The 55,374-nt window shown below is 68.5% G+C and carries 50 protein-coding genes and 2 tRNA genes (2 of these 52 only partly in view); 32 read left to right on the plus strand and 20 right to left on the minus strand.

The annotated features are described in order from the left end of the window. The 4 genes in view from flhA to ACPP3B_RS08345 are tightly spaced (at most 50 nt apart) and all read left to right on the plus strand, a layout consistent with a single transcriptional unit that may run on beyond the window. A protein-coding gene (gene flhA / locus ACPP3B_RS08330) for a flagellar biosynthesis protein FlhA (RefSeq protein WP_424858690.1) crosses the window boundary here: on the plus strand, positions 1 to 595 show its final stretch. Its footprint begins 1,496 nt before the window's first position; only the last 595 of its 2,091 coding nucleotides appear in the window; its start codon lies beyond the left edge, outside the window; the stop codon is at positions 593 to 595. Continuing rightward, positions 592 to 2,139 (plus strand): flagellar biosynthesis protein FlhF, encoded by a 1,548-nt coding sequence (gene flhF, locus ACPP3B_RS08335; RefSeq protein ID WP_424858691.1) that lies wholly within the window; start codon positions 592 to 594, stop codon positions 2,137 to 2,139. Before flhA ends, flhF begins: the two co-directional genes overlap by 4 nt. After that, complete coding sequence (locus ACPP3B_RS08340; RefSeq protein ID WP_424858692.1) at positions 2,132 to 2,770, plus strand: hypothetical protein; 639 nt, start codon at positions 2,132 to 2,134, stop codon at positions 2,768 to 2,770. Before flhF ends, ACPP3B_RS08340 begins: the two co-directional genes overlap by 8 nt. Positions 2,771 to 2,820: 50 nt before the next feature. Further along, positions 2,821 to 3,540: an RNA polymerase sigma factor FliA gene (locus ACPP3B_RS08345; RefSeq protein WP_058615667.1), complete on the plus strand. Its 720-nt coding sequence runs from the start codon at positions 2,821 to 2,823 to the stop codon at positions 3,538 to 3,540. 39 nt (positions 3,541 to 3,579) lie between these two features. Here the strand turns inward: ACPP3B_RS08345 and ACPP3B_RS08350 are convergent, their stop codons facing one another. From ACPP3B_RS08350 to flgA, 3 genes are all read right to left on the minus strand, one after another. Beyond that, on the minus strand, positions 3,580 to 3,963 hold the full coding sequence (locus tag ACPP3B_RS08350) for a hypothetical protein (RefSeq protein WP_424858693.1): 384 nt from the start codon (positions 3,961 to 3,963) through the stop codon (positions 3,580 to 3,582). 5 nt (positions 3,964 to 3,968) lie between these two features. Beyond that, the gene (gene flgM / locus ACPP3B_RS08355; protein WP_424858694.1) at positions 3,969 to 4,307 is read right to left on the minus strand and encodes a flagellar biosynthesis anti-sigma factor FlgM; all 339 of its coding nucleotides are present in this window, start codon (positions 4,305 to 4,307) and stop codon (positions 3,969 to 3,971) included. A 93-nt stretch (positions 4,308 to 4,400) separates the two neighbouring features. After that, on the minus strand, positions 4,401 to 5,168 hold the full coding sequence (gene flgA, locus ACPP3B_RS08360) for a flagellar basal body P-ring formation chaperone FlgA (RefSeq protein WP_424858695.1): 768 nt from the start codon (positions 5,166 to 5,168) through the stop codon (positions 4,401 to 4,403). Between the two features lie 165 nt (positions 5,169 to 5,333). Between flgA and flgB the strand changes: the two genes are divergently transcribed. From flgB to ACPP3B_RS08420, 12 genes are read left to right on the plus strand one after another with little or no spacing between them, the layout of a single operon-like run. Beyond that, positions 5,334 to 5,783: a flagellar basal body rod protein FlgB gene (flgB, locus tag ACPP3B_RS08365; protein WP_058615671.1), complete on the plus strand. Its 450-nt coding sequence runs from the start codon at positions 5,334 to 5,336 to the stop codon at positions 5,781 to 5,783. A gap of 12 nt (positions 5,784 to 5,795) precedes the next feature. After that, positions 5,796 to 6,200, plus strand: a complete 405-nt coding sequence (gene flgC / locus ACPP3B_RS08370) for a flagellar basal body rod protein FlgC (RefSeq protein ID WP_058615672.1) — start codon at positions 5,796 to 5,798, stop codon at positions 6,198 to 6,200. A gap of 21 nt (positions 6,201 to 6,221) precedes the next feature. After that, entirely contained in the window at positions 6,222 to 6,875 is a 654-nt protein-coding gene (locus ACPP3B_RS08375) for a flagellar hook assembly protein FlgD (RefSeq protein WP_424858696.1), read from the plus strand. Positions 6,876 to 6,914: 39 nt separating this feature from the next. Beyond that, positions 6,915 to 8,183: a flagellar hook protein FlgE gene (gene flgE / locus ACPP3B_RS08380; protein WP_299018856.1), complete on the plus strand. Its 1,269-nt coding sequence runs from the start codon at positions 6,915 to 6,917 to the stop codon at positions 8,181 to 8,183. 30 nt (positions 8,184 to 8,213) lie between these two features. Continuing rightward, positions 8,214 to 8,957, plus strand: a complete 744-nt coding sequence (gene flgF / locus ACPP3B_RS08385) for a flagellar basal-body rod protein FlgF (protein WP_299018854.1) — start codon at positions 8,214 to 8,216, stop codon at positions 8,955 to 8,957. A gap of 12 nt (positions 8,958 to 8,969) precedes the next feature. Beyond that, complete coding sequence (gene flgG / locus ACPP3B_RS08390) at positions 8,970 to 9,752, plus strand: flagellar basal-body rod protein FlgG (RefSeq protein WP_058615675.1); 783 nt, start codon at positions 8,970 to 8,972, stop codon at positions 9,750 to 9,752. Between the two features lie 28 nt (positions 9,753 to 9,780). Next, on the plus strand, positions 9,781 to 10,476 hold the full coding sequence (locus ACPP3B_RS08395; RefSeq protein WP_201022714.1) for a flagellar basal body L-ring protein FlgH: 696 nt from the start codon (positions 9,781 to 9,783) through the stop codon (positions 10,474 to 10,476). A 35-nt stretch (positions 10,477 to 10,511) separates the two neighbouring features. Then, positions 10,512 to 11,636, plus strand: coding sequence for a flagellar basal body P-ring protein FlgI (locus ACPP3B_RS08400; RefSeq protein WP_424858697.1), 1,125 nt, complete (start codon positions 10,512 to 10,514; stop codon positions 11,634 to 11,636). A 1-nt stretch (position 11,637) separates the two neighbouring features. Continuing rightward, positions 11,638 to 12,549 (plus strand): flagellar assembly peptidoglycan hydrolase FlgJ, encoded by a 912-nt coding sequence (gene flgJ, locus ACPP3B_RS08405; RefSeq protein WP_058615678.1) that lies wholly within the window; start codon positions 11,638 to 11,640, stop codon positions 12,547 to 12,549. Between the two features lie 13 nt (positions 12,550 to 12,562). Then, a complete protein-coding gene (gene flgK, locus ACPP3B_RS08410) occupies positions 12,563 to 14,245 on the plus strand; it encodes a flagellar hook-associated protein FlgK (protein WP_299018851.1) in 1,683 nt (560 codons plus the stop codon). Positions 14,246 to 14,261: 16 nt separating this feature from the next. Beyond that, on the plus strand, positions 14,262 to 15,239 hold the full coding sequence (flgL, locus tag ACPP3B_RS08415; RefSeq protein ID WP_299018850.1) for a flagellar hook-associated protein FlgL: 978 nt from the start codon (positions 14,262 to 14,264) through the stop codon (positions 15,237 to 15,239). A gap of 44 nt (positions 15,240 to 15,283) precedes the next feature. Continuing rightward, a complete protein-coding gene (locus ACPP3B_RS08420) occupies positions 15,284 to 16,495 on the plus strand; it encodes an HDOD domain-containing protein (RefSeq protein WP_424860169.1) in 1,212 nt (403 codons plus the stop codon). A 31-nt stretch (positions 16,496 to 16,526) separates the two neighbouring features. On the opposite strand, the gene ACPP3B_RS08425 is transcribed toward ACPP3B_RS08420, so the two are convergent. Then, entirely contained in the window at positions 16,527 to 18,080 is a 1,554-nt protein-coding gene (locus ACPP3B_RS08425) for an ATP-binding protein (protein WP_424858698.1), read from the minus strand. 45 nt (positions 18,081 to 18,125) lie between these two features. Next, a tRNA-Asn gene (locus ACPP3B_RS08430) sits at positions 18,126 to 18,201 on the minus strand. 167 nt (positions 18,202 to 18,368) lie between these two features. Here ACPP3B_RS08430 and ACPP3B_RS08435 point away from each other — a divergent pair. From ACPP3B_RS08435 to ACPP3B_RS08445, 3 genes are all read left to right on the plus strand, one after another. Beyond that, positions 18,369 to 19,565 (plus strand): acyl-CoA dehydrogenase family protein, encoded by a 1,197-nt coding sequence (locus tag ACPP3B_RS08435; RefSeq protein WP_424858699.1) that lies wholly within the window; start codon positions 18,369 to 18,371, stop codon positions 19,563 to 19,565. A gap of 12 nt (positions 19,566 to 19,577) precedes the next feature. Beyond that, positions 19,578 to 20,726 carry an acyl-CoA dehydrogenase family protein gene (locus tag ACPP3B_RS08440; protein ID WP_424858700.1) on the plus strand — a complete coding sequence of 383 codons (1,149 nt, stop codon included), beginning with the start codon at positions 19,578 to 19,580 and terminating at the stop codon, positions 20,724 to 20,726. 243 nt (positions 20,727 to 20,969) lie between these two features. Then, positions 20,970 to 21,206 (plus strand): hypothetical protein, encoded by a 237-nt coding sequence (locus tag ACPP3B_RS08445; protein WP_058615685.1) that lies wholly within the window; start codon positions 20,970 to 20,972, stop codon positions 21,204 to 21,206. A gap of 103 nt (positions 21,207 to 21,309) precedes the next feature. On the opposite strand, the gene groL is transcribed toward ACPP3B_RS08445, so the two are convergent. The 4 genes from groL to ACPP3B_RS08465 form a co-directional block, all read right to left on the minus strand. Further along, positions 21,310 to 22,944, minus strand: a complete 1,635-nt coding sequence (gene groL, locus ACPP3B_RS08450) for a chaperonin GroEL (protein WP_299019547.1) — start codon at positions 22,942 to 22,944, stop codon at positions 21,310 to 21,312. 57 nt (positions 22,945 to 23,001) lie between these two features. Then, complete coding sequence (groES, locus tag ACPP3B_RS08455) at positions 23,002 to 23,292, minus strand: co-chaperone GroES (protein WP_043702757.1); 291 nt, start codon at positions 23,290 to 23,292, stop codon at positions 23,002 to 23,004. Between the two features lie 179 nt (positions 23,293 to 23,471). Further along, a tRNA-Met gene (locus tag ACPP3B_RS08460) sits at positions 23,472 to 23,548 on the minus strand. A 46-nt stretch (positions 23,549 to 23,594) separates the two neighbouring features. Beyond that, the gene (locus tag ACPP3B_RS08465) at positions 23,595 to 24,386 is read right to left on the minus strand and encodes an enoyl-CoA hydratase (RefSeq protein WP_299019551.1); all 792 of its coding nucleotides are present in this window, start codon (positions 24,384 to 24,386) and stop codon (positions 23,595 to 23,597) included. 117 nt (positions 24,387 to 24,503) lie between these two features. On the opposite strand from ACPP3B_RS08465, the gene ACPP3B_RS08470 reads away from it, so the two are divergent. After that, a complete protein-coding gene (locus tag ACPP3B_RS08470) occupies positions 24,504 to 25,322 on the plus strand; it encodes an enoyl-CoA hydratase-related protein (RefSeq protein ID WP_424858701.1) in 819 nt (272 codons plus the stop codon). Here the strand turns inward: ACPP3B_RS08470 and ACPP3B_RS08475 are convergent. Genes ACPP3B_RS08475 through ACPP3B_RS08485 form a run of 3 tightly spaced genes read right to left on the minus strand, consistent with a single transcriptional unit; the run spans position 25,276 to position 29,139 of the window. Beyond that, the gene (locus tag ACPP3B_RS08475; protein ID WP_424858702.1) at positions 25,276 to 27,183 is read right to left on the minus strand and encodes a M61 family metallopeptidase; all 1,908 of its coding nucleotides are present in this window, start codon (positions 27,181 to 27,183) and stop codon (positions 25,276 to 25,278) included. The genes ACPP3B_RS08470 and ACPP3B_RS08475 overlap by 47 nt on opposite strands. After that, positions 27,180 to 27,938: a DsbC family protein gene (locus ACPP3B_RS08480; RefSeq protein ID WP_424858703.1), complete on the minus strand. Its 759-nt coding sequence runs from the start codon at positions 27,936 to 27,938 to the stop codon at positions 27,180 to 27,182. Before ACPP3B_RS08480 ends, ACPP3B_RS08475 begins: the two co-directional genes overlap by 4 nt. A 40-nt stretch (positions 27,939 to 27,978) precedes the next feature. Next, positions 27,979 to 29,139, minus strand: a complete 1,161-nt coding sequence (locus tag ACPP3B_RS08485) for an FAD-dependent oxidoreductase (RefSeq protein ID WP_424858704.1) — start codon at positions 29,137 to 29,139, stop codon at positions 27,979 to 27,981. A 94-nt stretch (positions 29,140 to 29,233) separates the two neighbouring features. On the opposite strand from ACPP3B_RS08485, the gene ACPP3B_RS08490 reads away from it, so the two are divergent. The 3 genes from ACPP3B_RS08490 (at position 29,234) to metH (ending at position 34,048) form a co-directional block, all read left to right on the plus strand. Continuing rightward, the gene (locus ACPP3B_RS08490) at positions 29,234 to 30,136 is read left to right on the plus strand and encodes an MOSC domain-containing protein (protein ID WP_424858705.1); all 903 of its coding nucleotides are present in this window, start codon (positions 29,234 to 29,236) and stop codon (positions 30,134 to 30,136) included. 77 nt (positions 30,137 to 30,213) lie between these two features. Beyond that, positions 30,214 to 31,308, plus strand: a complete 1,095-nt coding sequence (gene ychF, locus ACPP3B_RS08495; protein ID WP_299019560.1) for a redox-regulated ATPase YchF — start codon at positions 30,214 to 30,216, stop codon at positions 31,306 to 31,308. Between the two features lie 10 nt (positions 31,309 to 31,318). Further along, on the plus strand, positions 31,319 to 34,048 hold the full coding sequence (gene metH, locus ACPP3B_RS08500; RefSeq protein WP_424858706.1) for a methionine synthase: 2,730 nt from the start codon (positions 31,319 to 31,321) through the stop codon (positions 34,046 to 34,048). Positions 34,049 to 34,057: 9 nt separating this feature from the next. Here metH and ACPP3B_RS08505 read toward each other — a convergent pair whose 3' ends face one another. Further along, positions 34,058 to 34,717, minus strand: coding sequence for a TetR family transcriptional regulator (locus ACPP3B_RS08505; RefSeq protein ID WP_424858707.1), 660 nt, complete (start codon positions 34,715 to 34,717; stop codon positions 34,058 to 34,060). A gap of 137 nt (positions 34,718 to 34,854) precedes the next feature. Between ACPP3B_RS08505 and ACPP3B_RS08510 the strand changes: the two genes are divergently transcribed. From ACPP3B_RS08510 to ACPP3B_RS08520, 3 genes are read left to right on the plus strand one after another with little or no spacing between them, the layout of a single operon-like run. Further along, complete coding sequence (locus tag ACPP3B_RS08510) at positions 34,855 to 36,030, plus strand: efflux RND transporter periplasmic adaptor subunit (protein ID WP_424858708.1); 1,176 nt, start codon at positions 34,855 to 34,857, stop codon at positions 36,028 to 36,030. Between the two features lie 13 nt (positions 36,031 to 36,043). Next, entirely contained in the window at positions 36,044 to 39,187 is a 3,144-nt protein-coding gene (locus ACPP3B_RS08515) for an efflux RND transporter permease subunit (protein ID WP_424858709.1), read from the plus strand. Next, positions 39,184 to 40,635, plus strand: coding sequence for an efflux transporter outer membrane subunit (locus ACPP3B_RS08520; RefSeq protein WP_424858710.1), 1,452 nt, complete (start codon positions 39,184 to 39,186; stop codon positions 40,633 to 40,635). Before ACPP3B_RS08515 ends, ACPP3B_RS08520 begins: the two co-directional genes overlap by 4 nt. Positions 40,636 to 40,656: 21 nt before the next feature. Here the strand turns inward: ACPP3B_RS08520 and ACPP3B_RS08525 are convergent, their stop codons facing one another. Genes ACPP3B_RS08525 through ACPP3B_RS08535 form a run of 3 tightly spaced genes read right to left on the minus strand, consistent with a single transcriptional unit; the run spans position 40,657 to position 44,737 of the window. Then, complete coding sequence (locus ACPP3B_RS08525) at positions 40,657 to 41,886, minus strand: GspE/PulE family protein (RefSeq protein WP_424858711.1); 1,230 nt, start codon at positions 41,884 to 41,886, stop codon at positions 40,657 to 40,659. After that, the gene (locus ACPP3B_RS08530) at positions 41,883 to 43,154 is read right to left on the minus strand and encodes a hypothetical protein (RefSeq protein ID WP_424858712.1); all 1,272 of its coding nucleotides are present in this window, start codon (positions 43,152 to 43,154) and stop codon (positions 41,883 to 41,885) included. The genes ACPP3B_RS08525 and ACPP3B_RS08530 overlap by 4 nt, the downstream gene beginning before the upstream one ends. A gap of 29 nt (positions 43,155 to 43,183) precedes the next feature. Beyond that, complete coding sequence (locus tag ACPP3B_RS08535) at positions 43,184 to 44,737, minus strand: YifB family Mg chelatase-like AAA ATPase (protein ID WP_424858713.1); 1,554 nt, start codon at positions 44,735 to 44,737, stop codon at positions 43,184 to 43,186. A 175-nt stretch (positions 44,738 to 44,912) separates the two neighbouring features. Here ACPP3B_RS08535 and glnK point away from each other — a divergent pair, with 175 nt between their 5' ends. The 3 genes from glnK (at position 44,913) to ACPP3B_RS08550 (ending at position 47,647) form a co-directional block, all read left to right on the plus strand. Further along, complete coding sequence (glnK, locus tag ACPP3B_RS08540; RefSeq protein ID WP_299022182.1) at positions 44,913 to 45,251, plus strand: P-II family nitrogen regulator; 339 nt, start codon at positions 44,913 to 44,915, stop codon at positions 45,249 to 45,251. A gap of 45 nt (positions 45,252 to 45,296) precedes the next feature. Beyond that, positions 45,297 to 46,712 carry an ammonium transporter gene (locus ACPP3B_RS08545; RefSeq protein ID WP_299022184.1) on the plus strand — a complete coding sequence of 472 codons (1,416 nt, stop codon included), beginning with the start codon at positions 45,297 to 45,299 and terminating at the stop codon, positions 46,710 to 46,712. A gap of 170 nt (positions 46,713 to 46,882) precedes the next feature. Next, positions 46,883 to 47,647, plus strand: a complete 765-nt coding sequence (locus ACPP3B_RS08550; protein WP_424858714.1) for a TSUP family transporter — start codon at positions 46,883 to 46,885, stop codon at positions 47,645 to 47,647. On the opposite strand, the gene mrdA is transcribed toward ACPP3B_RS08550, so the two are convergent. From mrdA to ACPP3B_RS08570, 4 genes are read right to left on the minus strand one after another with little or no spacing between them, the layout of a single operon-like run. After that, positions 47,629 to 49,599 carry a penicillin-binding protein 2 gene (mrdA, locus tag ACPP3B_RS08555; protein WP_424858715.1) on the minus strand — a complete coding sequence of 657 codons (1,971 nt, stop codon included), beginning with the start codon at positions 49,597 to 49,599 and terminating at the stop codon, positions 47,629 to 47,631. The genes ACPP3B_RS08550 and mrdA overlap by 19 nt on opposite strands. A 48-nt stretch (positions 49,600 to 49,647) precedes the next feature. Next, complete coding sequence (gene mreD, locus ACPP3B_RS08560) at positions 49,648 to 50,172, minus strand: rod shape-determining protein MreD (protein ID WP_299022711.1); 525 nt, start codon at positions 50,170 to 50,172, stop codon at positions 49,648 to 49,650. After that, positions 50,169 to 51,053, minus strand: coding sequence for a rod shape-determining protein MreC (mreC, locus tag ACPP3B_RS08565; RefSeq protein ID WP_299022709.1), 885 nt, complete (start codon positions 51,051 to 51,053; stop codon positions 50,169 to 50,171). Before mreC ends, mreD begins: the two co-directional genes overlap by 4 nt. Positions 51,054 to 51,102: 49 nt before the next feature. After that, positions 51,103 to 52,149: a rod shape-determining protein gene (locus ACPP3B_RS08570; RefSeq protein WP_314226439.1), complete on the minus strand. Its 1,047-nt coding sequence runs from the start codon at positions 52,147 to 52,149 to the stop codon at positions 51,103 to 51,105. A 139-nt stretch (positions 52,150 to 52,288) separates the two neighbouring features. Here ACPP3B_RS08570 and gatC point away from each other — a divergent pair, with 139 nt between their 5' ends. The 3 genes in view from gatC to gatB are tightly spaced (at most 3 nt apart) and all read left to right on the plus strand, a layout consistent with a single transcriptional unit that may run on beyond the window. Continuing rightward, a complete protein-coding gene (gene gatC / locus ACPP3B_RS08575; RefSeq protein WP_299022704.1) occupies positions 52,289 to 52,588 on the plus strand; it encodes an Asp-tRNA(Asn)/Glu-tRNA(Gln) amidotransferase subunit GatC in 300 nt (99 codons plus the stop codon). Next, the gene (gene gatA / locus ACPP3B_RS08580; RefSeq protein ID WP_424858716.1) at positions 52,585 to 54,117 is read left to right on the plus strand and encodes an Asp-tRNA(Asn)/Glu-tRNA(Gln) amidotransferase subunit GatA; all 1,533 of its coding nucleotides are present in this window, start codon (positions 52,585 to 52,587) and stop codon (positions 54,115 to 54,117) included. The genes gatC and gatA overlap by 4 nt, the downstream gene beginning before the upstream one ends. 3 nt (positions 54,118 to 54,120) lie before the next feature. Next, positions 54,121 to 55,374, plus strand: the 5' portion of a protein-coding gene (gene gatB, locus ACPP3B_RS08585; protein WP_424858717.1) for an Asp-tRNA(Asn)/Glu-tRNA(Gln) amidotransferase subunit GatB. 225 nt of this gene lie beyond the right edge of the window; the window shows 1,254 of its 1,479 coding nt (coding positions 1–1,254); its start codon is at positions 54,121 to 54,123; its stop codon lies beyond the right edge, outside the window.

Here is a 55,374-nt window from a genome sequence, read left to right on the forward strand (position 1 = left end):
CCACGCCGCCAAGCTGCTCAGCCGCACCGAGGTACAGGAACTGGTCGAGCACGTGCGCAAGCTGGCGCCCAAACTGATCGAAGAAGTGATTCCGGCCATGGTGCCCATCGGCGTGTTCCAGAAAGTGCTGCAGTTACTGCTGGAGGAAGGCGTGCACATCCGCGATATCCGTACCATCGTCGAGACGCTGGCCGAGCACGCCGGCCAGACGCAAGACCCGATCGAGCTCACGCGGCGGGTGCGCCAGGCGCTGTCGCCGGCCATCGTGCAGCAGATCTATGGCCCGGTGCAGGAGCTGGAAGTCATTGCCATCGAGCCGGGCCTGGAGCGCCTGTTGACCCAGGCGCTCGGTGGGCAAGGCATGAGCGCGCTCGACCCTGGCATCGCCGACATGCTCACGCAGTCGGCCGCCAAGGTGGCGGCGCGGCAAGAGGAAAGCGGCGTGCCCGCCGTGCTGCTGGTGCCCGACGCCATCCGGCAGGCCATCGCCCGGCTGCTCAAGCGCGCCGCCCCCCGGCTGCAGGTGTTGGCCCACAGCGAAATCCCTGATACCCACACCATTCGCATCGGCCCGATCATTGGAGAGCCCGCATGAACGCGCAACGATTCGTCGCCCCCAACTCGCGCGAGGCCATGGCGCTGGCGCGCGCCGCTTTTGGCGATCACGCCGTGATCCTGTCGAGCCGATCCACCGACGCTGGTTTCGAGGTCGTGGCAACCTCGGAGGAGCAGCTCTCCGCCATCGCCGCGCAGGTGGCTACGCCGGCGGCGCAGGCGAGCCGTGCCACGTTACCGGAGACACCGACGCCACGCTCGGCACGCGCCACACTCGGCCTGCAACAGCGGGCGGCAGCGCAGCTGCCCCCGGTGTCGCCTGACAGCACGGTGGCCCAAGACAGCGAGACGCTGGCCATGAGCACGCTGTCGTTCCAGGAATATGTGCGCGAGCGCATGTTGCGCAAACGGCGCGAGGCGTTGCAGGGCCGTGCGCCCGAGTCGGCGGGCGCCGCGCGGCCCGCCGTGCCTCCGCGGGCGGCGCCCGCCCCCACCGCGGCGCGCGCGCCCGCAGCGCCGGCGCCGCGCGACGACGACGCGATGGTGCTGCCCTTTGGCCGCAGTGCGCCCGCTGCGTCCGCGCCACAGGCGGCGGCCACGCCGCGCCGCGTGCCCGCCGATGACGCGGCCCGCGCCAGCCGGCTCGAGGCACAGCTGGCCGCCATGCAGGCCATGATGGAGGAGCGCTTCCAGACCCTGGCATGGCTGGGGCAGTCGCGCCTCAATCCGATCCAGTCGCCATTGATGCTCAAGTTCATCCGGGCCGGATATTCGCCCACGGTGGCACGTGCCGTTCTCGAGCGCCTGCCGGCCCACTTGGGCGCGGCGGATGCCTGGCGTTGGACGCTGGAAGTGTTGGCGCGCAATCTGCGCGTCGCGCGCGAGCCAGGGCACTTGTGCGACGAGGGTGGCGTCTTTGCGCTCATTGGCTCGACTGGGGTGGGCAAGACCACCACGGCCGCCAAACTGGCCGCGCAATGCGTCAAGGCCTATGGCGCCAACAGCGTGGGCCTGATCTCGCTTGACACCTACCGCGTGGCCGGCTACGAGCAGCTGCGCGCCTACGGACGCATGCTGGGCGTGGTGGCCCACCAGGCCCACGACCGGGCCGCGCTGCAAGACTTGCTGGAGCTGTTGGCCAACAAACGCATGGTCATCATCGACACCGCAGGCCTGGGGCAAAAAGACCCGCGCATCCAGGACATGATGGCGCTGTTGCAAGCACCACAGATTCGCAAGCTGCTGGTGGTCAACGCCGGCAGCCACGGTGACACGCTCGACGAAGTCTTTCAGGCCTACCGTGACACGCCCTTGCATGGCGTGATCCTGTCCAAGGTCGACGAGGCCGCCAAACTGGGGCCGGCGGTGGACGCGCTCATCCGGCACCAAGCCGTGCTGCGCGGGCTGACCACCGGCCAGCGTGTGCCCGAGGACTGGCAGCGTCCCGACGCCGCCGCGCTGGTGCGTCTGTCGATGGGGGGGCGGGGCAAGTCGGCGTTCGACCCCACCAGCGCCGAATTGCCGTTTTTCTTCACCGATCCGGTGCAGTCGGGCTGGCAGCCCGAGGGGGCCGCCCATGCTTGAGCCGATCCGCGACCAAGCGGCAGGCTTGCTGGCGTGGCACCTGCAGCCACCGACGCGCGTGCTGGCCGTGATCGCGGCCGCCCGCGGCTCGGCGTCGTTGGAGTTGTTGTGGCGGCTGCACCAGGGGTGTCAGGCGTTGGGCATGCCGTGCGCCGTGGTCGAGGGCGAACCCGGCCACTGGCCGGAGGACCTGCCGAGCGGCGGCGCGTGGCTGTGGCACGCGCCAGCCAACGAGGTGTTGCGCTGGTGGCCCACCGATGGTGGGCGGCCATTGGTGGCGTTGACGGCCGAGCCGGCGGCGCTCGTGGCGGCCTACCAGGATCTCAAGCGCCTGCACGGCATGGGCCTGCGACCTGTGGTGATCGCCTTACCTGAGCCCAGCGACCATCCGGTACCCGACGTCGCGAGGGGTGGCGAGGCGCCCGCGCCAGGGCCGCTGCAGGCAGCCCTGTCGGCGCTGCGCCGCACCTGCGACAGCCACCTGGGCGTCGCTCCGATGGTCTGGGCGCTGGGGTATGATGCGCGGGGATCGGTCACACCCGAAACCCAGGCCGTGTTGGGCAGAATCCTGGATGCGGCTTGGGTGTTGGAAGCACCGGCTTTTGCGGGGGAGCAACGGCGGCCATGCTGACGTCCAGTCCGGTGCCGATACCGCGGCCGATCCGACCGCCGGAGTTTTCGATGTACACGCCCAAGGGCACGCTCGACCGAGACGCGCAGTTGCGCCAGTATGCGCCGCTGGTGCACCGGCTGGCGCACCTGATGATTGCACGTCTGCCCGCCAGCGTCGAGCTCGACGATTTGATCCAGGTTGGCATGATCGGGCTGACCGAGGCGCTGGCGCGCTATGAGCCGTCGATGGGGGTGCAGTTCGAAACCTTCGCCAGCCAGCGCATCCGCGGGGCCATGCTCGACGAGCTGCGCGATGCCGATTGGATGTCGCGCGGCTCACGCAAACTGCAAAAGGACATCGAGGGCGCGATCCACCGGCTGGAGCAGCGCCTGCAGCGCGCCCCTCGCGAGTCCGAGATCGCGCAAGAGCTGGGCATGTCGCTCGCGGAGTACCACGAAACCCTGTCGCGCATGCGGGGCACGCAGCTGGTCTATCTGGAAGACCTGGGTTCGCGCAGCGAAGACGACGACGGGTTTCTGGATCGCCACTTGCCCGACGATGCCGACCGCAGCCCCGAGGCCATTTTGGCGGACCAGCGCATGCGCGCCGCCTTGGTCGAGGCGATCGGCAAGCTGCCCGAGCGCGAGCAGTACGTCATGAGCATGTACTACGAGCACGACATGAATCTCAAGGAGATCGCGGCCGTGCTAGGCGTCACCGAGTCTCGCGTGAGCCAGCTGCATTCACAGGCGATCGCGCGCTTGCGAGCGCGTCTGCGCGAGCACTGAACCCGTCCCACCGACGGGGCAAGCGCAGACACCCCGTATTCAGCCGTAGCCGCCGCGCCCCGTGGTCGGGCGTGAGCGCCCGAGCTGGGAGTACGCCTGCAGCGCATCCTGCGGCAGCAACTGCGCCAGTGCCATGCGGGTGCTACCCGACAGGCGCGCTTGCAATTCCTGCAATTGCTGCAGCCGGCTGCCGATGTCCTCCAGCAGCCGGGCGGCCTCGGGCGCGGCCGCTTGGCCCGGGGCGCTGCGGCCCCACGCGTCGCGCACGGCCACGAACGCTTGCGCCAGCGCCGCGCACGCGGCCACCCACTGATCGGTGTCCACTTCACCCGCCGCATGGCGCGACGCCAACTGCAGCACATGGCCGAGTTGTTCGTGCGCCTCGCGCAACAGGGTCAGGGGGTCACCGCAGCGGGTGGTCATGTGCATCAAGCGGAGCGGCGCGGGCCCGCTGCCGCCACGCCCAGCAGCTCGCGCGCGCTGCCCAGCAGTTTGTCGGCGATGACCTCGGCGTTGACCGAGAAACTGCCATTCTGGATGGCCGTCCGCATGGCCTCGACCTTGGCGGCATCGAAGCTGTCCGTTCCCGAGCGCGCGATGCCATTCGTCATGGCCTGCGTGACGGGCGAAAACTTGACCGTGGCGCTGACCGCTTCGGCGGGGGAAGCAGGCGCGCCGCGTGCGGACGAACTCACCCCCTCCCCGGTGCGCTGCGTCACCGGAGTCGGCAAACCGAACTTGGATTCAGGCGAGTTGTTGACTTTCATGGCACTCTCCGCTCCCCGGGTAGAGGGGACGCTCGAGAGCTTTATCGGCGGGACGAGCCCGGACTTTACCCCTTTTTCGAGATTTTGTGTGGATTAGAGGGTCAGTACCACCGTTTGGGCATCAAGCACCGTGCCCACCAGGATGCGGCGGTTGGGCAGGCGCACCCGCACGGGCTCGCCGATACGGCCGTGGCCCAGCGCCTCGCCGGTGGCCATCACCACGAAGCCGGGCCCCTCCAGGCGCAGACGCACGGTGCTGCCGGGCTCGAAAACCTGCGGTGCACGCACCACACCGGTGCGCAACACTTGCCCTGCTCCCAGTCCACGCACGGCCTGCAAGCCCTGCCAATCCTGCGGGCGCACCAAGACGGCCTCGCGATACGCGGTCCAGTCAACCTCGGCAGCTTCGGCGTGTTCAGGGCCCAGCGTCTCGCCGGGCGCCACCGGGCGCCGCAGCACCCAGCCGGGACCCCAAACGCGCACATAAATCGGTAAAAAGACGTTCCACGGCGTGGGGCCTTCGGCGCAGCGCAGCCCGATGCGGCTGCGCCCCCACAGGCGGGTACCAGCAGGCAAGTAGGGCTCCACGCGCCGGCACGGGGCCAGTTGCAGGCGCGGGTCGAGCGTGCCCACTTCGATCTCGGCGCGCAGGGGCAAATCCGCCGTCGCGCCCTGGAGCTGCTGTGCGACTTCGCCGTCGAGCCAGCGCCCCATCTGTTCACGCCAAGGGCTCGATCCGACCGGCGCCGACGCCTCGCCCGCCCAACCTGGGGCGGTGGCCAGCCACAGGGCGGCCGCGGCTGCCGCGCACAGCCACGCCCGCACGGCGTGTCGCCAGCCAAGGGGGAGTGGGGTTGCCATATTCACCCCTGCACTGTAGGCGCAGCGCGTGGCGGGCAAAACCCGGAAATGCCAGCCGCGCCCTCGCCTTATCGGCGCTTTGCGTGCCCTCAAGTTTTTGACAATGCAGGCAACGAGGCGGTCTGCGGACCGCGCACCACCATCCGACGACGGGTAGAGGCCGATATGTTCAACCGATGGACCGAGCGCATGGACTTGCTGGGGCAAGCCCTGCAGCTGCGCGCGTACCGGCAGCAGGTCATCGCCAGCAACATCGCCAATGCCGAGACCCCCGGCTACGTGGCGCGCGACTTCGACTTTCGCACTGCGCTGCTGCAGGCCCAGGCACGCGAGCGCGGTGCCACCCTATCGACGGCCAGTGCAGCGGTGCCGTCGGCGTTGCAGGGGCTGGCGGGCAGCGATCCGCGTCACTTGCGCACCGCTGCCGCGGCCGGCGTCACTGACGCCGCGCGCCCCGCCTACACCGTGCGCACCCAGCCGTCGCTGGACCAAAACACGGTCGATCTGGACCAGCAGCGCGCCAACTTCGTGGACAACGCCGTGCAGTACGAGACGACGCTGCGGTTCATCAACGGCCACGTCAAGACGATGCTGGCGGCCATCCAAGGGCAATGACGGGAGATCGCCATGTCGATGTTTCGCATTTTCGACGTCTCGGGCAGCGCCATCAGCGCGCAGGCGCAGCGCCTCAATACGGTGGCGTCCAACCTGGCCAATGCGGATGCGGTCGCGGGCCCGGACGGCCAGGCGTACAAGGCGCGGCAAGTCGTGTTTCAAACGGTGCCGATGGGCGAACCGGCGTCTGCCGGCGTCAAGGTGCGCACCATCGTCGAGAGCGATGCGCCCAACCGGCGCGTCTTCAACCCACACCACCCCAGCGCCGACGCGCAAGGCTATGTCACCTACTCCAACGTCAACCCGGTGGAGGAAATGGTGCACATGATCGCCACGGCGCGCTCGTATCAGAATAACGTCGAGGTCATGAACACGGCCAAGACGCTGCTGCTCAAGACCCTGCAGATGGGCCAGTGATGCCCGCGTGAGGTGACCGCCATGTTCATGACCCCCTTGAGCTCGAGCGCGATCGACGCCTACAACGCGCGCGGCGGCGCGCAGGCCGACTCGATGGACCCGAAGGCCGCGCAGGAGCGCTTCCTCAAGTTGTTCGTCGCGCAGCTCAACAACCAAGACCCGCTCAACCCGCTGGACAACGCGCAGATGACCACCCAAATGGCGCAGATCAACCAGGTGGTCGGTCTGCAGCAGGTCAACGAAACCCTCAAAGGGCTGGCGGCGCAGTTCAACATGGTCGGCTCCATCCAGGGCGCGCAACTGGTGGGCCGTCAGGTGGCCAGCGAGGGCAACGGCCTGGTCGTCAGCGACGGGGTGGCGCGCGGCGCCTTCACGCTGTCCGGCCCGGCCGACAACGTCACCGTCGAGATCCTGGGCGCGGCGGGCGAGGTGCTGGGCACCACCGCCCTCGGGGGGCGCGGCGCGGGGCTGCAGACCTTCGAGTGGCCCCTGGGCGACGTGGAGGCCGACCGGGTGCGCAGCCTGCGCGTGGTCGCCACCCAAGGTGGCCAGGCGGTGTCGGCCACCCCGCTGGCGCTGCACCGCGTGCAGTCGGTCGGTCTGGTCGAGGGCAACCTGCGCCTGCGTACCGATGGCGGGACGCTGGGCTACGACCAAATCCTTGCCTTCCTTTGAATCGCCGTTTTTTCTTTCGATTACCCGCAGGAGCACACCATGAGCTTTGGCACCGGACTCTCAGGCCTGAACGCTGCCAGCAAAAACCTCGACGTCATCGGCCACAACATCGCCAACGCCAATACCACGGGCATGAAGGCCGGGCGCGCCGAGTTCGCCGAGATGTACGCCGCCTCGCTGGGTGCGGCGGGCGGCAGCAACGGCGGGATCGGCGTGAGCGTGGCCACCGTCGCCCAGATGTTCACGCAGGGCAATATCAAGATCACCGGCAACAACCTGGACATGGCGATCAATGGCGAGGGGTTTTTCTCGGTCGAGCTGACCGATGGCTCGATCGCCTACACCCGCAATGGCGAGTTCAAGCTCGACCGCGACGGCAACATCATCACCAACAACGGCGCCAAGTTGCTGGGTTATGCCACCGACACGACCGGTCGGCCCACTTCCGTCGAACCCGTGCCGCTCAATCTGCCCACCGGGAAGAATATCGACCCCAAGGAATCGACCGAGCTCAAGCTCACCATGAACCTGGACGCGCGGGCCGAGGTCGATACGGTCGGCGCGCCGCTGACGCCCGAGAACAAGCAGTACGGCACTTCCCTCAATCTGTACGACACACTGGGTAATGCGGTTCCGGTGCAGATCTACTTCATCAAGACGGCGGCCAATGCATGGGACGCCGTGTCGGTCTACCAGCCGGTCGATCCGCCTGGTCCGGCCGTCGAAACCAATCTCGGAACGATCAACTTCAATCCGACGACTGGGCGTCCCAACCTACCGCTTTCGCTGACGAATATCCAGGTGGCTACCGATGCCATCGCCCCCGGCTTGCCGGCGGACGATATCGATGTCGCGTTGAATTTCGGCGATCCGGCCAACCCCGCGCTGGCCACCGTCACCCAGTTTGGCTCCAAATTCGCCGTCTATGAGGTGTCCCAGGACGGCTACCCTTCGGGTGAGCTGACGTCGATCGCCGTCGGAGAGGACGGCGTGATCACGGCCCGCTACTCCAACGGGGTCAGTCAGGCCAACGGGCAAGTCATGCTGACCCGGTTTCGCAATGTGCAGGGGTTGCAGCCGATCAATGGCGGCTACTGGCAAAAAACGCAGGCGTCCGGAGACCCCATCATTGGCCAGCCGTTGTCGGGCCGATTTGGCCTGATCCGTTCCGGCGCGCTCGAAGAATCCAACGTCGACCTGACGCAGGAGCTCGTGAATATGATCGTCGCGCAGCGCCACTACCAGGCCAACGCGCAGACCATCAAAACACAGGACCAGGTGCAGCAAACGCTGGTCAACTTGCGTTGATCAGTGCCCGAAACCCGCGGAGCGTGAATCATGGACCGCATTCTCTACACTGCCGCGTCCGGGGCCAAGGCCGCCATGCACCGGCACCAGGTCATCGCGCACAACCTGGCCAACGTCACCACGACCGGGTTTCGGGCCGAGCTGTCCACCTTTCGTGCCGTGCCGCTGCGCGGCGAGGGCGCCACGACGCGCGTGCACGCGCTGGAGGCTACCGCCGGGTATTTGGACAAGCCGGGCGCGATGCAGCACACCGGGCGGCCGTTGGACGTGGCGGCGGAAGGCAACGCCTTCTTTGCCATCCAGGCGCTGGATGGCACTGAAGCCTACACCCGCGCCGGCGCGCTGCAAGTCAATGCCCAAGGCACGCTGGTTGGCTTCAACGGCTTACCCATGCTGGACGCGGGCGGTGCGCCGATCCAGGTGCCACCGGGTGCCCAGGTCGGCATCGGGCGCGACGGCACGGTCAGCGCCAAGGTGGGCAACGAAGCCCCGCAGGTGATCGGCCGCCTCAAGCTGGTGACGCCGCCCGAGGGGCAGCGCTTGGTGCGGGGCAATGACGGGCTGTTTCGCGCCCCTGATGGGCAGCCGCTGCCGGCCGACGACGCGGCCCAGCTCGCCGACGGCATGTTGGAGGGCTCCAACGTGGACCCGATCGCGGCGATGGTGGACATGATCGCCGCCACCCGCCAGTACGAGCTGCAGATGCGCATGCTGCAAAACGCCGAGAAGAATGACCAGACCGCCGCCCAGTTGCTGGGGTTGCAGGGCGGCTAACGGAGAACCGACATGATCAATTCGCTGCAGATCGCCAAGACCGGCATGACGGCCCAGCAGACCCAGCTCGACGTCATCTCGCACAACCTGGCCAACGTCGCCACCGCCGGCTTCAAGCGCGGCACCGCGCTGTTCGAGGACCTGATCTACCAAAACCTGCGTCAGGTAGGCGGCAATACCGCCGACAACGCCCAGCTGCCCACCGGCCTGCACATCGGTCTGGGCGTGCGCACCGTCGCCACCGCCCGTACCTACAGCCAGGGCAACCTGCAGCAGACCGACAACAACCTGGACGTCGCCATCAACGGCAACGGTTTTTTCCGGATTCAGTTGCCCGACGGCAGCGTGGCCTACACGCGCGATGGCAGCTTCAAGCTCAACAACCAGGGGCAAATCGTCACCAACCAGGGCTACCTGCTGGTGGACTCGCCCACCGTGCCCGAAAACGCTCGCTCGCTGACCATCGGCAAGGATGGCCAAATTACCGTGTTGGTGCCGGGGCAGGCCCAGCCGCAGGTCATCGGGCAGATCACGCTGGCCAACTTCATCAATCCCGCCGGGCTGGAGCCCATGGGGCAAAACCTGTTCATGGAATCCCAGGCGTCGGGGGCTCCCAACGAGGGCACGCCGGGTGCCGAGGGCTTCGGGCAGGTGATGCAGGGGTTTTTGGAGAGCTCCAACGTCAACGTGGTGCAGGAGCTAGTCAACATGATCCAGACGCAGCGCGCCTACGAGCTTAACTCCAAGGCCGTGACTACCTCCGACCAAATGTTGCAGCGGCTCACGCAGCTGTGATGTCGGGCCTCTGTGCAGGAGCATGATCATGATCGCGCGCTACGGATCGAGCTTCGTATCGGTACTGGCGGCCTGGACGCTGGGCGGCTGTGCCGCCCTGTCGCAAATCCCAGATGTCGACTTGGCCAAACCGCCCGAGGATGGCATTCGCTACCCACGCGTGGCCGCCGATCCGGCGCAGCCGCCCAGCGGGTCGCTGTACGCCACGCAGGCCTATCGCCCCGGATTCGAAGACCACCGCGCGCGCCTGCCTGGCGACGTTGTGACGATCCAGATCACCGAGTCGCTCTCGGCCAGCCAGAGTGCCAAGACCGACGTCAAGCGCGACAGCGGCCTGAGCGCGGGCGTGAGCGCGTTTCCATTTCTGGGGGCATCCACACTGGCAGACTTGAACGCCGGTGCGAAGTCCAGCAACACCTTCAAGGGCGACGGCAAGACGGAGGCGGTCAATACCTTCCGCGGCACCATCACCGCCGTCGTCACCGAGGTACTACCCAACGGACACCTGGTCGTTATCGGCGAGAAGCAGATCGGCGTCAACCAGGCGGTGGACGTGCTGCAGTTCAGCGGGACGGTGGACCCGCGCGCCATCCAGCCCGGCAACGTGGTGCCTTCGACCCAGGTGGCCAACGTGCGCGTGCTCTCGCGCGGGCGGGGCGCGCCGGCCGATGCGCAGACATTTGGCTGGTTGGCGCGCTTCTTTTTGACGCTTTTGCCGTTCTAAAGTTTTTCGACAATCGGTTCACGAGGTGACGAGCGATGAACCGATGGACCCGACTCTTGCGCACCGCCGCCGTGGCGACAGGCCTGGCGGTGGCGGCGCTCACGGTCAGTGCCCAGGCCAGCGGCCGCATCAAGGACGTGGCCAGCGTGCAGGGCGTGCGCAGCAATCAGCTCGTGGGCTATGGCCTGGTCGTGGGGCTGGACGGCACGGGCGACGGCAACAACGTCTATACCGCGCGCAGCCTGTCCAACTTCATGCAGCAAATGGGCATCAGCCTGCCGCCGGGCACCAGGGTGCAGCCGAAAAACGTGGCCGCGGTGCTGGTGACGGCTGAATTGCCCGCGTTTGCCCGGCCAGGGCAGACGATCGATGTCACCGTGTCGTCGGTGGGCAGCGCCAAATCGCTGCGCGGCGGCACGCTGATCCAGACCCCGCTGCGCGGCGCCGACGGCCAAGTCTATGCCCTGGCGCAGGGCAATCTGGTGATCGCCGGGGCGGGTGCCTCGGCTGGCGGCAGCAGCGTTACCGTCAACCACCTCAACGCCGGACGCATCCCCAATGGCGCGCTGGTGGAGCGCACCGTGCCCACGCCGCTGTTGCTAGGCGACGCGGTGACGCTGAGCATCCGCTCCGACGATTTTCAGACTGCTACACGGGTGGCAGCGGCCATCAACCGCGCCATCGGCGACGGCACGGCGCAAGCGCTGGACGGGCGCACGGTACAGGTGCGTGCCCCGCGTGACCCCAACGAGCGCGTGGCGTTTTTGGCCAGCCTGGAGGACTTGCCCATCGAGACCAGCGCGCCGCGCGCGCGCGTGGTGTTCAACCCGCGCACCGGTTCGGTGGTCCTCAATCAGGCGGTCAAACTGTCGCCGGCCGCCATTGCGCACGGCAATCTGTCCATCACCATCACGTCCACGCCGCAGGTCAGCCAGCCGCCGCCGTTTGCCCCGCCGGGCGCGCAGACGGTGGTGACCGAGAAGGCCGACATCCAAGTCCAGCAAGAAGGCGGCAAGTTGCTAGAAGTAGAGGCCTCGGCGCAACTGGCGGACGTGGTGCGCGCGCTCAACAAACTGGGCGCCAACCCGCAGGACTTGCTGGCTATCCTGCAAGCGCTCAAGGCCGCCGGCGCCTTACAGGCTGAGTTGGAGGTGCTCTGATATGGCGCTGCAACCCTTGTCCCCGACGGCTGTGCCCGCGAGCGCGGCGCGCGGGCTGGCGGTCGATGCGCAGGCACTCGACGGTCTGCGCCACGCGGCGGGCCGCGATCCGCAGGCGGCGCTCAAAGAGACCGCTCGTCAGTTCGAGGCGCTGTTCATGCGCGAGCTGCTCAAGTCCATGCGCGAAGCGACGATGAAAAGCGGTCTGGTGGACAACGAGGGCACGGAAATGGGTACCGAGCTGCTCGACGAGCAGTTGGCGCTGAAAATGACGGGCCTGCCCGGGGGCTTGAGCGAGATGATCGAGCGCCAGCTGCGTCAGCAGATGAGTGCGGGGCGCGATTCCAGCCCGCGCGGCGCCGCGGCGCAGGCACCTGCCGTTTCCTCCTCCGCAGCGGCCGACGTTGACGGGGTCGCAGGGGCGGTGCCGCGCCCCACGCCGACTCAGGCCGCGTTCGTTGCCCGCCACCGCGAGGCGGCCCTGCAAGTGGCGCGCGAAACGGGCATCCCGGCGGCGTTCATGATCGGGCAGGCGGCGCACGAAACAGGTTGGGGGCGCAGCGAAATCCGCATGGCCGACGGACGCAACGCGCACAACCTGTTTGGCATCAAGGCTGGCCCCGGCTGGCAGGGCAAGGTGGCGGAGGTCACCACCACCGAATACATCGACGGCCAGCCGCGTAAGTTGGTGCAGCGCTTTCGCGCCTACGACAGCTACGCCGAGGCGTTCCGTGACTACGCGCGCCTGATCAGCCAAAGTCCGCGCTATCAGGCGGTCATGCGCAACCTGCATTCGGCGCAAGCGTTTGCGCAGCATTTGCAGCAGGCCGGCTACGCCACCGACCCGCAGTACGCGGCCAAGCTCAGCCGCGTCATCAACACCACGCTGCACCTGCAGCGCGCCCTGGCCTGATGGGTAAGACGCCATGAGCAGCCTCAACATCGCCACCCGCGCGCTCACCACCAACCAGGCGGTGCTACAGGTCATTGGCCACAACATTGCCAATGCCAACACCGAGGGCTACACACGCCAGCGCGTCGAGCTGCAGGCGGTGGCCGGGCAGTTTCTCGGGGGGGCCTATTTTGGCAAGGGCGTGCAGATCGACAACGTGGTGCGCGAGGGCTACAACGCCTTTTTGACGCGCGAGGCCACCAGCACCAGCAGCATGGCGGCCGCAGACGCGGTACGCTACCGCTACCTGCAGTCGGTCGAAAGCCTTTTTCCGCTGGGCGAAGGCGGGCTGGGCAAACTGCTCAACGATGCGCTCAACGCCTGGGGCGACGTCGCCAGCGCGCCCAATGATACCGCAGCCCGCCAGGTGGTGCTGGACCGTTTCGATGCGCTGACCGCACGGCTGCGTGATACCTCGGCGCGGCTCGACGACATCAGCCAGGGCGCGCGCCTGCAGGCGGTCGAGGAGGCCAATACCGTCAACCGCTTGGCGCAGGCGATCGCCGATATCAACGCCTCGATCGCACGGGTGCGCGGCACGGGCACCGGCCAGCCCAACGATCTGCTGGACCAGCGCGACCGCCTGATCGCCCAGCTGGGCGAAAAAATCCAGGTCACCACGCTCGAAGCCGACGACGGCACGGTGTCGGTGTTCGTGGCGGGCAGCCAGCCCCTGGTGCTGGGCAACCAGGCCGCGCAGCTGCAGGTGGTGCGTGCGGATCTCGACGGCGACCGGCGCGTGCAGTTGCAGTTCAAGCAAGGCAACAGCGTGGCCGACATCCCACAGGCGTTCATCGGGGGTGGCTCGCTCAAAGGGTTGGTGGACTTCATCAACGACGACATCACGCGCACCCAGGCCGAGCTGGGCCGGGTGGCACTGGCGATGGCGGTCGCACTCAACGAGCAGCACCAAAACGGGCGGGATCTGCAAGGCAACTTGGGCACGCCACTGCTGTTGGGATCGGGGCCGTTCAGCGGCGTGGGCGCGGTCACCAACAGCGGCAGCGCGACCGTCACCGCCACCGTGGCCAACGTCAACGATGCGGGGGCGTTACGGCCCGACGACTACTGGTTGACGTTCGTCAGCGCCACCACCGTGACCATCCAGCGCTCCAGCGACGGCCACTACTGGGACGGCACGGGTTGGGTGCCCAGTGCAGCGAGTGCTGTCCCGGTCGGCCCCGGCGTGTTCGAAGGCTTGACGCTGACCCTTTCGGGCGGTACGGTGGGCGACCGCTACGCGCTGCGGCCAGCAGCCACGGCGCTGGGCACCATTGCGCTTGCCATCGACGATCCGGTCAAACTCGCCGCGGCGTCCAACCCGCCCGTGGGCAATGTCCAATTCGACGGCAGCAACGCCCGGGCCATCATGAAGCTGCGCGATAAACTGTTGTTCGACGGTGTTACGCCCTTGTCCGACGGCTATGTCGCGGCGTTTTCTCGGGTGGCCTCGCGGGTCAACCAGGCCAAGACGTCGAGTGAATTTTCGCAGGCGCAGGCGCGCGACGCCGAGCAGCGCCGCGCCAACGAGGCCGGCGTCAACCTGGACGAGGAGGCCGCTCGGCTGCTGCAATTCCAGCAGGCCTATCAGGCCAGCGCCAAATACTTGCAGACGGTGCAGTCTATCTTCGACACGCTGCTGAGCACCTTCCGCTAAAAACCGGGGTCCCATCATGAGCACGTTTCGTGTTGCCACCGCCTATAGCTACGACAACACCATCGCGCGCCTGCAACGGCGCCAGGCGGAACTGGCCGAGCAGCAGGACAAGCTCTCGTCGGGCAAGCGGGTGCGCACCATCAGCGACGACCCAGCGGCTGCGGCGCTGGCCGAGCGCGAGCAGGCGCGCATGCAGCGTGTGCAGGCCGACCAGCGCGCACTGGAGGCGTCGCGCCGCAGCCTCGAGCTGGCGGAGAGCACCTTGGCCACGGTCACCGACCTGTACCACCGTGCCAAAGAGCTTATCGTGCAGGGCGGCAACGGCGCGCTCAATGCCTCGGACCGGCAGGTGATCGCCGAGGAGCTCGACGGCATCCGCGAGCGTATCTTGGCGCTGGCCAATACCAAAGACACGCTTGGGCGGCCCCTGTTTATGGGGTTGGGCGTCGAGGACCCCCAGACGCGCCCGTTCGAGGCAGTCACCGGCGCGCCGCTGCCACTCTATGGCGCCGACGACCGGGCCGTACGGGCTTATGGCGTAGCGGGGCAAGAGCCACCCACCGAGACGTCGCTGCCCACCGGGCTGGATGGGCGGGTCATCTTTGGCTTTTCCTACGACGGCACCACCTATACCCAAGGTAACGACAGTATTTGGGAAACGCTGGACCGCGCCATCTACGCGCTGCGCAACAATACGCTGACCCCGGGCCAACTGAGCACCGAGCTGGGACAGGCCAATAGCAACTTGGCCACACGGCTCGACGCCGTGATGACCGCCCGGGCGCAGCTGGGCGACTGGCTCAACCGTGCGGACTCCATGAAAGCCGCCATGCGCAGCCGTGAGGACTACCACATCGAACAGGCGTCCGAACTGACGGACTTGGACATGGTGGAAGCCATCTCGCGCTTCCAGACGCAGCAGCTGGGCTACCAGGCTGGGCTGTCCTCCTACGCACAGGTGCAGCGACTGTCCCTGTTCCAGTACCTGGCCTAATGGGCTGACGGGGCTGGCGCGCCTTCGGCTACAGTGGCGGGGTGATGCGCCTGAGTCTGCTCGACCGAGCCGTTTTTACCTACCAACCCATCTGGGGCCGCAGCCGCCAGCTGGTCGGCGTGCGCCTGCACGTGCGGCTGCTGGATGACGAGGTCAACGTCCCGCACCTGCTGCACGCGATCGACGACTGGTGGTCGGCGGGGTCGCCGCGGCTGCTGGTGGCGTTGGCCGAGCCGCGCGCGGTGCGACAGGCGCTGGTGGCGTCGGCGCCCGAGCACCTGTGGATCGAGCTGCCGGATGCCGCCCAGCGCGCCCCTGCCGACTGGCGGCACCTGGAAAGCCAGGCGCGGCGCCTGGGCCACCGGCTGGTGCAGCGCCTGCCGCTGGCGCGCGCCCCACGCCCCACGCCGCTGGGCGAGGACGACAGCCTGCGCTACGTGCTACACCTGTGGCCCGAGCAGGCGTCGCAGGCGCTGGCTGTGGTTCCGGCCCCGACTATCGAGGCCGGCCTGCTGCCGGGGCAGATCTACGAGGGCATCGGTCAAGTCGCGCTGGCCGCGCACTGTCTGGATGCCGCGCACGCTTGGGGTGTGGTGGATTGGCCCATCGCCGACGCGCTGGCGCGCCACCCGCGGGGCTCCATCGGCATCGACAAAGGCACCCTGCTGCGCGTGCAGCAGGCGCTGCTGCGCGACGCCTCCACCGAGCGCGTGCTGGTCCTCATCCACAGCGACGCGGTGCTGACCTATCGCTTGCTGCAACTGCTCAACAGCGACGCGTTCGGCCGTGGCCGTGTGTTGCCGTCCGTGCGCCAGGCCATCGGGCTGTTGGGCGAGCGCCGCTTGCGTGATGCCTTGACGCGCTTGCTGGGGCTGGCCGTCGCCGACACCGAGCTGCTGCCGGCCCGCCACACGCTGGCGCTGCGGGCGCGCCTCATGGGGCAACTGATGGACGCCGGCGCACAACAAACCCTGGCCAACGACGTGCTGCTCACCGGGCTGTTTGCCACGTTGGACCAGTGGTTGCGCGTGCCGATGGCGCAGCTGGCCGAGCGCGTGCCGCTGTCCGATGCCGTGCGCGACGCCTTGGTCGAGGGCGCCGGCCCCTACGCACCCTACCTGTCGCTGGCGCAGCGCCTGGCCGACCCGGCACAGTCCCAGGCACTGTCGCTGCTGTGCCAAGAGGTGGGCTTTGCGCTCGAAACCGTCAACACCGCGCTGCTGCGTACGCTGGCGCAGGCGCGATCGTGGGGGTGAGTGGGTGGAGCACCAAAGGCCGAGGGGGCGCTCAACCCAAGGTCTCGGCCTCGAACCCCACCACGCGGCGGCTGTCCCGGCTGAACTCGATGCCCACCAAGTGGATGGGCACGCCCGCGGCGCGGTATTTGGCGGCGTAGTCTTTGGCTTTCAGTTGCGCGAGCGCCTTGCCTTCCGGTTCGAGCTCGACCACTTTGAACTCGAACAGGTAGATGCGCTCCGGGAGCTTCACCGTCAGATCGATGCGGCCCTGGCTCGTGACGTCTTCGGCGATCAAATCCAGCCCGAGCGCTGCGATGTGGCTGTAGAAGACGCTGGCCCAGTAGCCCTCGTACTGCGCGATGGGGTTGTTGCGGTACCAGTCGTGCGGGATGGCGGCAAAGAGCGCCTCGACATGGGCCTTGAGGGCCGATACATCGGCCGCGCGCAACAGGGCCAGCAGGTTCAAGCGGTGGGTAAACGCGCGCTGCGCGTCGAGCCCCAAGCCGGGCAGCAACGCGCTGTTGAGGCTGGTCATCACCTCGCGGTTGGGGTAGCCCAGCTCGTACAGGTGCTGGCCCGGCAGGTATTCCTGCACGCCATGAATCGTCAGGTAGCCCGTCTGAAACAACAGGGCCGTCGGCTCCATGACATCGACATCGAAAGCCGAGAGCAGCTCCAGGCTCGTGTGCTGGCGCGACAGTGCGGGGGAAAAGTAACCCCGCCGCGTCAACACGTGGATCAGAAACGTCGGTGTGCCCGTCTCGAACCAGTAGGGACGAAAGTCGCGCTTGTCAAACAGCAGCAACAAATCGAAAGGGTTGTAGACCGACTCACCCAGCCAGTTGTAGCCGTTGTACCAGCGGCGGATATCGTCGCGATCGAGCCCCTCGAGCTCCGGGGCGAAGACGGTATCGACGTCCGCTTCCGTGTAGCCACAGATGGCCGAGTAGGCCGCATCGACCGTGATGTCGTTGAGGTTGTTCAGGCCCGAGAAGATCGAGACCTTGCTGAACTTGGAAACCCCGGTCAGGAACGCGAACTGGATGTGGGCGTCCTGATCCTTGATGACGGAGTACAGGTTGCGCAAGCCCTCGCGCATGGCGCGGGCGACGTCGGGCTCGGTCAGGTTGTCCAGGATCGGTTTGTCGTATTCATCGACCAAGACGACGGCGCGCTGGCCGTGGCGCTTGACGGCCTGTTGAATCAGGTGGCGAAAGCGCAGGTGGTTGTCAGCGGCTGCGAGTATGTCTAGCCCCAAGCGTTGGGCGTTGGCGTCGAGCTCGTCGGCGATGTGGGCTTCCAACCCTTCGCGGCTGGCGAGCCGCCCCCCACCGAAGCTGATCCGAATGACGGGATGTTTCTTCCCCCAATCCCACTTGTCGTGGCAGTACAGCCCCCGAAAGAGGGGCTCGTTGCCCGCGAAGAGTTCAGCCAGCGTGTCCAAAAACAACGACTTGCCAAAGCGCCGCGGGCGGGAGAGGAAGTAATGCGAGCCGGATTCGATCAGCCGCAGCGCCAGCGGTGTTTTGTCGACGTAGTAGTAATCGTCGCCGCGAATCTTGGCGAAGGTCTGGATGCCGATGGGCAGCTTCTTGCGCTTCATGGCCCCAATTATGCTGGCCTGAGCGGCAGGGGCAGGTGGCATGGCTGGCTCCCCGACCTGGGCTCGAACCAGGGACCTACGGATTAACAGTCCGGCGCTCTACCGACTGAGCTATCGGGGATCGGCAAAGCCGGGATTATATCGAGAAATTCGCGTGGCTCTGACGCGTGCCGCGCACGTCACCGGCACGACAGCCAGGCATGGCACAGACGTGCGTGGCCTCGCACAATGGCGCATCGCCTGCCGCGAGTGGTCCCACCGATGGACGCCGGCGTATCTGGAGTAGGTATGGATCTGCGATTCACCCCCGAAGAGGTCGCGTTTCGCGATGAGGTGCGCGCGTTTTTGCGTGCCAACTTACCGCCCGAGCTGGCCACCAAGGTGCGCCAGGGGCTGCGCTTGACGCGCGACGACATGGCGCGCTGGCATGCGATTTTGCACGCGCGGGGCTGGTTGGCCAGCCACTGGCCGCGCGAGTGGGGTGGGCCGGGCTGGGGTCCGGTGCAGCGTTTCATCTTCGAAAACGAATGCGCGCTCGCGGGTGCGCCGCGCATCGTGCCGTTTGGCGTCAACATGCTGGGGCCGGTGCTGATCCGCTACGGGACCGAGGCCCAGAAGCGCCACTGGCTGCCGCGCATTCTGGACGGCAGTGACTGGTGGTGCCAGGGCTATTCCGAGCCGGGGGCGGGGTCGGATTTGGCATCGCTGCAGACGACCGCGGCGCGCGAGGGCGACCATTACATCGTCAACGGGCAAAAAACGTGGACCACGCTCGGGCACTACGCGAACCGCATGTTCTGTCTGGTGCGCACCGACCGCCAGGCCAAGCCGCAGGAGGGCATCAGCTTCTTGCTGCTGGATCTGGACAGCCCGGGCGTAGAGGTGCGGCCCATCCTGACGCTGGACGGCGAGCACGAGGTCAACGAGGTATTTCTGAGCAACGTGCGCGTGCCGCTGGATCGGCTGGTCGGCGCCGAAAACCAGGGCTGGACGATCGCCAAATACTTGCTGACCTACGAGCGCACCAACATCGCTGGTGTGGGGTTGTCGCTGGCCGCGCTGCAGCGGCTCAAGGTCATCGCGCGGGCGGTGCACAAGGGGGGCAGGCCCCTGATCGAAGACCCGCTGTTCGCGGCGCGCCTGGCGCGGGTCGAGATCGACTTGGATAACCTCCAGACCACCCAATTGCGGGTGCTGGCCGCAGTGGCTGGCGGTGGGGCGCCGGGGCCGGAGAGTTCGTTGCTCAAGATTTTGGGTACGCAGATCCGGCAGGAGATCCAGAGCCTCATGCGCCGCGCCGTCGGGGTGTATGCCCTGCCCTGGATCGACGAGGCGCTGACGCTGGAGGGGGCCGATCAGGCGGTCGGGCCGCCCGGGGCGGCCAGTGCCGCGACGCAATATTTCAACCTGCGCAAGCTGTCGATCTTCGGCGGCTCCAACGAGATTCAAAAAAACATCATCGCCAAGGCGGTGCTGGGGCTTTGACGGGGGTGCGACATGGATTTTTCGCTGACCGATGACCAGCGTATGCTGGCCGATTCGCTGCAACGCTACCTCGCGCAGCGCTATCCTTTGGCACGTCGGCACGCCGCGTCCGCATCGCCGCTGGGGTACGACGCGCAGGTGTGGCGCGACTTGGTGGAGCTGGGCGCGGTGGCGGCGCTGTTGCCACCTGAGGTGGACGGGCTGGGCGGCGGGGGCTTCGACATCATGACGGTCTTTGAGTGCGTCGGGCGAGCCTTGGTGGTCGAGCCGTTGCTGGGTTCGCTGGTGGTGGGGCAGATGCTGGCCCACGCCGATGCGTCAGCGCTCAGAGACCCGCTGCTGGTGGATATCGCCCAGGGCGCGGTGGTGGCGCTGGCGCACCACGAGCCCGATGGGCCCGTCGAGCCGACCGCCATCGCCACCACGGCGCAGCGCGATGCCGGCGGCTGGGTGCTCGATGGCCACAAAGCCGTGGTGCCCCATGGCGGGCAGGCCAGCGGTTGGCTGGTCTCGGCGCGACTCGGTGGTGGGGCGCGGGACGCCGAGGGGCTGGCACTGTTTTGGGTGCCCCGCAGCGCGCCCGGCGTGACGGTGCGAGCCTATCGGCGCGTCGATGGTGGAGCCGCCGCTGATCTGGTGCTGTCGGCCGTGCCGCTGCCCATCGATGCGCGGGTGGTGGGGCCCGCGCACGCCGCGCCCGTGCTGGCCCACGGGCTGGCGTGTGGCACCCTGGCTTTGTGCGCCGAGGGGCTGGGTGCCATGGAGGCGGCCTTTGCCATGACGCGCGAGTATTTGCAAACGCGCCGTCAATTCGGGCGCCCCATCGGCAGCTTTCAAGCCCTGCAGCACCGGGCGGTGGATCTGTGGATGGCGGTGCAGCAAGCGCGCTCGGCCGTCATCAACGCGGCAGCCGCGCTCGATGATGGCGATACGCATGAACGCGACCGACGCATCGCTGCCGCGAAGGTCACCATCGGGCGCAGCGGGATTCAGTTGGCCGAGGAGAGCATCCAACTCCACGGTGGCATGGGCATGACCTGGGAGCTGCCGCTGGCGCACTACGCCAAACGCCTGGTCATGATCGACCACGAATACGGCGACGAAGATCACCACTTGGCGCGCTTCATGGCCCTCAGCCGCGAGCGTGAGGCGCGGGGGTGAGCGCACCGGTCCGAAGCGCCGGAAACCCGGCTGTCGTGGGACGATCCACCTGCCATGCGTATCGCCGCGACCCCGAAGTCAACCCGTTCGCGAGGGCGCTGGCGTTGGCCTGTGCCCTTGGGGGGCGGCGTCGCTGGCATGCATGGTATCGGGCGGAGCAACTGCCCGCGATCGTGGAACTGCTGCAACGATGGCAAGGACTGGCCACTGGCATGCCCGGCTGGATGCCGCGCAACGCCGCTGGTGCGCGTGCTGTGGGCGCGCACCTGGCGCTCGCCCGATCCCGAACTCGCCGCCTACCAGGATGCACTGTGGCGTGCAGGGTGCCGCTGGTTGGCCGATTGGCACGAGCGGCAGGCCACACCCGAGCAACGCGCCCGCGCCGTGTCCCGGTTGCAGGCGTATGAGCGCGAGGTCCGGGCCCTGTTGAACGACCGCGGTATCGATGACCGCGCGATCGGTGTCGCCAGCCGGCCATGAAAAAACCCGCTGAGGCGGAAACGTCCCCAGCGGGTTTTTTGCCGACTCGCCGGGGGCATCGCCCCCGCGAGTGGTCAGGATGTGATGTGCCGTGGTCGGCTGCTCACATGTCCATACCCATGCCGCCCATGCCGCCGCCAGCCGGCGCCGGGGTTTCGGCCTTGGGCGTTTCGGCAACCATGCACTCGGTGGTCAGCATCAGGCCAGCCACCGACGCCGCGTTTTGCAGCGCGGTGCGGGTCACCTTGGTCGGGTCCAGAATACCCATCTCGATCATGTCGCCATAGGTGTCGTTGGCGGCGTTGAAGCCGAAGTTGCCCTTGCCTTCGAGCACTTTGTTGATCACGACCGAGGGCTCGCCACCGGCGTTGGCCACGATCTCGCGCAGGGGCGCTTCGACGGCCTTCATCACCAGTTTGATACCCGCGTCTTGATCGGGGTTGGCGCCCTTGAGCTCACCCACGGCCTGACGGGCGCGCAGCAGCGCCACGCCACCGCCGGGCACGATGCCCTCTTCGACTGCGGCACGGGTGGCGTGCAGCGCGTCTTCGACACGGGCCTTCTTCTCCTTCATTTCGACCTCGGTGGCCGCCCCCACCTTGATCACCGCCACACCGCCGGCCAGCTTGGCCACGCGCTCTTGCAGCTTCTCGCGGTCGTAATCGCTGGTGGCTTCTTCGATCTGCACGCGGATCTGCTTGACGCGCGCCTCGATGTCCTCGGCCTTGCCCGCGCCGTCGATGATGGTGGTGTTTTCCTTGGCCACTTCGACGCGCTTGGCCTGACCCAGGTCAGCCAGCGTGACTTTCTCGAGCGTGAGGCCAACTTCTTCGGCGATGACCTTGCCGCCGGTCAGGATGGCGATGTCCTCCAGCATGGCCTTGCGGCGATCGCCGAAGCCCGGGGCCTTGACCGCGCACACCTTCAGGATGCCGCGGATGGTGTTGACCACCAGCGTGGCCAGCGCCTCGCCTTCGACGTCCTCGGCAATGATCAGCAGCGGACGGCCGGCCTTGGCCACTTGCTCCAGCGCGGGCAGCAGGTCGCGAATGTTGCTGATCTTCTTGTCGTGCAGCAGGACGTACGGGTTCTCCAGCACGCAGACCTGCTTGTCCGGGTTGTTGATGAAGTAGGGCGACAGATAGCCGCGGTCGAACTGCATGCCTTCGACGACATCCAGCTCGTTTTGCAGGCTCTTGCCGTCTTCGACGGTGATCACGCCTTCCTTGCCGACCTTGTCCATCGCATCGGCGATGATCTGGCCGATCGACTCGTCGCTGTTGGCCGAGATGGCGCCGACCTGGGCGATTTCCTTGCTGGTGGTGGTGGGCTTGCTGATCTTCTTGAGCTCGGCCACCAGCGCCTCGACGGCCTTGTCGATGCCGCGCTTGAGGTCCATCGGGTTCATGCCAGCGGCGACGTACTTCATGCCCTCACGCACGATGGCCTGGGCCAGCACGGTCGCGGTGGTGGTGCCGTCACCAGCGTTGTCGCTGGTCTTGGACGCCACTTCCTTGACCATCTGGGCGCCCATGTTCTGCAGCTTGTCCTTGAGCTCGATTTCCTTGGCGACCGACACACCGTCCTTGGTCACGGTGGGGGCGCCGAACGAGCGCTCGAGCACCACGTTGCGGCCCTTGGGGCCCAGGGTCACTTTGACGGCGTTGGCCAGGATGTTCACACCCTCGACCATGCGATGGCGCGCATCAGCGCCGAAAACCACGTCTTTGGCTGCCATAGTTCAGATTCCTTTGCAAATGAGTGAGTGATGGACGTCAGACCACGGGGGTCGGGATCACTTCTCGATGACGGCAAACAGGTCGTCTTCCTTCATGACCAGCAGCTCTTCGCCGTCGACCTTGACGGTTTGGCCGCTGTACTTGCCGAACAGCACGCGGTCACCGACCTTGACGCTCAGGGGCTTGGTCTCGCCCTTGTCGTTGGTCTTGCCGGGACCGACGGCCAGCACTTCGCCTTGATCGGGCTTCTCGGCCGCGTTGTCCGGGATCACGATGCCCGAGGCGGTCTTGGTCTCGTTTTCTAGACGCTTGACGATCACGCGATCGGCGAGAGGACGAAGTTTCATGCGATCTCCTGTCGAAAGGACGATGAGAGGAAGTAGAAGAGGAAGAGCGAGCGGCGGATGCCGTGTGTTAGCACTCACCGCTGACGAGTGCTAATGATAGGGCCTTGGCGACGTGTTTTCAAGGGGGGCTGCGCGGGGCAACAAAAAAGCCCGCACTCGGGCGGGCTTGGGAGCATTCTTGGTGGCGCTTCAGGGATTCGAACCCCGGACCTGCGGATTATGATTCCGTCGCTCTAACCGGCTGAGCTAAAGCGCCAACGAGGGCCGCATTATAGCGAAAAACCAACCGGCTGCCGTGGCCGTCAGCGGTGGCGGAACTGCGGCGTGCGCTTCTCCAGGAAGGCGGCCATGCCTTCTTTTTGGTCTTCGGTGGCGAACATGGCGTGGAACATGCGGCGCTCGAACGCCAAGCCGTCGGCCAGCGACCCCTCGAAGGCGCGGTTGATGGCTTCCTTGGCCGCCAGCACGGCCAGCCGGGGCATGGCCGCGATCGACAGCGCCATCGCCATCGCCTCGTCCATCAGCTTGTCCAGCGGCACGACGCGGCTCACCAGCCCGGCACGCTCGGCTTCAGCGGCATCCATCATGCGGCCCGTCAGCGCCAGCTCCATGGCCTTGGACTTGCCGATCGCGCGCGGCAGCCGCTGCGTGCCGCCGGCGCCCGGGATGACGCCGATCTTGACCTCGGGCTGGCCAAAGCGCGCGTTGTCGGCAGCGATGATGATGTCGCACATCATGGCGACCTCACAGCCGCCACCCAGGGCGAAGCCGGCGACGGCTGCGATGACCGGCTTGCGCACGTGGCGCAGCGCCTCCCAGTTGCGGGTGATGTACTCGCTGCCGTAGACGTCCGAGAAGGTGTAGCGCGCCATGGCGGCAATGTCGGCGCCGGCGGCGAAGGCCTTTTCGCTGCCGGTCAGCACGATGCAGCCGATGGCGTCGTCGGCGTCGAACGCCTTGAGCGCCTGGCCCAACTCGGTCATGAGCTGGTCGTTGAGCGCGTTGAGCTGCTTGGGCCGGTTGAGCGTGATGACGCCGACCGGGCCTTCGGTGTGGATCAGCAGGGTTTCGTAGGTGGGGGTGGTCTCGCTCATGTGGGAGTCCTCGGGACGGGGTGGCACAATGGAAAACGAAATCGAGATGGGGTGTGACGCAGCGACTGTAGCGCAAGCTGCCCGCCGTGCTTGCCCCCTAACCAGAGGAGACGATGGATGACCACGACGCTTGCCGAGACGCCCCCGGCCGACGAGATCCGCTTCGAGCGCCGCGGCGCGGTCGCGCTGCTCACGCTGAATCGCCCGCAGGCACTCAACAGCTTCACCCGTTCCATGCACCGCGCGTTTCAGCAGGCGCTGGCCGAGGTCGAGGCCGACCGCAGCCTGCGCGCGCTGGTGCTCACCGGCGCGGGGCGTGGCTTTTGCGCCGGGCTGGACTTATCGGAGCTGGACTTCACGCCTGGCCCCGAACAGATGGAGCGCGCCAACCCGGGGCCGGTGATCGACGAATGTTTCAATCCCAGCGCGCGCGCGCTGATGAACCTGCGCGTGCCGACGGTGGCCGCGGTCAACGGCGTGGCCGCAGGGGCGGGGGTGTCGCTGGCGCTGACCTGCGACCTCACGATTGCCGCGCCGCACGCCAGCTTCGTACAGGCGTTCAGCAAAATCGGGCTGATTCCGGATGCGGGGGGCAGTTGGCTGACCGTGGAGCGCCTGGGCTTGGCGCGTGCCATGGGTCTGGCCTTGCTGGGGGACAAGTTGTCCGCCCAGCAAGCCAAAGACTGGGGTTTGATTTGGGACGTGGCCGACGACCCGCTGGCGGCGGCGCTGGCGCTGGCCGAGCGGCTGGCGGCCATGCCCACGCGCGCGCTGGTGGCCACGCGCCATTTGCTGCGCGGCGCGCTGCAGCGCTCGTTCGAGCAGCAGCTCGAGGTCGAGCGCGACCTTCAGTCGGCGCTCGGTCGCACGCACGATTACGTGGAGGGTGTCACCGCTTTCTTGCAGAAGCGCGCGCCGCAGTTCCGCGGCGAGTAGGCCGCGCAGCGGCAGGCGGTCGCGTGCCCGGCCCCATGAGGGGGTGGCGGCTATCGGCGCCGGGCAGCAGCTGCACCGCCACGGCCGGTGGTGGCCAACTCAGCGTGCAGCGCAGCACGCGGCCATCGCGCACCACCCAGGCCGTCAGCGGCTCACCGGCGGTCAATCCGCGGGCGTGCAGCGCGACGTCGTCGAGCCGGCGCACGCGCCAGACCTCCCGGGCGCGCTCGACGGCCAGCCACTCGTCGCCGGCGGCCATGCCCGCCGCTTCGGCGGCACTGCCACGCAGCACGTTGCGCAGCCGCACGCCCTGGCTCTCGTCCACACGCACGCCCAGTTGCTGGGCGAGTGGGGCGGGTTCTTCCTGCCAGCGTATGCCGCCACGCTCCAGCAGTGGCCGCAGCGGCAGCTCGTCGGTGCCGTGGACCCAGGCGTCCAGTTCGGCGTCCAGGCGGCGTGCGGCCAGTTGGCGCAGCACGGTGCGCAGGTCAGCTTCGCGCATGGGGCCGCCGTCACAACGCTGCCACAGCGCGCGCATCACGTCGTCCAACGTGGCGCGGCCCTCGGCGCGCAGCGTCAGGTCCAGACACAGCGCCACCAGGGCCCCCTTGGTGTAGTAGCTGACGGTGGCGTTGGGTGTGTTTTCCTGCACGCGGTAGTATTTGATCCAGGCGTCCCAACTGGCCTGCGCCACGCTTTGCACGTGGCGGCCGGGGGTTTGCAGCACTTGGTTGATCGTCTTGGCCAGCAGCTGCAGGTGGGTCGGGGCGTCGATGAGGCCCGCGCGCAGCAGCAACAGGTCGTCGTAGTAGCTCGTGAAGCCTTCGAAAAACCACAGCAGCTCGGTGTGGTTTTCGCGGTCGTAGTCGTAGCGGGTGAACTCGCGCGGGCGCAGCCGCTTGACGTTCCAGGTGTGAAAGTATTCGTGGCTGATCAGTCCCAGTAGCGTGGTGTAGCCGTCGCTGGCGCGCAGCGCGGTCGAGGCAGGCTGATCGGGCAGCGGCTGCAGGGGCAGGTCGGTGCGTGCACACACCAACGCGGTGCTGTGGCGGTGTTCCAGGCCGCCGTAGCCGTCGTGCGTGGCCTGCAGCAGGAAAACGTAACGGTCGATGGGCGGAGTGCCGCGCGGGCCATGCCACAAAGTCATGGCGGCCTCGCAGATATGGGCGGTGTCGCGCAGCAGCCGCTCGCCGTCGAACCCGGCGGGTGCGCCGCTGACCACGAATCGGTGCGGTACGCCGCGCACCGTGAAGTCGCCGCACCAGAAGTCGCCCATCGCCACCGGGCTGTCGGCCAGTTCGTCGTAGCCGGCGGCCCAGTAGGGGCCGAACCCATCGCCCTCGGCCCAGCGCCAGCGGGCGGAGGCCGCGTGCCGGGTGCGGCCGCTGGGCAGCGGCCGCAGCGCCGTGGCCACGCGCCAGCCGCGTGTCCAGCGGTTGGGCCGCAGCGTCAGCGTGTGCGGCTCGTCTTCGCGGCCATGCACGCGCAGGCACAGGCTGGTGGGGTTGAAGAAGCCGCGCTGCGCGTCCAGGTACGCGGTGCGCACCGAGGGGTCGAAAGCATAGACCTCGGCCGTCAGCTCCAGCGTCGCTGCGCCGTCGTCCAACTCGGCCTGCCAGGTGTTTTTGTCCAGAGCGCGCAGGGCAACGGGCCGACCGTCCGCGGTGGCGCGCAGGGACAGCAGGTGTTGGGCGAATTCGCGCACCAAATAGCTGCCCGGGATCCACACCGGCAGGCTCACACGCTGGCACGGCGCGGGGTGGTCGACTACCAACGTCACACGCCACAGGTGGGCGTGGGCGTCGGCCACTTCCACCGTGTAGCGGAGGGCGGCTGCCGTGCGCGCGGCGTCGCGGCTCATTTGCCGGCAGCGCTGGCTTGCGCCAGCAGGGGTTCCAGGCGGTCCAGCCCCACCGCGCCGGGCACGCGCGTGCCGTTGGCCAGGATGGTGGTGGGCGTGCCGGTGATGCGGTATTTTTGCCCAAAGGCGAGATTGCGTTCCAGGGCCGTCGTGTCACACTTGGCGTCCGCCTTGGGCTCGGGGGGCACCACGCTGCGCTGCATCCAGTCGTCCCAAGCCTTGGCGCGGTCTTTGGCGCACCAGATGGCACGCGACTTTTGCTCGGAATCCTTGCCCAGCACCGGGTACAGAAAGGTGTGGATGGTGACGTTGTCGAGCTTGGCCAGGTCGCGCTCGAAGCGCTTGCAGAAGCCGCAGTTGGGGTCGGCAAAGACGGCCAGTTTGCGCTGGCCGTTGCCGCGCACGACCGTGAACGCGTCCTTGAGCGGCAGGTCGTCGAAGGCGATGGCGGTGAGCTTGTCCAGCCGCTCCTCGGTCAGGTTGACGCGGGCGCGGGTGTCGATGAGCACGCCCTGGATCAGGTAGTTGCCCTCGGCGTCGGTGTAGAGCAGGTCGGTGCCGTTGAGCCGGACCTCGAACAGACCGCGCATCGGGGTGGGGCGCACTTCGTCGATGCGGGGCAGGTTGGGCAGACGCTCGCTCAGGTTTTTGCGGATGAGGGCCTCGTTGGCGTGCGCGGCCGGGGCCAGCAGCGCGATGCCCAGCAGCCCGGCAGCCAAAACGGGGGGCGACGCAAGAGACGAAAGACGGATCATGTGGACGTTCTCGGAGGAGGGCGCGAATACTGGGCGCCGTTCAGGGGTGGGGGGCGACGGGTTGCCCCGCTGCCTGTTGGATGAACCAGCGTTTGATCGGTTCCAGCCGGTCCACCGCGCGCAGGCCCCAGCGGCGCAGCGTGGCCAGCCGCTCGTCGGGGTGGCCGAACAGGCCGTACAGCGTGTCGGTGGCCAGCAGCATGGCCGCCACGGGCGCGGCGCGTGCACGCTCGTAGCGCCGCAGCAGCCGCCAGTCACCCAGGGAGCGCCAGTACTCGCGCTCGCGCAGCACGCGCGCCAGCTCGGCCACGTCGCCCAGCCCGACGTTGAGGCCCTGCCCGGCCAATGGGTGCATGGCGTGGGCGGCGTCGCCTGCCAGCGCCAGGCCCGGGCGTACCCAAGGGCGGGCGATGGACAGCTCCAGCGCCCAGCCCGCGGGCTGGCCTTCGAGCTGCATCGCACCCAGCGCGCCGCCGCAGGCGTCTTGCACCGCCTGCGCCAGTGCCTCGGCGGGCCAGGCCAGCCGCTCGGCCGCACGCGCGTGCGGCACCGACCACACCAGGGCGACGGTGTGCCCCTGCGTCCCGTCCAGCGGCAGCAGCGCCAGGATCTCATCGTCGCGAAACCACTGCCGCGCCACGGCCCCGTGCGGGCGCTCGCAGCGCAGCCGGGCGGCGATCGCGGTGTGCGGATACGGGCGCGTGTCGTAGGCGAAGCCTTCGGCCGCGCGGGTGGCGCTGCGTCGGCCCTCGCAGATCACGGTCAACGCCGCGCGCGGCCGCTGGCTGCCGTCGCCGACGAGCCGCTCGATGCCCGGCTGATACGCCAGCGCCTGCGCCAGCGTCTCCTCCAGCACCGGCACGTCCACGATCCAGGCCAGTGGTGCGCCGCCGTCGGTGTCGAAGCGCACGGCCGCCGCTGCATCGGTAACGGGCACGAGCGGCGGCGCATCGGCGTCGGCCACCCACATGTGGTGCACTGGCGTGGCGGCGCGCTCGTCGGTCGGCCACGCGCGCACCGACTCGAGCAAAGCGCGCGAGGCGGCGTTGAGCGCGTAGGCTCGGATGTCGGGGGTGGCGCCGCCCGCTGGGGGCGCGCGCTCGACCAGCGCCACCCGCAGCCGCTCACGGGCCAGCAGCAGTGCCAGCGTGCGGCCGACGATGCCGCCCCCCAGGATCGCGACGTCATAGGTTTTGGTCATGGGGTCATTGTAGGCGCGCACTGCCGCTGCGTGCCGTCCGCGCCGACCTTGGGCACAATGGGGTTTGACCCTGTTTCGCGAGCCCCGCCGTCCCATGAATGCCGCCACCACCACCCTGCCGCTGACGCTGGAGCAAATCTGGATCTATCCGGTCAAGTCGTGCGCCGGGATTCGCCTGCGCACGGTCGAGCTGCTCGACACCGGCTTGGAGTGGGACCGCACCTGGATGGTGGTGGACGCGGACGGCGAGTTCGTCTCGCAACGCGAGCTGCCGCGCATGGCGCTGGTGCAGCCGCGGCTGCGCCTGGGGCGGCTGGAGCTGCGCGCGCCCGGCATGCTGTCCCTGCACGTGGCGCTGGATGCGGCCGAAGCGCCGTGCCGCGTGCGCGTCTGGGATGACACGGTGGACGCGTTCGACATGGGCGATGCTGCGGCACAGTGGTTCACGGATTTCCTGGGCGACGATCTGCCGCCCGGGATGGGGCCGCTGCGGCTGGTGCGCTTCGACCCCGACGAGCGGCGCCTGTCGTCCTACCGCTGGACGGGGGGCATCGAGGCGCCCAACACCTTCAGTGACGGCTACCCGCTGCTGGTGGTGTCGCAGGCGTCGCTGGACGATTTGAACGAGCGTCTGGCCGCGCGCGGCGAGCCGCCCGTGGGCATCGAGCGCCTGCGCGCCAATCTGGTGATCGGTGGCGTGTATCCGCATGACGAGGATCGCATCGAGCGCATCGATTTCTCGGCCGACGGCGTCCCGGTCGGCGCGCCGCTGGCGACGCTGCAACTCGTCAAGCCGTGTGCGCGCTGCAGCATCCCCGACGTCGATCCGGCCACCGGCGTGCCGGACGGGCGTCTGAGCCCGGTGCTGCACACCTACCGGCAGGATCGGCGGCTGATGGGCGCGGTCACCTTCGGCATGAACGCCATCGTGCGCCGGGGCGTCGGGCAGATGCTGCACGAAGGCATGCGTGCCAATGGCCACTGGGGGGCCTGGTGAAGCGGCGTCGCCGGTAGAATGCCACCCTTTGTCGGCGCCCAAGCGCCGTCCTGCCCGTCACCCTTTCGCTTTTTGCCATGAGCCTCCAATGCGGCATCGTGGGCCTGCCCAACGTTGGCAAGTCCACCCTGTTCAACGCCCTGACCAAAGCGGGCATCGCGGCCGAGAACTATCCGTTTTGCACCATCGAGCCCAACGTGGGCGTGGTCGAGGTGCCCGACCCGCGCCTGCAGCAGCTCGCCGCCATCGTCAAGCCCCAGCGTGTGGTGCCCGCGATCGTCGAATTCGTGGACATCGCGGGCTTGGTCGCCGGTGCCAGCCAGGGCGAGGGGCTGGGCAACCAGTTCCTGTCGCACATCCGGGAGACGGACGCCATCATCAACGTGGTACGCTGCTTCGATGACCCCAACATCGTGCACGTGGCCGGCCGGGTGGACCCGATCGCCGATATCGAGGTCATCCAAACCGAGCTGTGCCTGGCCGACCTGGGCACGGTGGACAAAGCCCTGCAGCGCTACCAAAAGGCCGCCAAGAGTGGCAACGACAAGGAGGCGGCCAAGATGGTGGCCGTGCTGGGCCGTGCGCGCGCCGTATTGGACGAAGGCCGCCCTGTGCGCGTGATGGACTTGACCGACGAAGAGCGGGCGCTGCTCAAGCCGCTGTGCCTGATCACGGCCAAACCCGCGATGTTCGTCGGCAATGTGGCCGAGGACGGCTTCGAGAACAACCCTTTCCTGGACCAGCTGCGCGACTATGCCCAGCGCCAGGGCGCGCCGGTGGTGGCCATCTGCGCCAAGATCGAGGCCGAGCTGGCCGACATGGACGACGCCGACCGCGCCGAGTTTTTGCGCGAGCTGGGGCTGCAGGAGCCGGGCCTGAACCGCCTCATCCGCGCGGCCTACCAGTTGTTAGGGCTGCAGACCTACTTCACCGCGGGCGAAAAAGAAGTGCGCGCCTGGACGATACCGATCGGCGCCACCGCCCCGCAGGCGGCGGGCGTGATCCACTCCGACTTCGAGCGCGGCTTCATCCGCGCGCAGACGATCGCCTTCGAGGATTTCATCCGCTTTCGGGGCGAGCAAGGCGCCAAGGAGGCGGGCAAGATGCGCGCCGAGGGCAAGGACTACGTCGTCCAAGACGGGGACGTGATCCACTTCCTCTTCAATGTCTGAGCCAGATTCGATGGGGTCCGCTGCCGAGCGCCGCATTCCGCCCATGCTGTTGTCGGGCTTGGAGCCGCTCGTCATCGGCGAGGGCAGCCTGTTCGTCAACATCGGCGAGCGCACCAACGTCACCGGCTCCAAGGCGTTTGCCCGCATGATTCTGGAGGGGCGCTTCGAGGACGCGCTGGCCGTGGCGCGCCAGCAGGTGGAAAACGGCGCACAAATCATCGACGTCAACATGGACGAGGCCATGCTCGACAGCAAGGCCGCGATGGTGCGCTTCCTCAACCTCATCGCGTCCGAGCCCGAGATCGCGCGCGTGCCGATCATGATCGACTCGTCCAAGTGGGAGGTAATCGAGGCGGGGCTCAAATGCATCCAGGGCAAGGGCGTCGTCAACTCCATCAGCCTCAAGGAGGGCGAGGCCGAGTTCAAGCGCCAGGCGCGGCTGATCCGGCGTTACGGCGCGGCCACCGTGGTGATGGCCTTCGACGAACAGGGCCAGGCCGACACCTTCCAGCGCAAGATCGAGATCTGCGAGCGGGCCTACCGCATCCTGGTCGACGAGGTGGACTTCCCGCCCGAGGACATCATCTTCGACCCCAACATCTTCGCGATCGCCACCGGCATCGAGGAGCACGACAACTACGCGGTCGACTTCATCGAAGCCACGCGCTGGATCAAGCAGCACCTGCCGGGCGCCAAGGTGTCGGGCGGCGTGAGCAACGTGAGCTTCAGCTTCCGCGGTAACGAGCCAGTGCGCGAGGCCATTCACACGGTCTTCCTGTACCACGCCATCCGCGCCGGCATGGACATGGGCATCGTCAACGCCGGTCAGATCGGCGTCTATGACGAGCTCGACCCCGAGCTGCGCGAGCGCGTGGAGGACGTGGTGCTCAACCGCCGCCCCGACGCGACCGAGCGGCTGCTGGCGATCGCCGAACAGGTCAAGGGCGCGGCCAAAGACGACAGCGCCAAGCTGGCCTGGCGCGCGCTGCCGGTCGAGGAGCGCCTGAGCCACGCGCTCGTGCACGGCATCACGGACTTCATCGTCGAGGACACCGAAGAGGCGTGGCAGAAGATCCAGGCGCAAGGCGGTCGTCCGCTGCACGTGATCGAAGGCCCGCTGATGGCCGGCATGAACATCGTGGGCGATCTCTTCGGCGCGGGCAAGATGTTCCTGCCCCAGGTGGTCAAGAGTGCGCGCGTGATGAAGCAGGCCGTGGCACACCTGGTGCCCTACATCGAGGAGGAAAAGCGCCAGCTCCAAGCCGCCGGTGGCGACGCCAAGCCCAAAGGCAAGATCGTCATCGCCACCGTCAAAGGCGACGTGCACGACATCGGCAAGAACATCGTCACCGTTGTGTTGCAGTGCAACAATTTCGAGGTGGTCAACATGGGCGTCATGGTGCCGTGCCACGACATCCTGGCCAAAGCCAAAGAGGTGGGCGCGGACGCGGTGGGCCTGTCGGGCTTGATCACCCCGAGCTTGGAGGAGATGCAGTTCGTCGCCGCCGAGATGGACAAGGACCCCTGGTTTGCCGAGCGGGGCGTGCCGCTGCTGATTGGGGGTGCCACCACCAGCCGCGTGCACACGGCGGTCAAGATTGCGCCGTGCTACCGCGGCCCGGTGGTGTACGTGCCTGATGCGTCGCGCGCGGTGGGGGTGGCACAGGCGCTGCTGGGCGAGCAGCGCGACGCTTTCGTGGCCGAGCTGCGCGCCGACTACGAGCGCGTGCGTGCCCAGCACGCCGCCAAAAAACCCGTCACGCTGTGGCCGCTGGCCAAGGCGCGCGCCAACCGCACGCCCATCGACTGGGGCCGCTGGCAGCCCGTGCGCCCGAGTTTTTTGGGGCGGCGGGTGTTCCTGCACTACGACCTGGCCGAGATCGCGCGCTACATCGACTGGGGGCCGTTTTTTCAGACCTGGGATCTGGCCGGGCCTTATCCGGCCATTCTGGATGACGAGGTGGTCGGCGAGCAGGCCCGCAAGGTATTTGCCGACGCGCAGGCGATGCTCGAGCGCATCGTCAACGGCCGCTGGTTGACCGCAAACGCCGTGCTGGGCTTTTGGCCCGCCAGCGGTGAGGGGGACGATATCGTGCTCTACGCCGACGAGTCGCGCACGCTGCCAGTGCTGACCTGGTACAACCTGCGCCAGCAGACCGAGAAGCAGGCCATCGACGGTGTGATGCGCCCGAGCCGCTGCCTGGCGGACTTCGTGGCGCCGCTGGCCAGCGGTGTGCCCGACTATGTGGGGGCCTTCGCGGTGACTGCGGGCATCGGGGTCGAGGCGCACGAGGCGCGCTTCATGGCGGCGCACGACGACTACTCGGCCATCATGCTCAAGGCGCTGGCCGACCGGCTGGCCGAGGCGCTGGCCGAACGCCTGCACGAGCGCGTGCGCACCGAGCTGTGGGGCTATGCGCCGCACGAGCGCCTGAGCAACGAGGCGCTGATCGCCGAGCGCTACCAGGGCATCCGGCCCGCGCCAGGCTATCCGGCCTGCCCGGACCACACGGTCAAGCGCGACCTGTTCGCGCTGCTGCGCTGTGACGAGATCGGCATGGGCTTGACCGAGAGCTTGGCCATGACGCCGGCGGCCAGCGTCAGCGGCTTTTACCTGGCGCACCCCGACAGCACCTATTTCAACGTCGGCAAGATCGGCCGCGACCAGCTGGAAGACATGGCCGCGCGCCGCGGTCTGCCGGTGGACGAGCTGGCGCGCTGGTTGGCGCCGAACCTGTGACGGCGGCGCTCAGGCCGCCAGCGTCTGCCGCGGGGCCTGCGCCTCGGCTGGCGGGCAGGCGCGGCTGCGCACGTGGGCCTCGATCAGGGCGGGGATGGTCGCGGGGGCCTGCATGGCGGGCTGCCCGAGCAGCCGCAGGCGGATCAGCCCCGCCAGGAAGCACTGCGTCTCCAGGGCGGCCAGGGATGGCGTCAGGTCGGGACGCAGCCTGCCCTCCCGCCGGGCGGCGGCGTAGGTGCGCTCCAGCTTCGCGAAACACTCCTCGTTGTGCCGGACCCAGTCGTCCAGGTCGCGGGCGCGCTCACCCACGAACTCGCACTTGAACTCCAGCACCTGCATGATCGCGCGCAACTGGGGATCGGCGTCGATGGAGCCGGTCACCTGCAGCAGGAAGTTGCGCACGCGGCTCAGGGCATCGGCACGGGTGTCCTGCAGCAGGGTGTAGTCCAGCCGGTCGATGAAGGGGATGGCCACCTCGTCGCACATGGCCTGCAGCAGTTCGCCCTTGTTCGCGAAGTGCCAGTAGATGGCGCCGCGCGTCACACCCGCCGCCTGGGCGATGTGCTCGAGCGAGGTCTGGCCGACGCCGCGCTCGTGGAACACCCGCCGCGCGGCGGCCAGGATCTGGGCGCGGGTCTGTTCGGCTTCCTCTTTGGTGCGGCGGGCCATGGCGGGGTCGGTGAGATGTCAAACATACATGCAGGAATGTATGTATGATACCGCCCACACCGTCCTGGTTCCCCATCGTCCGTCCGGATTCCGCTGGATCCGGGCGAGATTCCGTCGTTTTCCTCAACGGTTGCATCATGGCCCATCCCCATCGTTTCGTCTTGTCGATCCTGGCCGCGCTGGCCGGCGCGGTTCTGTTGTCCGCGTGCGGGGAGCGCGGCGCGTCTCCCGGGGCCCAGGCCGCCGGATCGGGGGCCGAGATGCCCGCCATGCCGGTCACCGTGCGGGTGGCGCGGCGTGAGCCGGTCCCGGTCACCGTGGAGGCGGTGGGGCAGGCCGAAGGTTCCCAGGAGGTGGAGGTCCGCGCCCGGGTCTCGGGGCTGCTCGAGCGGCGGCTGTACCAGGAGGGCGAGCGGGTGCGTGCCGGAGCGCCGCTGTTCCAGATCGAGCGCGCCCCGTTCGAGATCGCGCTGCAGCAGGCGCGGGCCAACCTGGCCCAGCGGCAGGCGCAACTGGAGCAGGCCCGGCGCGAGGCGCAGCGGCTGGCCCCGCTGGCCGAGCAGCGCGCCATTGCCCCGCGCGAGTACGACGACGCGGTCTCGGCCCTGCGCTTGGCCGAGGCCGCCGTGGCCGCGGCCCAGGCCACCGTGCGCGAGGCCGAGCTGAACCTGTCTTACACGACGGTGACCGCGCCGATCACGGGGGTCACGGGGCGGGCGCAGAAATCCACCGGCGCGCTGGTCAGTGCCGGGACCGACAGCCTGCTGACCACGGTGGCGCAGACCGACCCCATCTGGGTGCGGTTTGCCTTTTCCGAGGGGGAGCTGGCGCGGCTGCGCCAGGCCCGGCGTGCCGACGTGCGCTTGCTGGGTCCGGATGGCCGGCCCATGCTCACCGGGGGGCGGTTGAATTTCGCGGCCTCCACCGTCGATCCCCGTCTGGGTACGGTGCAGTTGCGGGCCGAGTTTGCCAACCCCGAGCTGGCGGTGCTGCCGGGGCAGTTCGTGCGTGCGCAGGTCGTGGCGGGGCAGGTGGACGCGTTCAAGGTGCCGCAGTCGGCCGTCATGCAAACCGAGCAGGGCCGCATGGTGTGGGTGGTGCGCGATGGCAAGGCGGCCCCTGCGCCGGTGGAGACCGGGCCGTGGCTGGACCGGGACTGGGTCATCTACCGCGGCCTGGCCGATGGGGACCAGGTGATCGTGGACAACCTGATGAAGCTGCGCCCGGGGGCGCCGGTCGCGCCCCAGCCGGCCGTCGCCGCTCCCACGGCGGCACCGGCGACCGAGGCGCCCAAGGCCGCGGCGGCCAACTGAACGGGAGCCGCGCATGTCGTCCAAATTTTTCATCGAGCGGCCGGTCTTCGCGGCCGTGCTGTCGATCATCATCGTGCTGGCCGGGCTGGTGGCGTTGCGCATCCTGCCGATCGCGCAATACCCGGAGATCGCGCCCCCGACGGTGACCATCACGGCCGCTTACCCGGGCGCCTCGGCCGAGACGCTGGCGCGCACGGTGGCCGCGCCGATCGAGGAGCAGCTCTCGGGCGTGGAGAACCTGCTCTATTTCAACTCCACTTCGTCGTCCAACGGCACGGTGACCATCACCGCCACCTTCGAGGTCGGCACCGACATCGACAAGGCGACGTTCAACGTCAACAACCGCGTGCAGCTGGCCACGCCACGGCTGCCCGACGAGGTGCGTCGCAACGGCGTGGTGGTGGCCAAGCGTTCCGAGAACTTCCTGCTCGTGATCGCGCTCAATTCGCCGAAGCGCACCCATGACGAGCTGTTCCTGTCCAACTACGCGACGCAGAACATCCTCGACGAGTTGAAGCGCATCCCCGGCACGGCCGACGTGTTGGTCTTCGGTGCGCGCGACTACTCGATGCGTATCTGGCTGCAGCCGGACCGCATGGCGCAGCTGGGCGTGACGACGGCCGACATCGCGGCCGCGGTCAACGCGCAGAACGCGCAGTACGCGGCGGGCAAGATCGGCGCCGAGCCCGCGCCGAAGGGGCAGGAGCTGGTCTACACCGTCACCGCACGGGGGCGGCTGGTGCAGCCCGAGGAGTTCGGCGAGATCGTCGTGCGCGCGGCCGGCCCGAACGGCGTGCTGCGCCTGAAGGACGTGGCGCGCATCGAGCTGGGGGCGCAGAGTTACGACCAGTCCAGCACGGTCAACGGCATGCCGGCCATTGCGATCGGCGTGTTCCTGCAGTCGGGTGCCAACGCGCTCGACGTGGGCGATGCCGTCAAGTCGCGCATGGTCGAGCTCAAGCGCGAGCGCTTTCCGCAGGACGTGGACTACCTGATCCCCTACGACACCACGCGCTTCGTCTCAGCCTCCATCCACGAGGTGGTCAAGACGGTGCTCGAGGCGGCGGCGATCGTGCTGATCGTGGTGTTCGTCTTTTTGCAGACCTGGCGCGCCACGCTGATTCCGATGCTCGCCGTGCCGGTGTCGCTGATCGGCACCTTCGCGGGGCTGTGGCTGTTCGGCTTTTCGATCAACACGCTGACCCTGTTCGCGATGGTGCTGGCCATCGGCATCGTGGTCGACGACGCCATCGTGGTGCTGGAAAACGTCGAGCGGCTGATGCGCGAGGAGAAGATGAGCCCGATGGCCGCCGCCATCGAGGCGATGCGCGAGGTCTCGGGCGCGGTGGTGGGCATCGTGCTGGTGCTGTGCGCGGTGTTCATCCCGGTGGCGTTCATGGGCGGCATCGCGGGGCAGTTGTACCGGCAGTTCGCGGTCACGGTGGCCATTGCGGTGGTGCTGTCGGGCGTCGTGGCGCTGACGCTGACGCCGGCGCTGTGCGCGCTGCTGCTCAAGCCGCACTTCGACGGCCGCACGCGGCTGCAGCAGGTCTTTGCACCCTTCAACCGCGGCTTCGACTGGTTGACGCACCGCTTTCTGGGGGCGGTGGATCTGGCGCTCAAGCGCCGCATCCTGGCGCTGCTGGGCTTTGCGCTGATGCTCGGCGGGGCGACGTGGCTGTTCGCCCGTGTGCCGGGCAGCTTCGTGCCGGAGGAGGACCAGGGTTACATCATCGCCGCCGTGGTGCTGCCCGACGGCGCGACGCTCGAGCGCACCGCGCGCACGACCGAGCAGCTGCGCCTGATGAATGCGCAGAACCCCGCGATCGACAGCTTCTTCATCATCAACGGCTTCGACCTGATCGGCGGAGGCGCCAAGAGCAATGCGGCGACCATCTTCATCCCGATGAAGGGCTGGGAGGAACGCGAGCAGACCACGCAGCAGCTCGCGCAGCAGGTCAGCGGCATGGGGCTCGCGCTGAAGGACGGGCTGGCCTTCGCCTTCAACCCGCCGGGCATCCAGGGGCTGGGGCAGGCCGGCGGCTTCGAGGTGTATGTGCAGGGGCGCGGCGAGAGCGACCCGCAGCGCCTGGCGCAGGTGACGCAGGACTTCATCGCCGCGCTCAACCAGCACCCGGTGCTTGCGCAGGCGCAGACGTTCTTCCGCCCCACCGTGCCGCAGCTGCGCGTGGAGGTGGACCGCGAGAAGGCGCTTGCGCTGGGCGTGCCGGTCAACGAGGTGTTCGCCGCGCTGCAGGCGCAGATGGGTTCGCTCTACGTCAATGACTTCAACCGCTCCGGTCGCATCTACCGCGTCACGATGCAGGCCGATGCACCGTACCGCGCGAAGCCGGACGACCTGGGGCGCCTGTACGTGCGTTCGCAGACCACCGGGCAGATGATCCCGCTCAAGGCGCTGATCCAGGTGGACGCCGTCGTCGGGGCCGAGCAGATCGAGCGGTACAACTCGTACATCGCGGCCAAGGTGATGGGCAACGCCAAGCCGGGCTACAGCTCCGGCGAAGCGATCGCCGCGGTCGAGGCCGTGGCGCGCCAGGCGCTGCCGCCGGGCTACAGCTACGAATGGACAGGTCAGGCCTTCCAGGAAAAGCGCACCGGCAGTGCGTCGGTGTTCGCGTTCGGCTTCGCGCTCGTGATGGTGTACCTCATTCTCTCGGCGCTGTACGAGCGCTGGGGCGTGCCGTTCGCGGTGGTGCTCGCGGTGCCGTTCGCGGTCACCGGCGCGTTGCTCGCCGTGTGGCTGCGCGGCATGCAGAACGACATCTATTTCCAGATCGGCCTGGTGGTGTTGATCGGCCTGGCGGCCAAGAACGCCATCCTGATCGCCGAGTTCGCGATGCAGGGCATGGAGCACGGCAAGAAGGCGGCCGATGCGGCGCTGGAGGCGGCCCGGCTGCGGTTCCGGCCCATTCTGATGACGTCGCTGGCCTTCGTGCTGGGCGTGGTGCCGCTGGTGCTGGCCACGGGGGCCGGTGCCGCCGCGCGGCAGTCCATGGGCACCGGGGTGTTCGGCGGGATGCTGGTGGCCACCTTCGTCGCGCCGATCTTCGTGCCCCTGTTCTTTGCGCTGCTGGCGCGCAAGCCGCGACCGCAGCACACCCACACCCCGGCCGAGACCGAGGAGCTGCCGGTATGATGACCGTGATTCCCCCTTCGATCCCCTTCACCCGTGCGACGGCCCGCGCGGCCCTGTTGTTGGCCGCAGCGGTGCTCGCCGGCTGCGCCGTCGGTCCCGACTACCGGCGCCCGGAGGTCGCGCTGCCGGCGCAGTTTCCGGGGGAAGGGGGTGAGGCCGCGCTGGCGCAGGCCACGGTGGCACCCGACTGGTGGACGCAGTTCGGGGACGAGCGGCTGACGGCGCTCGTGCAGCGCGCGCTGGCCCACAACGCCGACGTGCGGCAGGCGGTGGCCCGCGTGGAGCAGGCCGAGGCCCTGCTGGCGCAGGCCGATGCCGCGCGCTGGCCCGGTGTCGACGGGCAGGGCAGCGCCGCGCGCAGCCGCTCCAGCGCGACCACCGGACAGGCCGGCGGCGGCGCCACCACCGATCGCTACCGCCTGGCGCTGTCCACCGGATTCGAGCTGGACTTCTGGGGGCGGTTGCGCCGCGCCTCGGAAGCCGCCCGGGCCCAGGCCCTGGCCACCCGGTACGCGCAGGAGGTGGTGCGCCAGACCGTGGCCGGCCTGGTGGTGCAGGGGGACTTCGGCCTGCGCACGCTGGACGAGCAGATCGCCCTGACGCGCGAGACCCTGCGCACCCGCGAGGAGGCGTTGCGGTTGCTGCGGCTGCGGCTGGATAACGGCCTGGGCAGCCGGCTGGAGGTGGCGCAGGCCGAGGGGCTGCGCGCCGAGGCCGCCGTGCAACTGCTCGAACTGGAGCGGCAGCGCGCCGGGGTGCACGCCCAGTTGGCGCTGCTGGTGGGCGAGCCGGGACTCGTGCTGGCCGAAGGGCGCGTGCGCGATCTGCCGCGGCCGCCCGTGCCGCCCGCGGGTCTGCCCTCCGTGCTGCTGGAGCGGCGGCCGGACGTGCGCCAGGCGGAGCAGGCGCTCGTTTCGGCCCAGGCCCAGATCGGCGTCGCCCGGGCCGCGCTGTTTCCGTCCATCGCGCTGACGGGGCTGGCGGGTGGCGAGAGCGCGGAGCTGTCCGAGCTGCTGCGCGGCGGGTCGCGGATCTGGACGTTGGGGCTGGGGGTCGATCTGCCGATCTTCGACGCGGGGCTGCGGCGCGCGCGGGTCGAACAGGCCGAGGCGCGGCAGCGCGAAGCACTGGCGGCTTATCAGGGGGCGGTGCAGGCGGCGTTCAAGGATGTCTCGGACGCGCTGGCCAACCTGCGCGCTGCGCGCGCGTCCGAGCCCGAGGTGCTTGCGGCCGAGGGCGCGGCGCGCCAGGCGCTGGTGCTGGCGCGCCGGCGTTACGACGCCGGCTACGCCGGTTATCTGGAGCTGCTCGACGCCGAACGCACCGCCAACGCCGCGCAACTGCAGACACTGTCCAACCGCCGTGCGCAGCTCGCGGCGACGGTGGACGTCTTCAAGGCCCTGGGCGGCGGCTGGACGCCTTCCGGGGCACCCTTGGTCGCGCGCTGACGGCAGGCGTCCCGGTGGTGCTCAGTGTGCCGTGCTGGCGCGGATCTCGTCAATCGTCGTCAGGCCCTGCAGCACCTTCAGGATCCCGTCCTGCCGCAGGGTGCGGAAGTGGCCGGTGGCCATCGCCGAGTGTTCCAGCACCTCCGGCGGGGCCTTGGTCTGGATGAGCCGGCGCAGGGGGCCGTCCACCAGCAGCAGTTCGTGGATGCCGAGCCGGCCCTTGTAGCCGGTGTGGTCGCACAGCGGGCAGCCGGCCGATTCCGACCGGGTGAGCCCGCCCCCCTCGCGTCCGAAGCGCGCCTGCCATTGCGAGCGCAGGGCATCGGCTCCGGGGCGCAGGTCGTCCGGGAAGGCGTGCAGGTAGTCGGCCAGCAGCTCGTCCACGAATGCGGCATCGGCCGGCGAGGTGTGCACACAGTTGGGGCACAGACGGCGCACCAGGCGCTGGGCCAACACCCCCACCAGCGAGTCCGCGAAGTTGAACGGGTCCATCCCCATGTCGAGCAGGCGCACCACCGTCTCGGCTGCGCTGTTGGTGTGCAGGGTGGACAGCACCAGGTGGCCGGTCAGCGACGCCTCGATGGCCATCTGCGCGGTCTCGGTGTCGCGGATCTCGCCGACCATGATGACATCGGGGTCGGCCCGCAGCAGGGCGCGCAGCGCCTTGCCGAACGTCCAGTCGATGCGCGGATTGATCTGGATCTGGCGCAGATCGGGGTTGGCGATCTCGATCGGGTCTTCGGCCGTCCAGATCTTGCGATCGGGCGTGTTGATGTGCTGCAGCAGCGAGTGCAGCGTGGTCGTCTTGCCCGATCCGGTGGGCCCGACGCACAGCACCATGCCGTGCGGGCGCTGCACCGCCTGCAGCAGCTGGTCGTGGTTCTCCGGCGTCAGTCCCAGCTCCTCGACGGCCAGGGGCTTGGCGGAGGTCAGGATGCGCAGCACCACGTCCTCCGCGCCGCCGTGCGTGGGGATGGTGGCCACGCGCAGTTCCAGGCGGTGCTGCGGCGAGAACTTCGCGAAGTCGATCTTGCCGTCCTGCGGCTTGCGGCGCTCGGAAATGTCGAGCTCGCACATGATCTTGATGCGCGCGACGAGCGCCGCGCGGTACGTGTGCGGCAGCTCCATGTAGGGGCGCAGCCGCCCGTCCTTGCGCAGACGGATGCGCACCTTGCGCTTGCTCGGGTGCGTCTCGATGTGGATGTCCGAGGCGCCTTGCTGGTAGGCCTCGACGATGATGGTGTTGATCAACCGGACCAGCGAGTTGTCGGATTGCTCGACCGGTGGGGCGCCGTCGTCGGCGTCCTCGGCGCTGAGCTCCAGCGACTCGAGCAGCTGCTGGTCTCGGCACCGCCCGGTGCCTCGGCGACGGGGGGCGCACCGGCATCGAGCCCGAAGCGGGCATAGACGTCGGTGACGACGCGGGCATCGAGCGGCTGGCTGCTGAGTGTCGGCACCACCTTGCATTGCAGCAAAAACTCCAGCTCGTCGATCATCGCCCGCCGCGAGGGGTCTTCGGCGGCGATGATGAGCGTGCCGGCGCGCCACAGCAGCGGCACGATGCGCAGTTTGCGTGCAGTGGCCAGCGGGACCCGCCGCAGGGCGTCGGCATCGACCGGAAACTGCGCCAGATCGACCACGGGGTAGCCCATCTTGCGCGCCAGCGCCACCCGCAGCTGCTCGCGCGTGAGCTGACCGCTTTGCACCAACAGCTCCCCCAACGGCACGCTGCGCTCGGATTTTTGGCGCTCCAGCGCCTCTTGCAGTTGCGCTTCGGTGATGAACCCCAGCGCTGTCAGCGCCTCGCCAATGCGCACCAGCGGCATGCGGTGCTGCTCTTCCAGCGCCGCGAGCAGCTGCTCGGGTTTGACGATCTCCTTGCCCACCAAGTAGTCGCCCAGCTTGCGCTGGCGCATCGCTTCTTGCTCGCGCGCGGCCAGTTCGACTTGGTCGGCGGTCAGGGCCTGCTGCTCCACCAGCACCCGGCCGATCGCCTCGCCGACGTGAAGATCCCGGTACGCCTCGCGCGGGAAAAACAACCGTCGCACGCGGTCGTCGTCGTCGAGGGGCTCGTACAGAAAGGCACCCGCCTCGCCGGTCACGTGTCCGATGGTCGTGCCCTCGCGCACGCTGCCGTCGGCCAGCGTCAGCCGGTACGGCAGGCGCGGGCGGTGGCGCACCAAGGCCTCGAACGTGCTGTCGGGTGGCTGGGTGTCGGTGAGTGCCAGTGGCGCCAGCGGCTCGGTCAGCGAGAGCCGTCGGAACATGTCGAACCGCAACGGCATCACGGTGCGCGACGGCGGCACCTGGATGTGCGCGAGCCGCCGCTCCATGTCCAGACTGACGAGCAGGCACGAGCGGGTCTGGCCGTTGACTCCCTCGACCTCGCACGGCTGTGGGCCGTCCAATTGTTGCTCCGCGCCGTACGCCAGGTAAGGAGGCGTGGGCCAACGCAGCGGTGGCAGGGCGGCGTCGTCCGGAAACGCTGAGGCTCGAAAAGCGGGCGTCGCAGTGTTCATGGAGGGCAAGGGCGTGGCGCTGCGCGCCATTATGGCGGCATCGGGCCCGGCGTGGGGCGGTACTGCAGCGCTTCCGCCACATGAATGGCCTGCACGCGCTCGCTGCCCGCCAAGTCGGCGATGGTGCGCGCCACGCGCAGCGCCCGGTGCGTGGCCCGCCCCGACCAGCCCAGCCGTGCCGCCGCCTGCTGCAGTAGGCGCTGTGCGGCATCGTCGGCGGCGGCGTGGGCCAGCAGCGCGTCCCCTTGCAAGGCGTGGTTGGGGCAGCCCTGGCGTGCCTCGGCGCGTGCCCGCGCGGCCCATACCCGCTCACGTACCACGGCGGATGACTCGCCCGGGGTCGATGTCAGCAGCACCTCGGGCGGCAGCGCCGGCACCTCGACCTGCAGGTCGATGCGGTCCAGCAGCGGGCCGCTGAGGCGGCTGCGGTAGCGCTGGATCTGCTCGGGTGTGCAGCGGCAGGCGCGCGTCGTCGCCCCCAGGTAGCCGCACGGGCAGGGGTTCATGGCCGCGACGAGCTGAAAGCGTGCCGGGTACTCGACCTGCCGCGCTGCACGCGACAGGCGCACCGTGCCGGTCTCGAGCGGCTCACGCAGCGCCTCCAGCGCGGCACGGGAATATTCGGGCAGCTCGTCCAGAAACAGCACGCCGTGGTGGGCGAGCGAAATCTCCCCTGGGCGTGGTGGCGAGCCGCCGCCCACCAGCGCCGCCGCACTGGCCGTGTGGTGTGGGGCGGCGGTGGGGCGCTGGCGCCAGCGCTGTGGGTCGAAGCGCCCGACCAGCGAGGCGATGGCTGCCGCCTCCAGCGCCTCGTCGTCGCTCAACGGGGGCAACAGTCCGGCCAGCCGCTGCGCCAGCATCGATTTGCCCGAACCCGGCGGCCCCGACAGCAGCAGGCTGTGCCCGCCAGCTGCCGCGACCTCCAGCGCCCGCCGCGCGGCCGCCTGCCCCTTGACGTCAGCCAGATCGGGGCCGCTGGGTGCGGTATGCACCAACGTGGTGCTAGCACGCACCAATTGCCAGCCACCCGCGTCGTCGGCAGCCTGACCCTCGCCCGCTGCGAAGCGCTGCACCACGTCCCGCAGGTGCGCCACGCGCACCACCGTGACCCCGGGCACGAGGGCGGCTTCCTCGGCGCTGCCCGCGGGCAGCACCAGGGTGGGGGCCGCCGGGCGCTGCGCGTGTTCGGTGCGCAGGGCCAGTGCCATGGGCAGCGCGCCGCGCACGGGGCGCAAGGCGCCGCTGAGCGAGAGTTCGCCCGCGTATTCGTACCCCTGCAGGGCTTGTGCATCGAGCTGGCCGCTGGCGGCCAGGATGCCCAGCGCGATGGGCAGGTCGAGCCGACCCGATTCCTTGGGTAAATCGGCGGGCGCCAGGTTGACCGTGATGCGCTTGGACGAGGGCCACTCCAGCCCACTGTTCTGGATCGCCGAGCGCACGCGCTCGCGCGCTTCCTTGACTTCGGTATCGGCCAGTCCAACCAGCGTGAAGCTGGGTAAACCGTTGGCCAGGTGCACCTCGACGTGCACCGGATGCGCCGTCAACCCCACGAGGGTACGGCTGTGCACCACGCATAGACCCATGACCTGTCGCCCTCCCTCTCGCTCGTGCGAATGGCTCGGTGCCAATGATGCCATGGGTGGCGAGCCGGTCGGCGAGCGTGCTGGCCGCGCGCGGCATCGGCGCAGGCTGGCACGCGTCGTGCTTTGGATGGGTGAGCCTAATGGAAAGGTGAGCAACCCCAAGGAAAGGACTGCCATGAAACTGGTCACCGCCATCATCAAACCCTTCAAGCTCGACGAGGTGCGCGAAGCGCTGTCGGCCATCGGCGTGCAGGGCATCACGGTCACCGAAGTCAAGGGCTTTGGGCGCCAGAAGGGCCATACCGAGCTCTACCGGGGCGCGGAGTACGTCGTCGATTTTCTGCCCAAGGTCAAGGTCGAGGCGGCCGTGGCCGACGGGCTGGTCGAGCGTGTCATCGAGGCGATCGAGTCTGCGGCCCGCACCGGCAAGATCGGCGACGGCAAGATCTTCGTCTTCCCGCTCGAGCAAGTGATCCGCATCCGCACTGGCGAGACGGGCGCCGACGCGCTCTGACGCCGCGCCCATCCATCCAACACCCATCACCGTGAGGGGATTCCCATGAAAAAACTGCTCTTGAGTCTGTGCCTGGGTATCGGGCTGGTATGGGCTGGCGCCGCGCTGGCCCAGAGTGCCGAGCCTCCCAAAGACGCGCCCGCGGCGGCCGAGACCGCGGCGCCTACTCCCGCCCCCGCCGCGACCGAACCGGCGGCGGCCGAGCCCGCTGCTGCCGCTGCGGCGGCGGTCACGGTCGACAAGGGCGACGTGGCCTGGATGATGACCGCCACGCTGCTGGTCGTCCTGATGGTGCTGCCTGGGCTGGCGCTGTTCTACGGCGGGCTGGTGCGTAGCAAGAACATGCTGTCGGTGCTGATGCAGGTGATGATGGTGTTTTCGCTCATCACGGTGCTGTGGGCCATTTACGGCTACAGCCTGGCGTTTGGGGGCGAGGGGGCCATCATCGGCAGCTTGGACAAGGTCTTTCTGGCGGGGGTGACCACGGCGTCATTGGCGGATACCTTCACCGAAAACGTCAAGTTACCGGAGCTGATCTTCGTTGCATTCCAGGCCACTTTCGCGGGCATCACCTGTGCGCTCATCGTCGGCTCGTTTGCCGAGCGCATCAAGTTCAGCGCGGTGCTGCTGTTTAGCGCGCTGTGGTTCACGTTCAGCTACCTGCCGATCGCGCACATGGTGTGGGGGCCTGGCGGTTATTTGTTGGACAAGGGTGCGCTGGATTTTGCCGGTGGCACCGTGGTGCACATCAATGCCGCCATGGCGGGTCTGGTCGGCGCCTATCTGCTGGGCAAGCGTATCGGCTATGGTCGCGAGGCCATGCCCCCGCACAGCCTGACGCTGACGATGGTGGGCGCTTCGCTGCTGTGGGTGGGCTGGTTTGGGTTCAACGCGGGCTCCAACCTGGAGTCCACCGCCGGTGCCGCGCTGGCGTTCCTCAACACGCTGCTGGCCACCGCAGCGGCCGTGCTGGCCTGGTCGATCGGCGAGGCGCTGCACAAGGGCAAGGCGTCCATGCTGGGCGCGGCATCTGGGGCGGTGGCGGGGTTGGTGGCCATTACCCCGGCGTGCGGTTCGGTCGGGCCCATGGGTTCCATCGTCATCGGTTTGGTGGCGGGCTTCGTGTGCCTGTGGGGCGTGACGGGCCTCAAGAAGATGCTCGGTGCCGATGATTCGCTGGACGTGTTCGGTGTGCACGGGGTCGGCGGCATCGTCGGTGCGCTGCTGACAGGGGTGTTTGCCGCGCCGGGGCTGGGCGGCACGGGTGCCGAGGACTTCAGCATCGCCAGCCAGCTCCTGGTTCAGGCCGAGGGTGTCGTCATCACCATGGTGTGGTCGTCGGTGGTGGCCTTCATCGCCTACAAGATCGTGGACATGGTCATCGGTCTGCGCGTGACCGAAGAGGAAGAGCGCGAGGGTCTGGACATCACCTACCACGGCGAGTCGGCCTACAACCGCTGACGACGCCACGGCTTCATCTGCCTCGCGTCTCTCCTAGGGCTCGTGGCCCGGGTTGCGCCAAGCACCCGGGCCTTTTTTCAACCAGCGTGACCGCCAGTCGGGCAGGGGGTCGTCAAACGGGCGACGCGACGCGGCCGCCTGGGTGGGCGGCAGGCGCCACAATCGGGGGGATGGAATGGCTGGTTTTGACAGCGGCTTCGTTGCTGGCGGGGTTCGTGGATTCGATCGTGGGCGGCGGCGGCCTGATTCTGGTGCCGGCGCTGTTTGCGGCCTTTCCGCATGCGCCGCCCGCCACCTTGCTGGGCACCAACAAAAGCGCTTCGATGTGGGGTACGGCGACCGCCACGTGGCGCTATGCCCGGCGCGTGCCCCTGCGCTGGTCGGCGTTGCTGCCCGCAGCGGGGGTGTGTGCGCTGGCGGCATGGCTGGGGGCGTGGGTGGTGACGGTGGTGTCGCCCGAGGCGCTGCGGCGCGCACTGCCGTTCGTGCTGGCGGCGGTGCTGCTCTACACCCTGGCGCGCAAAGACCTGGGCCGCACCCATCAGCCCCGCTATGCGGGCCGCGCCGAGGTGCTGGCGACGTGCGCGGTGGGGGGCACGATCGGGTTTTATGACGGCTTCTTCGGGCCGGGCACGGGTAGCTTTTTCGTGTTTGCCTTCGTGCGCTGGCTGGGGTACGACTTTTTGGGCGCGAGCGCGGCGGCCAAGCTGCTCAACACCACGTCCAACGTCGCGGCGGTGGCTCTGTTTGCCTGGAAGGGCCACGTCTGGTGGCATTACGGGCTGGCGATGGCGCTGGCCAACGTCGCCGGCAGCCTGCTGGGCACGAGGCTGGCACTCCAACACGGTGCCGGCTTCGTGCGTGGCGTGTTCCTGATCGTGGTCGCGGCACTCATTGCCAAGACCGCCTGGGACGCTTACGGCGCGCTGCCCTGAGGCGGCGGCCACGGGATGTCTTCGACGCGCCGCGGCGTGCCAATGGGCGCGGCGGTTTGGCCTTTTTGCGTGGCGGCGATGTCCTCTTCGCTCGGGTACTGGCCCAGCAGCAGGTAATCGAACACCCGGCGCGCAATCGGGGCCGCGTGGGCGGCACCAAAACCGGCGTTTTCCACGATCACGGCCAGCGCCACGCGCGGGGATTCCAGCGGCGCGAACGCCACGTAGAGCGAGTGGTCGCGCTGGAATTCGGCCAAGCGGCGGGCGTCGTACTTGTCGCGCTGGCCGATGGTGACCGCCTGCGCGGTGCCGGTCTTGCCGCCGCTGCGGTAGGGGGCGCCTGCAAACACGCGCGCAGCCGTCCCCTCGGTGGTCACGGCCGCCATCGCTTCGAGCACGGTCTGCACGTGCTGTGGCCGGTAGCCCAGCGCCAGTGGCGCTGGCTGCACCCGGGTCGAGGTGACTTCGCCTTGCGGACCAGGGGCAAGCGTCTCTAGCACGACGTGTGGCGTCTGGCGCTGGCCGCCGTTGGCCAGCGTCGCCATCGCGGTGGCCAGCTGTAGCATCGTGAAGCTGTTGTAGCCCTGGCCGATGCCCAGCGAGATCGTCTCGCCCGGGTGCCAGCGCTGCTGCTCGGCTCGCTTGTAGGTGGCCCGCTTCCACGCGGGGCTGGGCAGAATCCCGCGCGCCTCGCCCGGTAGGTCGATCCCCGTGAGCTGCCCAAATCCCAGCGGGGCCATGAAGTCGTGGATGGCCTGTACACCCATCTCGTGTGCCAGGGTGTAGTAGTACACGTTGCTCGACATCACGATGCTGCGCCTGAGGTCGACTGCACCGAGCGCATGTTCGCCGTGGCTGCGGAAGCGATGGTTGCCCAGTGTCCAGTAACCCGGGTCGTTAATCACCGTCTGCGGCGTGCGCAGCCCCAGCTCAAGAGCGGCCAGTGCCATGAACGGCTTGTAGGTCGACCCGGGCGGGTAGGTGCCGCGCAGCGCGCGGTTGAGCAGTGGGCGGTCCAGCGATTCGTTGAGCGCACGCCAGTTGTCCACGTCGATGCCGTCGACGAACAGGTTGGGGTCGAAGCTGGGCATGCTCACCAGCGCCAATACCTCGCCCGTGCGCGGGTCGAGCGCGACCAACGCCCCGCGCCGCTCGCCGTACAGGCGCTCGATCAGGTGCTGCAGCCGCACGTCGATCGACAGGCGCACCGTCTCGCCGGGCTGCGGGGGCGTCGCCTCCAGTCGACGCACGGCACGCCCGGTGGCCGAGGTTTCGACGCGTTCGAAACCCGTGCGTCCGTGCAGGTGTTCCTCTTGCGCTTGCTCCACCCCCAGCTTGCCGATGTGGGTGGTGCCGCGGTAATTGGCGACTTTTTCCTCGGGCCAGTCTTCCATCGCCTCGCGGTCGCGCGGGCTGATGCGCCCGATGTAGCCCACGACGTGCGCGGCGGTGGGGCCCAGCGGGTAGCGCCGCAATTGGCGCGCTTGGATGTCCACGCCAGGCAACGACCACAGGTGGGTGGCGACGCGCGCCATCTCGGCCTCGCTCAGCCGGGTTTTGAGCGGCACCGAGTCGATGCGCTTGGAATCGGCCAGCAGTCGCCGAAAGCGCTGCAGATCGCGTGGCGTGAGCGTGACCAACTCACCCAGCCGCTCCAGGGTGGCGTCCAAATCGGGCGTGCGCGCGGGGACGATCTCCAGGGTGTACACGGGCAGGTTTTCGGCCAGCACGATGCCGTTGCGGTCCACGATACGCCCACGCGGCGGTACGATCGGCAGCACGGCGGTGCGATTGCCTTCGGCCTGTGCCGCGTAGCGCTCGTGTTCACGGATTTGCAGGTGCCAGGCCCGCAAGGCCACCAGGCCAAACGCACACACCACAGCCACCAGCGCGATCCAGGCGCGCCAGCGCAGCTGCGCGATGTGGGCGTCGGCGTCGGTGTAGGCAGTCATCGCGGGGTTGGGCGGGTCTCGCGGCCGAGGGAAGGACATGCCCCGCGATCACAGGGGCCGCGTCTCGTCGGGGTCGGGTGCGCGGCGCTGCGGTGCGAGCAACAGGCCGGTCGCCGGCACCCACAGCGCTGCGGTCAGCAACGGCGACACCCAGGCCCATGCGGGCGGCGCGCCATGCCCAGCGACGGCGCGAACCAGCACCTGTACGCCAAAGGCCACCGCCAACAGCGGCAGCACGTGCAGCGTCTGGCCCAGCCAGTCGAACCACAGCACACGCCGGTGCAGCGTCACTGCCAGGTACCCCATCACCGTGTAGGCCAGGGCGTGTTGCCCCAGCAAGACACCCTGGTGCACGTCCAGCCCCAACCCGGCCACGAATGCCACCCCCACGCCGACGCGCAGTGGCTGGTGGACGATCCAAAAGACCAGCACCAGCGCCATCCAGTCCGGCAGCCAAGCGGCGGGGCTGAGCAGCCCTTGCAAGACCTGCAACACGAAGGCCGCGGCCAGTGTCACCCAAACGAAGGTGGGGTTGGCCGGCAACAGCAGCGCCTGGCCGCGCGGCATGATCATGGCCGATCCTCCCGGGCAGCGGGGGCGCTGGACATCGGCTCCAGCACCAGCACGTGCAGGGCGTCGCGCACGCGCGCTGCGGGCTCCGCCAGCACCTCGGCAAAGCCTTCACCGCCCTCGGCCGATACCCGGCGCACCGTGGCCACGGGCAGGCCCGTGGGGTACAACCCGTCGATGCCGCTGGTCACCAGCACGTCACCGGCGCGCGTGGCAGTCTGCACGGGAACGAAGCGCAGGCTCAGTTCGGGCTCGTCGCGGCTGCCGGTGCCATAGGCCAAATAGCGCTCCCCGGTGCGGGTATTGAGCACCGGTACCGCCATTTTGCGGTGTACCAGCAGCGTGACCTCGCTCGTGGCCGGGTGCACGCGCGTCACCTGCCCCAGCACGCCGTAGCCGTCCATCACCGGGGCGCCCAGCCGTACCCCCTGCAGTGCGCCCCGGTCGATCACCACCCCAGGCACGTAGGGATCGGGTAACGCATACAGGATTTCCGCACCCTGCGCGGCGGGCGATACCCGCTCGCGCAGGCCGAGCAGCCGACGCAGTTCGCGGTTTTCTTGCGCCAGGTGCTCCACCAGCCCGGCGCGCTGCGCTTGCTGGGCCAATTGCTCGCGGGCTTCGCGGGCGTCGCGCTGCGCCGCCTCCAGCGACGCCAAGTGCGCCCCCACCCACCGCACTGCGTGCACCGGCTGCAGCGCCAGCCACTGCACCGGCATCAGCACCGTGGCCACGGCGGTGCGCAACGGCGCCGCCCAGTGTAGGCGGGCATCGACCACCATCAGCACCACGGCCAGTGCGCTGAGCACCAGCATCTTGCTCAGCGCGGGCGTGCCCTGCTTGAAAAAGGGCGGCGGTGTGCGGTCGAGGGTGCCCAGCGGCATGGTGCGGCGATGGCGATCGGGCCGTCGGCGACGGGGCCGCCCACGTGCCTCACTCGTTGGTGAAGATGCCGTGACCCAGCCGGTCCATCTGCTCCAGCGCCGTGCCGCAACCGCGCACCACGCAGGTCAGCGGGTCTTCGGCCACGAACACCGGCAGACCGGTTTCCTCGTTGAGCAGCCGGTCCAGGTCGCGCAGCAGCGCGCCACCGCCGGTCAGCATCATGCCGCGGTCGGCGATGTCGGCGCCCAGCTCCGGGGGGGTTTGTTCCAGCGCCGTCTTGACCGCGCTGACGATGTTGTTGATCGGGTCCGTCAGCGCCTCCAGCACCTCGTTGGAGCTGATGGTGAAGCTGCGCGGCACGCCTTCGGAGAGGTTGCGGCCCTTGACCTCCATCTCCTTAACTTCGGAGCCGGGAAAGGCGCTGCCGATCGTCTTTTTGATCAGCTCCGCGGTGGGCTCGCCGATCAACATGCCGTAGTTGCGGCGGATGTAGTTGATGATGGCCTCGTCGAACTTGTCGCCGCCAACGCGCACGCTGCCCTTGTAGACCATGCCACCCAGGCTGATGACGCCCACCTCGGTGGTACCGCCGCCGATGTCCACCACCATCGAGCCGGCGGCCTCGGACACGGGTAGGCCGGCACCGATCGCCGCGGCCATCGGCTCTTCGATCAGAAACACCTCGGACGCGCCAGCACCGAGAGCCGATTCGCGGATGGCGCGCCGCTCCACCTGCGTGGAGCCGCACGGCACGCAAATGATGATGCGCGGGCTCGGGCGCAGCATCGAGCGCGGGTGCACCATCTTGATGAACTGCTTGAGCATTTGCTCGGTGACGGTGAAGTCGGCGATCACGCCGTCCTTCATGGGCCGGATCGCTTCGATGTTGCCGGGCACCTTGCCCAGCATGGCCTTGGCCGCGTGGCCGACGGCCTGGATGGTTTTTTTCCCGGTGGGGCCGCCCTCGTGGCGGATGGCGACGACCGACGGCTCGTCGAGCACGATGCCTTTGCCGCGCACGTAAATGAGCGTGTTGGCCGTGCCCAGGTCGATGGCGAGGTCGGTCGAGAAGTGCCGACGCAGAGATTCGAACATGGTGTGTGGAGTCCTGTGCAGCCTGCCAGCAAGGGGTGGGCGTCTGGCCGCGGGCAGGCCATATCGCGAAACCCGGGATAATACCGCATCGACCTCTGTCCACGGTCTCGACACGCGGCGTTTTCATTCGTTACACACCATGGCACTGACCCTACAGGATGTCGATCGCCTCGCGCATCTGGCGCGGCTGGCGCTCGACCGCCCCACCGCCGAGCGCATGCTGGGCCAGCTCAATGCGTTTTTCGACATCGTCGAGCAAATGCGCGCCGTCGACACCACCGGTGTCGAGCCGCTGGCGCATCCGGCCGAGGTCTTCGAGCCGGTGCGTCTGCGCCTGCGCGACGACGTCGTGACCGAACCGAACCAGCGCGAGGCCAATCAGGCCAGTGCCCCGGCCGTCGAAGGCGGCTTGTACCTCGTGCCGCGGGTGATCGAATGAGTACCGAACTGCACCACATGGGCGTGGCCGAGCTGGCGGCGGCGCTCGAGCAGCGGCGCGTCTCTAGCGTCGAAGCGACGCAGGCACTGCTGCAGCGCGTACGCGCGCACGAGGCGCTGGGCGCCTTTTTGGCGCTGAACGAGGAAGCGAGTCTCGCGCAGGCCCGCGCGGCCGACGAGCGGCGCGCACGCGGCGAGCACACGCCGCTGCTGGGCGTGCCGATCGCGCACAAGGACGTGTTCGTCACGCGCGATTGGCCGACCACCGCCGGCAGCCGTATGCTGGCTGGCTACCGCAGCCCGTTCGACGCCACCGTGGTGGCGCGCCTCGGGCACGGCGCCGACGGCCACCCCGGCGCGGGCGCCGTGACGCTGGGCAAGCTCAATTGCGACGAATTTGCCATGGGCTCGGGCAACGACAACTCGGCCTACGGCCCCGCGCGCAACCCGTGGGACCCCACGCGCGTGCCCGGCGGCTCCTCCGGCGGCTCGGCAGCGGCGGTGGCGGCGCGGCTCGTGCCTGCGGCCACGGGCACCGACACCGGCGGCTCCATCCGCCAGCCGGCGGCGTTTTGCGGTGTCACCGGCATCAAACCCACCTACGGCCGCTGCTCGCGGTACGGCATGGTCGCCTATGCCTCCAGCCTGGACCAGGCCGGCCCGATCGCCCGCTCGGCGTGGGACTGCGCGCTGCTGCTGTCGGCCATGGCCGGCCCCGACCCGGACCGCGACTCCACCAGCCTGGACCGCCCGGCCGAGGACTACACGCGCGGGCTGGACGAGCCGCTGCCCGGCGCCAGCGCCGCGCGGCCGCTGCAGGGCCTGCGCATCGGATTGCCGGTGGAGTTTTTGGGTGACGGCTGTAGCGCCGACGTGCTGGCCGCCGTGCGATCGGCACTGGCCGAGTTCGAGCGCCTGGGTGCCACGCTGGTGGACGTGCACCTGCCGCGCACGCAGCTCGCCATCCCCGCCTACTACATCATCGCGCCGGCCGAGGCCAGCTCCAACCTCAGCCGCTACGACGGCGTGCGCTACGGCCACCGGGCCGCCGAGTACACCGACTTGCTCGACATGTACCGCCGTAGCCGCAGCGAGGGGTTCGGTGCCGAGGTGCAGCGCCGCATCCTCATCGGCACCTACGTGCTGTCGCACGGATACTACGATGCCTACTATCTGAAGGCACAGCAAATCCGGCGCCTGATCGCGCAGGATTTTTTGCAGGCTTTCGAGCAGTGCGACCTGATCGCGGGGCCGGTGGCGCCCACCGTGGCCTGGGCGATTGGCGACAAGGCCGATGACCCACTCGCGGCGTACCTGGCCGACATTTACACGCTGCCCGCGTCGCTCGCTGGCTTGCCCGGCATGAGTGTGCCGGCGGGCTTCGGCGCGGGTGGGCTGCCGGTGGGCCTGCAGCTCATCGGCCCGCACCTGGCCGAGGCGCGCCTGCTGCACGCCGCGCACCAGTTCCAGTGCGCCACCGACTGGCACACCCGCGCCCCGGCGGGCGACACCCTCTCGCGTCAGGCTTGACCCATGACCCGTTCATCGTTTCTCGTTCAGGGCTACGAAGTCGTCATCGGCTTCGAGACGCACGCCCAACTGTCCACGCGCAGCAAGATCTTTAGCCGCGCGGCCACCGCCTTTGGCGCCGAGCCCAACACGCAGGCGTGTGCGGTCGATCTGGCGCTGCCGGGCACATTGCCCGTCATGAACCGCGCTGCGGTCGAGTGCGCGATTCGCTTCGGCCTCGCGGTCGGGGCCCACATCGCCCCGCGCAGCGTTTTCGCGCGCAAAAATTACTTCTACCCCGACCTGCCCAAGGGCTATCAGATCAGCCAGTACGAAATCCCCGTGGTGCAAGGCGGCGCCATCGAGTTCTACCTGGGCCAGGAGCGGCGTACCGTGCGCCTGGTGCGCGCGCATCTGGAAGAAGACGCCGGCAAGAGCCTGCACGAAGACTTCCACGGCATGAGCGGCATCGACCTCAACCGCGCCGGCACCCCGCTGCTGGAAATCGTCACCGAGCCCGACATCCGCTCCAGCGCCGAGGCGGTGGCCTACGCCAAGGAACTGCACAAGCTCGTCACCTGGATCGGCATCTGCGACGGCAACATGCAGGAAGGCTCCTTCCGCTGTGACGCCAACGTCAGCGTGCGCAAGCCGGGGCAGCCGTTGGGCACGCGGCGCGAGATCAAGAACCTGAACTCGTTCCGCTTCATGCAGCAGGCCATCGACTACGAGGTGCGCTGGCAGATCGAGCAGTTGGAAGACGGCCGCGCCATCGAGCAGGCCACGGTGCTGTTCGACCCCGACACAGGCGAGACGCGCGCCATGCGTAGCAAGGAAGACGCGGCCGACTACCGCTACTTCCCCGACCCCGACCTGCCGCCGCTGGTGATCGCGGCCGACTGGGTGCAGCGCGTACGCGCCGAGCTGCCAGAGCTGCCGCGCGCCATGGCCCAGCGTTTCGTGCAACAGTACGGCTTGCCCGAGTATGATGCCGCCCTTCTCACGCAGTCCCCAGCCATGGCGGCCTACTTCGAGGCCACCGTGGCCGCCGGCGCCGCGCCCAAGGCGGCCAGCAACTGGATCATGGTGGAGCTGGCCCGGCGCCTCAACGCCGCCGACCTGGGCATCGAGGCCTGCCCGGTGATCCCGCAGGCGCTGGCGGTGCTGCTGGGCCGCGTGGCCGACGGCACCATCAGCCATGCCGCGGCCAAACAGGTGTTCGATGCCCTGTGGGCTGAGGGGCCGGCCGCCGACCCCGCGGCCCAGGCGGCGCGCGTC

This window comes from Tepidimonas sp. HKU77 (assembly GCF_049728535.1).
Taxonomy (GTDB): domain Bacteria; phylum Pseudomonadota; class Gammaproteobacteria; order Burkholderiales; family Burkholderiaceae_C; genus Tepidimonas.

Excerpts from the sequence above, each read along its gene's own strand:
- flgJ (WP_058615678.1), top strand. The coding sequence starts at position 11,638 with ATGGCGCTGCAACCCTTGTCCCCGACGGCTGTGCCCGCGAGCGCGGCG.
- ACPP3B_RS08470 (WP_424858701.1), top strand. The coding sequence starts at position 24,504 with ATGACCACGACGCTTGCCGAGACGCCCCCGGCCGACGAGATCCGCTTC.
- ACPP3B_RS08345 (WP_058615667.1), top strand. The coding sequence starts at position 2,821 with ATGTACACGCCCAAGGGCACGCTCGACCGAGACGCGCAGTTGCGCCAG.
- ACPP3B_RS08420 (WP_424860169.1), top strand. The coding sequence starts at position 15,284 with ATGCGCCTGAGTCTGCTCGACCGAGCCGTTTTTACCTACCAACCCATC.
- ACPP3B_RS08550 (WP_424858714.1), top strand. The coding sequence starts at position 46,883 with ATGGAATGGCTGGTTTTGACAGCGGCTTCGTTGCTGGCGGGGTTCGTG.
- ACPP3B_RS08435 (WP_424858699.1), top strand. The coding sequence starts at position 18,369 with ATGGATCTGCGATTCACCCCCGAAGAGGTCGCGTTTCGCGATGAGGTG.
- ACPP3B_RS08340 (WP_424858692.1), top strand. The coding sequence starts at position 2,132 with ATGCTTGAGCCGATCCGCGACCAAGCGGCAGGCTTGCTGGCGTGGCAC.
- ACPP3B_RS08510 (WP_424858708.1), top strand. The coding sequence starts at position 34,855 with ATGGCCCATCCCCATCGTTTCGTCTTGTCGATCCTGGCCGCGCTGGCC.
- flgG (WP_058615675.1), top strand. The coding sequence starts at position 8,970 with ATGATCAATTCGCTGCAGATCGCCAAGACCGGCATGACGGCCCAGCAG.
- ACPP3B_RS08520 (WP_424858710.1), top strand. The coding sequence starts at position 39,184 with ATGATGACCGTGATTCCCCCTTCGATCCCCTTCACCCGTGCGACGGCC.
- flgA (WP_424858695.1), bottom strand. The coding sequence starts at position 5,168 with ATGGCAACCCCACTCCCCCTTGGCTGGCGACACGCCGTGCGGGCGTGG.
- mrdA (WP_424858715.1), bottom strand. The coding sequence starts at position 49,599 with ATGACTGCCTACACCGACGCCGACGCCCACATCGCGCAGCTGCGCTGG.
- flgM (WP_424858694.1), bottom strand. The coding sequence starts at position 4,307 with ATGAAAGTCAACAACTCGCCTGAATCCAAGTTCGGTTTGCCGACTCCG.
- gatC (WP_299022704.1), top strand. The coding sequence starts at position 52,289 with ATGGCACTGACCCTACAGGATGTCGATCGCCTCGCGCATCTGGCGCGG.
- groL (WP_299019547.1), bottom strand. The coding sequence starts at position 22,944 with ATGGCAGCCAAAGACGTGGTTTTCGGCGCTGATGCGCGCCATCGCATG.
- flhF (WP_424858691.1), top strand. The coding sequence starts at position 592 with ATGAACGCGCAACGATTCGTCGCCCCCAACTCGCGCGAGGCCATGGCG.
- flgL (WP_299018850.1), top strand. The coding sequence starts at position 14,262 with ATGAGCACGTTTCGTGTTGCCACCGCCTATAGCTACGACAACACCATC.
- ACPP3B_RS08350 (WP_424858693.1), bottom strand. The coding sequence starts at position 3,963 with ATGACCACCCGCTGCGGTGACCCCCTGACCCTGTTGCGCGAGGCGCAC.
- gatA (WP_424858716.1), top strand. The coding sequence starts at position 52,585 with ATGAGTACCGAACTGCACCACATGGGCGTGGCCGAGCTGGCGGCGGCG.
- ACPP3B_RS08465 (WP_299019551.1), bottom strand. The coding sequence starts at position 24,386 with ATGAGCGAGACCACCCCCACCTACGAAACCCTGCTGATCCACACCGAA.
- flgB (WP_058615671.1), top strand. The coding sequence starts at position 5,334 with ATGTTCAACCGATGGACCGAGCGCATGGACTTGCTGGGGCAAGCCCTG.
- flgC (WP_058615672.1), top strand. The coding sequence starts at position 5,796 with ATGTCGATGTTTCGCATTTTCGACGTCTCGGGCAGCGCCATCAGCGCG.
- ACPP3B_RS08440 (WP_424858700.1), top strand. The coding sequence starts at position 19,578 with ATGGATTTTTCGCTGACCGATGACCAGCGTATGCTGGCCGATTCGCTG.
- ACPP3B_RS08485 (WP_424858704.1), bottom strand. The coding sequence starts at position 29,139 with ATGACCAAAACCTATGACGTCGCGATCCTGGGGGGCGGCATCGTCGGC.
- ACPP3B_RS08545 (WP_299022184.1), top strand. The coding sequence starts at position 45,297 with ATGAAAAAACTGCTCTTGAGTCTGTGCCTGGGTATCGGGCTGGTATGG.
- metH (WP_424858706.1), top strand. The coding sequence starts at position 31,319 with ATGGGGTCCGCTGCCGAGCGCCGCATTCCGCCCATGCTGTTGTCGGGC.
- flgK (WP_299018851.1), top strand. The coding sequence starts at position 12,563 with ATGAGCAGCCTCAACATCGCCACCCGCGCGCTCACCACCAACCAGGCG.
- glnK (WP_299022182.1), top strand. The coding sequence starts at position 44,913 with ATGAAACTGGTCACCGCCATCATCAAACCCTTCAAGCTCGACGAGGTG.
- ACPP3B_RS08515 (WP_424858709.1), top strand. The coding sequence starts at position 36,044 with ATGTCGTCCAAATTTTTCATCGAGCGGCCGGTCTTCGCGGCCGTGCTG.
- flgF (WP_299018854.1), top strand. The coding sequence starts at position 8,214 with ATGGACCGCATTCTCTACACTGCCGCGTCCGGGGCCAAGGCCGCCATG.
- ACPP3B_RS08530 (WP_424858712.1), bottom strand. The coding sequence starts at position 43,154 with ATGAACACTGCGACGCCCGCTTTTCGAGCCTCAGCGTTTCCGGACGAC.
- ACPP3B_RS08400 (WP_424858697.1), top strand. The coding sequence starts at position 10,512 with ATGAACCGATGGACCCGACTCTTGCGCACCGCCGCCGTGGCGACAGGC.
- ACPP3B_RS08475 (WP_424858702.1), bottom strand. The coding sequence starts at position 27,183 with ATGAGCCGCGACGCCGCGCGCACGGCAGCCGCCCTCCGCTACACGGTG.
- mreC (WP_299022709.1), bottom strand. The coding sequence starts at position 51,053 with ATGCCGCTGGGCACCCTCGACCGCACACCGCCGCCCTTTTTCAAGCAG.
- groES (WP_043702757.1), bottom strand. The coding sequence starts at position 23,292 with ATGAAACTTCGTCCTCTCGCCGATCGCGTGATCGTCAAGCGTCTAGAA.
- ychF (WP_299019560.1), top strand. The coding sequence starts at position 30,214 with ATGAGCCTCCAATGCGGCATCGTGGGCCTGCCCAACGTTGGCAAGTCC.
- ACPP3B_RS08535 (WP_424858713.1), bottom strand. The coding sequence starts at position 44,737 with ATGGGTCTATGCGTGGTGCACAGCCGTACCCTCGTGGGGTTGACGGCG.
- mreD (WP_299022711.1), bottom strand. The coding sequence starts at position 50,172 with ATGATCATGCCGCGCGGCCAGGCGCTGCTGTTGCCGGCCAACCCCACC.
- ACPP3B_RS08425 (WP_424858698.1), bottom strand. The coding sequence starts at position 18,080 with ATGAAGCGCAAGAAGCTGCCCATCGGCATCCAGACCTTCGCCAAGATT.
- ACPP3B_RS08490 (WP_424858705.1), top strand. The coding sequence starts at position 29,234 with ATGAATGCCGCCACCACCACCCTGCCGCTGACGCTGGAGCAAATCTGG.
- ACPP3B_RS08375 (WP_424858696.1), top strand. The coding sequence starts at position 6,222 with ATGTTCATGACCCCCTTGAGCTCGAGCGCGATCGACGCCTACAACGCG.
- ACPP3B_RS08570 (WP_314226439.1), bottom strand. The coding sequence starts at position 52,149 with ATGTTCGAATCTCTGCGTCGGCACTTCTCGACCGACCTCGCCATCGAC.
- ACPP3B_RS08480 (WP_424858703.1), bottom strand. The coding sequence starts at position 27,938 with ATGATCCGTCTTTCGTCTCTTGCGTCGCCCCCCGTTTTGGCTGCCGGG.
- flgE (WP_299018856.1), top strand. The coding sequence starts at position 6,915 with ATGAGCTTTGGCACCGGACTCTCAGGCCTGAACGCTGCCAGCAAAAAC.
- ACPP3B_RS08505 (WP_424858707.1), bottom strand. The coding sequence starts at position 34,717 with ATGGCCCGCCGCACCAAAGAGGAAGCCGAACAGACCCGCGCCCAGATC.
- ACPP3B_RS08395 (WP_201022714.1), top strand. The coding sequence starts at position 9,781 with ATGATCGCGCGCTACGGATCGAGCTTCGTATCGGTACTGGCGGCCTGG.